Source organism: Amycolatopsis sp. NPDC058278 (genome assembly GCF_042881395.1).
GTDB lineage: Bacteria > Actinomycetota > Actinomycetes > Mycobacteriales > Pseudonocardiaceae > Amycolatopsis.
Genome location: NZ_JBHVXZ010000003.1, coordinates 1 through 55338, shown reverse-complemented (window position 1 = coordinate 55338; position 55338 = coordinate 1). Strand labels below are relative to the sequence as shown.

General features: G+C 70.4%; 56 protein-coding genes (1 of these 56 only partly in view). 36 read left to right on the top strand and 20 right to left on the bottom strand.

All coding sequences use genetic code 11. The features are described from left to right. A protein-coding gene (locus ACFVYA_RS02140) for a S8 family serine peptidase (protein WP_387041356.1) crosses the window boundary here: on the bottom strand, nt 1-2836 show its 5' portion. The gene continues 773 nt to the left of window position 1, outside the view; only the first 2836 of its 3609 coding nucleotides appear in the window; the start codon lies at nt 2834-2836; its stop codon lies beyond the left edge, outside the window. 140 nt (nt 2837-2976) lie between these two features. Between ACFVYA_RS02140 and ACFVYA_RS02135 the strand changes: the two genes are divergently transcribed. Further along, nucleotides 2977-3468 carry a SigE family RNA polymerase sigma factor gene (locus ACFVYA_RS02135; RefSeq protein ID WP_387041354.1) on the top strand — a complete coding sequence of 164 codons (492 nt, stop codon included), beginning with the start codon at nt 2977-2979 and terminating at the stop codon, nt 3466-3468. Nucleotides 3469-3479: 11 nt separating this feature from the next. Further along, the gene (locus tag ACFVYA_RS02130; RefSeq protein WP_387041352.1) at nt 3480-4337 is read left to right on the top strand and encodes a hypothetical protein; all 858 of its coding nucleotides are present in this window, start codon (nt 3480-3482) and stop codon (nt 4335-4337) included. On the opposite strand, the gene ACFVYA_RS02125 is transcribed toward ACFVYA_RS02130, so the two are convergent. Then, nucleotides 4328-4861, bottom strand: coding sequence for a TetR/AcrR family transcriptional regulator (locus tag ACFVYA_RS02125; protein WP_387041349.1), 534 nt, complete (start codon nt 4859-4861; stop codon nt 4328-4330). The genes ACFVYA_RS02130 and ACFVYA_RS02125 overlap by 10 nt on opposite strands. A gap of 90 nt (nt 4862-4951) precedes the next feature. Between ACFVYA_RS02125 and ACFVYA_RS02120 the strand changes: the two genes are divergently transcribed. After that, entirely contained in the window at nt 4952-5419 is a 468-nt protein-coding gene (locus tag ACFVYA_RS02120) for a nuclear transport factor 2 family protein (RefSeq protein WP_387041347.1), read from the top strand. Here the strand turns inward: ACFVYA_RS02120 and ACFVYA_RS02115 are convergent. Beyond that, nucleotides 5416-5832, bottom strand: coding sequence for a hypothetical protein (locus ACFVYA_RS02115; RefSeq protein ID WP_387041344.1), 417 nt, complete (start codon nt 5830-5832; stop codon nt 5416-5418). The genes ACFVYA_RS02120 and ACFVYA_RS02115 overlap by 4 nt on opposite strands. Before the next feature lie 327 nt (nt 5833-6159). Between ACFVYA_RS02115 and ACFVYA_RS02110 the strand changes: the two genes are divergently transcribed. Continuing rightward, nucleotides 6160-6288, top strand: a complete 129-nt coding sequence (locus ACFVYA_RS02110; protein WP_387041342.1) for a hypothetical protein — start codon at nt 6160-6162, stop codon at nt 6286-6288. A gap of 13 nt (nt 6289-6301) precedes the next feature. Here ACFVYA_RS02110 and ACFVYA_RS02105 read toward each other — a convergent pair whose 3' ends face one another. Then, a complete protein-coding gene (locus ACFVYA_RS02105) occupies nt 6302-7579 on the bottom strand; it encodes a glycosyltransferase family 4 protein (protein WP_285988966.1) in 1278 nt (425 codons plus the stop codon). Between the two features lie 112 nt (nt 7580-7691). Between ACFVYA_RS02105 and ACFVYA_RS02100 the strand changes: the two genes are divergently transcribed. After that, the gene (locus ACFVYA_RS02100) at nt 7692-9455 is read left to right on the top strand and encodes a glycoside hydrolase family 2 protein (RefSeq protein ID WP_387041339.1); all 1764 of its coding nucleotides are present in this window, start codon (nt 7692-7694) and stop codon (nt 9453-9455) included. A gap of 30 nt (nt 9456-9485) precedes the next feature. Here ACFVYA_RS02100 and ACFVYA_RS02095 read toward each other — a convergent pair whose 3' ends face one another. The 3 genes from ACFVYA_RS02095 to ACFVYA_RS02085 are packed head-to-tail and all read right to left on the bottom strand — an operon-like array spanning nt 9486 to nt 12264. Then, nucleotides 9486-9974, bottom strand: a complete 489-nt coding sequence (locus tag ACFVYA_RS02095; RefSeq protein WP_387041336.1) for a glutathione peroxidase — start codon at nt 9972-9974, stop codon at nt 9486-9488. Between the two features lie 14 nt (nt 9975-9988). Continuing rightward, a complete protein-coding gene (locus ACFVYA_RS02090; RefSeq protein ID WP_387041333.1) occupies nt 9989-11494 on the bottom strand; it encodes a 1,4-alpha-glucan branching protein domain-containing protein in 1506 nt (501 codons plus the stop codon). Then, entirely contained in the window at nt 11491-12264 is a 774-nt protein-coding gene (locus ACFVYA_RS02085; RefSeq protein WP_387041331.1) for a class I SAM-dependent methyltransferase, read from the bottom strand. The genes ACFVYA_RS02090 and ACFVYA_RS02085 overlap by 4 nt, the downstream gene beginning before the upstream one ends. A gap of 53 nt (nt 12265-12317) precedes the next feature. Here ACFVYA_RS02085 and ACFVYA_RS02080 point away from each other — a divergent pair, with 53 nt between their 5' ends. Continuing rightward, nucleotides 12318-12743: a hypothetical protein gene (locus ACFVYA_RS02080; RefSeq protein WP_387041329.1), complete on the top strand. Its 426-nt coding sequence runs from the start codon at nt 12318-12320 to the stop codon at nt 12741-12743. Here ACFVYA_RS02080 and ACFVYA_RS02075 read toward each other — a convergent pair. Next, entirely contained in the window at nt 12721-13566 is an 846-nt protein-coding gene (locus ACFVYA_RS02075) for a DegV family protein (protein WP_285988972.1), read from the bottom strand. The two genes, ACFVYA_RS02080 and ACFVYA_RS02075, sit on opposite strands and share 23 nt — an antisense overlap. Nucleotides 13567-13809: 243 nt before the next feature. Between ACFVYA_RS02075 and ACFVYA_RS02070 the strand changes: the two genes are divergently transcribed. The 9 genes from ACFVYA_RS02070 to mnmA all read left to right on the top strand — a co-directional run bounded on the left by ACFVYA_RS02070 (nt 13810) and on the right by mnmA (nt 21786). Next, nucleotides 13810-14595 carry an electron transfer flavoprotein subunit beta/FixA family protein gene (locus ACFVYA_RS02070; RefSeq protein WP_285988973.1) on the top strand — a complete coding sequence of 262 codons (786 nt, stop codon included), beginning with the start codon at nt 13810-13812 and terminating at the stop codon, nt 14593-14595. A gap of 29 nt (nt 14596-14624) precedes the next feature. Further along, nucleotides 14625-15584, top strand: coding sequence for an electron transfer flavoprotein subunit alpha/FixB family protein (locus ACFVYA_RS02065; RefSeq protein WP_387041327.1), 960 nt, complete (start codon nt 14625-14627; stop codon nt 15582-15584). Nucleotides 15585-15730: 146 nt separating this feature from the next. Beyond that, nucleotides 15731-16513, top strand: a complete 783-nt coding sequence (locus ACFVYA_RS02060; protein WP_387041325.1) for a GNAT family N-acetyltransferase — start codon at nt 15731-15733, stop codon at nt 16511-16513. After that, nucleotides 16510-17394, top strand: coding sequence for a lysophospholipid acyltransferase family protein (locus tag ACFVYA_RS02055; RefSeq protein WP_387041322.1), 885 nt, complete (start codon nt 16510-16512; stop codon nt 17392-17394). Before ACFVYA_RS02060 ends, ACFVYA_RS02055 begins: the two co-directional genes overlap by 4 nt. Before the next feature lie 87 nt (nt 17395-17481). Beyond that, a complete protein-coding gene (locus ACFVYA_RS02050; RefSeq protein ID WP_387041320.1) occupies nt 17482-17679 on the top strand; it encodes a hypothetical protein in 198 nt (65 codons plus the stop codon). A 51-nt stretch (nt 17680-17730) separates the two neighbouring features. After that, entirely contained in the window at nt 17731-18018 is a 288-nt protein-coding gene (locus ACFVYA_RS02045; protein ID WP_387041317.1) for a response regulator transcription factor, read from the top strand. A 44-nt stretch (nt 18019-18062) separates the two neighbouring features. Further along, nucleotides 18063-19430, top strand: coding sequence for an MFS transporter (locus ACFVYA_RS02040; RefSeq protein ID WP_387041314.1), 1368 nt, complete (start codon nt 18063-18065; stop codon nt 19428-19430). Nucleotides 19431-19494: 64 nt separating this feature from the next. Then, nucleotides 19495-20691: a cysteine desulfurase family protein gene (locus ACFVYA_RS02035; RefSeq protein WP_387041312.1), complete on the top strand. Its 1197-nt coding sequence runs from the start codon at nt 19495-19497 to the stop codon at nt 20689-20691. A gap of 3 nt (nt 20692-20694) precedes the next feature. Next, complete coding sequence (mnmA, locus tag ACFVYA_RS02030; RefSeq protein WP_387041309.1) at nt 20695-21786, top strand: tRNA 2-thiouridine(34) synthase MnmA; 1092 nt, start codon at nt 20695-20697, stop codon at nt 21784-21786. A gap of 7 nt (nt 21787-21793) precedes the next feature. On the opposite strand, the gene ACFVYA_RS02025 is transcribed toward mnmA, so the two are convergent. The 5 genes from ACFVYA_RS02025 to ACFVYA_RS02005 all read right to left on the bottom strand — a co-directional run bounded on the left by ACFVYA_RS02025 (nt 21794) and on the right by ACFVYA_RS02005 (nt 26178). After that, nucleotides 21794-23065, bottom strand: coding sequence for a DUF222 domain-containing protein (locus ACFVYA_RS02025; protein WP_387041306.1), 1272 nt, complete (start codon nt 23063-23065; stop codon nt 21794-21796). Between the two features lie 193 nt (nt 23066-23258). Continuing rightward, the gene (locus ACFVYA_RS02020) at nt 23259-23711 is read right to left on the bottom strand and encodes a GNAT family N-acetyltransferase (RefSeq protein ID WP_285988982.1); all 453 of its coding nucleotides are present in this window, start codon (nt 23709-23711) and stop codon (nt 23259-23261) included. Nucleotides 23712-23721: 10 nt separating this feature from the next. Then, nucleotides 23722-24123 (bottom strand): GNAT family N-acetyltransferase, encoded by a 402-nt coding sequence (locus tag ACFVYA_RS02015; protein ID WP_285988983.1) that lies wholly within the window; start codon nt 24121-24123, stop codon nt 23722-23724. Nucleotides 24124-24202: 79 nt separating this feature from the next. Continuing rightward, nucleotides 24203-25246: an MBL fold metallo-hydrolase gene (locus tag ACFVYA_RS02010; RefSeq protein WP_387041301.1), complete on the bottom strand. Its 1044-nt coding sequence runs from the start codon at nt 25244-25246 to the stop codon at nt 24203-24205. A gap of 104 nt (nt 25247-25350) precedes the next feature. Beyond that, nucleotides 25351-26178, bottom strand: a complete 828-nt coding sequence (locus ACFVYA_RS02005) for a phospholipid scramblase-related protein (protein ID WP_387041298.1) — start codon at nt 26176-26178, stop codon at nt 25351-25353. A 122-nt stretch (nt 26179-26300) separates the two neighbouring features. On the opposite strand from ACFVYA_RS02005, the gene ACFVYA_RS02000 reads away from it, so the two are divergent. From ACFVYA_RS02000 to ACFVYA_RS01985, 4 genes are all read left to right on the top strand, one after another. Continuing rightward, on the top strand, nt 26301-27338 hold the full coding sequence (locus ACFVYA_RS02000; RefSeq protein ID WP_387041295.1) for a methionine synthase: 1038 nt from the start codon (nt 26301-26303) through the stop codon (nt 27336-27338). 83 nt (nt 27339-27421) lie between these two features. After that, complete coding sequence (locus ACFVYA_RS01995) at nt 27422-28126, top strand: hypothetical protein (protein WP_387041293.1); 705 nt, start codon at nt 27422-27424, stop codon at nt 28124-28126. Nucleotides 28127-28137: 11 nt separating this feature from the next. Next, nucleotides 28138-30318, top strand: coding sequence for an NAD-dependent DNA ligase LigA (gene ligA / locus ACFVYA_RS01990; protein ID WP_387041290.1), 2181 nt, complete (start codon nt 28138-28140; stop codon nt 30316-30318). Next, complete coding sequence (locus tag ACFVYA_RS01985) at nt 30311-30805, top strand: GNAT family N-acetyltransferase (RefSeq protein WP_387041287.1); 495 nt, start codon at nt 30311-30313, stop codon at nt 30803-30805. Before ligA ends, ACFVYA_RS01985 begins: the two co-directional genes overlap by 8 nt. A gap of 69 nt (nt 30806-30874) precedes the next feature. On the opposite strand, the gene ACFVYA_RS01980 is transcribed toward ACFVYA_RS01985, so the two are convergent. Further along, nucleotides 30875-31528 (bottom strand): amino acid-binding protein, encoded by a 654-nt coding sequence (locus ACFVYA_RS01980; protein ID WP_043781008.1) that lies wholly within the window; start codon nt 31526-31528, stop codon nt 30875-30877. Between the two features lie 236 nt (nt 31529-31764). Here ACFVYA_RS01980 and gatC point away from each other — a divergent pair, with 236 nt between their 5' ends. The 8 genes from gatC (at nt 31765) to ACFVYA_RS01940 (ending at nt 39732) form a co-directional block, all read left to right on the top strand. Next, nucleotides 31765-32064, top strand: a complete 300-nt coding sequence (gatC, locus tag ACFVYA_RS01975) for an Asp-tRNA(Asn)/Glu-tRNA(Gln) amidotransferase subunit GatC (RefSeq protein ID WP_285988990.1) — start codon at nt 31765-31767, stop codon at nt 32062-32064. After that, complete coding sequence (gene gatA / locus ACFVYA_RS01970) at nt 32061-33578, top strand: Asp-tRNA(Asn)/Glu-tRNA(Gln) amidotransferase subunit GatA (RefSeq protein ID WP_387041283.1); 1518 nt, start codon at nt 32061-32063, stop codon at nt 33576-33578. The genes gatC and gatA overlap by 4 nt, the downstream gene beginning before the upstream one ends. Beyond that, entirely contained in the window at nt 33575-35080 is a 1506-nt protein-coding gene (gatB, locus tag ACFVYA_RS01965) for an Asp-tRNA(Asn)/Glu-tRNA(Gln) amidotransferase subunit GatB (protein ID WP_387041280.1), read from the top strand. Before gatA ends, gatB begins: the two co-directional genes overlap by 4 nt. Next, a complete protein-coding gene (locus ACFVYA_RS01960; RefSeq protein ID WP_387041278.1) occupies nt 35077-35607 on the top strand; it encodes a hypothetical protein in 531 nt (176 codons plus the stop codon). Before gatB ends, ACFVYA_RS01960 begins: the two co-directional genes overlap by 4 nt. Before the next feature lie 279 nt (nt 35608-35886). Further along, nucleotides 35887-36957 (top strand): Gfo/Idh/MocA family protein, encoded by a 1071-nt coding sequence (locus ACFVYA_RS01955; protein ID WP_387041275.1) that lies wholly within the window; start codon nt 35887-35889, stop codon nt 36955-36957. Then, on the top strand, nt 36954-37874 hold the full coding sequence (locus tag ACFVYA_RS01950) for a PmoA family protein (RefSeq protein WP_387041272.1): 921 nt from the start codon (nt 36954-36956) through the stop codon (nt 37872-37874). The genes ACFVYA_RS01955 and ACFVYA_RS01950 overlap by 4 nt, the downstream gene beginning before the upstream one ends. After that, nucleotides 37871-38593 carry a cupin gene (locus tag ACFVYA_RS01945; RefSeq protein ID WP_387041270.1) on the top strand — a complete coding sequence of 241 codons (723 nt, stop codon included), beginning with the start codon at nt 37871-37873 and terminating at the stop codon, nt 38591-38593. The genes ACFVYA_RS01950 and ACFVYA_RS01945 overlap by 4 nt, the downstream gene beginning before the upstream one ends. Further along, entirely contained in the window at nt 38590-39732 is a 1143-nt protein-coding gene (locus ACFVYA_RS01940) for a Gfo/Idh/MocA family protein (RefSeq protein ID WP_285988997.1), read from the top strand. Before ACFVYA_RS01945 ends, ACFVYA_RS01940 begins: the two co-directional genes overlap by 4 nt. A 123-nt stretch (nt 39733-39855) precedes the next feature. On the opposite strand, the gene ACFVYA_RS01935 is transcribed toward ACFVYA_RS01940, so the two are convergent. Continuing rightward, nucleotides 39856-41064, bottom strand: coding sequence for a PQQ-dependent sugar dehydrogenase (locus ACFVYA_RS01935; RefSeq protein WP_387041267.1), 1209 nt, complete (start codon nt 41062-41064; stop codon nt 39856-39858). Between the two features lie 65 nt (nt 41065-41129). On the opposite strand from ACFVYA_RS01935, the gene ACFVYA_RS01930 reads away from it, so the two are divergent. Together ACFVYA_RS01930 and ACFVYA_RS01925 are read left to right on the top strand one after the other, a co-directional pair. Then, nucleotides 41130-42038 (top strand): 2-hydroxyacid dehydrogenase, encoded by a 909-nt coding sequence (locus ACFVYA_RS01930; protein ID WP_387041264.1) that lies wholly within the window; start codon nt 41130-41132, stop codon nt 42036-42038. A gap of 37 nt (nt 42039-42075) precedes the next feature. Further along, the gene (locus ACFVYA_RS01925) at nt 42076-42651 is read left to right on the top strand and encodes a DoxX family membrane protein (RefSeq protein WP_387041261.1); all 576 of its coding nucleotides are present in this window, start codon (nt 42076-42078) and stop codon (nt 42649-42651) included. A 692-nt stretch (nt 42652-43343) separates the two neighbouring features. Here the strand turns inward: ACFVYA_RS01925 and ilvD are convergent. Together ilvD and ACFVYA_RS01915 are read right to left on the bottom strand one after the other, a co-directional pair. After that, the gene (gene ilvD, locus ACFVYA_RS01920; protein WP_387041258.1) at nt 43344-45188 is read right to left on the bottom strand and encodes a dihydroxy-acid dehydratase; all 1845 of its coding nucleotides are present in this window, start codon (nt 45186-45188) and stop codon (nt 43344-43346) included. A 92-nt stretch (nt 45189-45280) separates the two neighbouring features. Then, nucleotides 45281-45730 carry a PH domain-containing protein gene (locus tag ACFVYA_RS01915; protein ID WP_387041256.1) on the bottom strand — a complete coding sequence of 150 codons (450 nt, stop codon included), beginning with the start codon at nt 45728-45730 and terminating at the stop codon, nt 45281-45283. A gap of 334 nt (nt 45731-46064) precedes the next feature. Here ACFVYA_RS01915 and ACFVYA_RS01910 point away from each other — a divergent pair, with 334 nt between their 5' ends. The 4 genes from ACFVYA_RS01910 (at nt 46065) to ACFVYA_RS01895 (ending at nt 49907) form a co-directional block, all read left to right on the top strand. Beyond that, nucleotides 46065-47957, top strand: a complete 1893-nt coding sequence (locus ACFVYA_RS01910; RefSeq protein ID WP_285989003.1) for an acetolactate synthase large subunit — start codon at nt 46065-46067, stop codon at nt 47955-47957. Between the two features lies 1 nt (nt 47958). Next, entirely contained in the window at nt 47959-48465 is a 507-nt protein-coding gene (gene ilvN / locus ACFVYA_RS01905; RefSeq protein ID WP_003080760.1) for an acetolactate synthase small subunit, read from the top strand. 36 nt (nt 48466-48501) lie between these two features. After that, nucleotides 48502-49515, top strand: a complete 1014-nt coding sequence (ilvC, locus tag ACFVYA_RS01900) for a ketol-acid reductoisomerase (RefSeq protein WP_026469083.1) — start codon at nt 48502-48504, stop codon at nt 49513-49515. Nucleotides 49516-49625: 110 nt separating this feature from the next. Further along, complete coding sequence (locus ACFVYA_RS01895; RefSeq protein WP_013223584.1) at nt 49626-49907, top strand: DUF397 domain-containing protein; 282 nt, start codon at nt 49626-49628, stop codon at nt 49905-49907. Here ACFVYA_RS01895 and ACFVYA_RS01890 read toward each other — a convergent pair. Further along, entirely contained in the window at nt 49904-50767 is an 864-nt protein-coding gene (locus ACFVYA_RS01890) for a nuclear transport factor 2 family protein (RefSeq protein ID WP_387041250.1), read from the bottom strand. The two genes, ACFVYA_RS01895 and ACFVYA_RS01890, sit on opposite strands and share 4 nt — an antisense overlap. A 70-nt stretch (nt 50768-50837) precedes the next feature. Continuing rightward, complete coding sequence (locus ACFVYA_RS01885) at nt 50838-52154, bottom strand: ankyrin repeat domain-containing protein (protein ID WP_387041247.1); 1317 nt, start codon at nt 52152-52154, stop codon at nt 50838-50840. Between the two features lie 240 nt (nt 52155-52394). Between ACFVYA_RS01885 and ACFVYA_RS01880 the strand changes: the two genes are divergently transcribed. From ACFVYA_RS01880 to ACFVYA_RS01870, 3 genes are all read left to right on the top strand, one after another. Then, a complete protein-coding gene (locus ACFVYA_RS01880) occupies nt 52395-52709 on the top strand; it encodes a transposase (RefSeq protein ID WP_387041244.1) in 315 nt (104 codons plus the stop codon). Further along, the gene (locus tag ACFVYA_RS01875) at nt 52706-53587 is read left to right on the top strand and encodes an IS3 family transposase (protein ID WP_387041241.1); all 882 of its coding nucleotides are present in this window, start codon (nt 52706-52708) and stop codon (nt 53585-53587) included. Before ACFVYA_RS01880 ends, ACFVYA_RS01875 begins: the two co-directional genes overlap by 4 nt. A gap of 240 nt (nt 53588-53827) precedes the next feature. After that, nucleotides 53828-54949 carry an aromatic ring-hydroxylating dioxygenase subunit alpha gene (locus ACFVYA_RS01870; protein WP_285985704.1) on the top strand — a complete coding sequence of 374 codons (1122 nt, stop codon included), beginning with the start codon at nt 53828-53830 and terminating at the stop codon, nt 54947-54949. Here the strand turns inward: ACFVYA_RS01870 and ACFVYA_RS01865 are convergent. Beyond that, nucleotides 54946-55338, bottom strand: a 393-nt coding sequence (locus ACFVYA_RS01865) for an FCD domain-containing protein (RefSeq protein WP_387041238.1), incomplete at its 5' end; no start/stop codon positions are given. The two genes, ACFVYA_RS01870 and ACFVYA_RS01865, sit on opposite strands and share 4 nt — an antisense overlap.

The window sequence follows — 55338 nt, the reverse complement described above, 5'->3', positions numbered from 1 at the left end:
CGGGGGAGTAGTACTCGGTGCGTTCCTGCTGGTCGGCCACGGGTTCGGTGTAGCCGTAGCCGACCTTCCGACCGAAGAACTCGTACCCGGCAACGTAACGGATGGTCGAGGGAACGTTGTCGTGGTAGGCGGTGCGCACCTCGGCGAGGTCACGCGTCTTCGGCCGCTGCACGCGGGCGGCCGTCACCGCCCGCTCGACGCCATCGGCGAGTTCGTAGCGGAAGTTCGGCGACGGACGGCTGACCACCGTCGCCGAAGCGCCGCCCTTCTTCGCCAGCTCCGCCAGGCGCTGTCCGGTCACCGACATCCCGCTCCAGATCGTCGGCATGGTCAGCGTCGGGACACCGCCGCCGAGCACCGTGGCCGCGGCCACGGTGCCGGACATGGAGACCAGGCCGAGTTTCGCCCCGGCGTGCTCGACGTTCGCGAGCCGCTGGTAGGTCTCGGTGATCGGCGTGTCCTGGGGCAGCCGGATGACCACGAGCTTGCCGTGGGCGTCGATCCCGGCCAGGTCCTCCGGTGTGCCGGCCCCACCGGACACGACCGGCAGTGTGCTGCTGCCTGCCGGCGCGGCCGACTCCAGCCACATGCCCCGGACCGCGAACGGCTTCCCGTCGTCCGCGGTCAGCTCGAGGTCCGGTTCGGTGGCCCGGCGCTGCTGGCCGAAGGCGAAGGCGGCCGACGAGGTCCCCGACACCGTCGCGGCGAAGGCTTCGTGGAAGCGCGGGTCGAGGTCGGTGTTGTCCGCGAAGACGCAGGCACAGGCGGTGATCCGGCTGAGCAGCTCGACGTGGTGAGTGCCGCCGCGCGCCGCGGGGTTGTCCGGCTCCAGTGACATCGGCTTGCCGTCGCGCGCGTCGAAAGTCTGCGTGACGTCGTGGTCGAGCACCAGTTCCGGCAGGCTGATGAAGCTGTGCGACGGCTCCTGACCAGGCCGCGGCGTCTCGATGTGGCTGTGCACGGCGTACCGGCCGCGCGGCAACCGGTACGTGCCCGGCTCGGCGTGGGTCAACGAGCCGGTGTCGAGGTCGATGATCGCCACCGGCGGGTAGCCGGTCGGCGCCCACGGCTTGCCGTCGCGGTCGACCAGGCCGATGGTCAGGTCGTACATCTCCCCCTCCTGCCGGACCGACAGCGCGGTCCGGGTGCTGACACCGTCACCGCGCGCGGTGAGGATGCCGGCGTGGGTACCCGGAGCGCCGTCGTGGGCGGCGAACGTGAGTTCCACCGGGGTGCTGCCGCCCGCGGGCACCGTCACGGCCGCCGGGAAGGTGAGCAGGTCGCCGAGGTCACTGGCGAGCGTCAGCGTCACCGGCGTGACGCCGGAGTTGTACCAGGTGACTGTCGCCTTCTTGGTCATCCCGTGGTTGGGCCAGGGGAGGTACGCCGACGCCGCGCCGGTGGCGGTGACCGGCGTGGTCGTCGCGCGGGCGACGTCGACGCGGCCGGTGCCGACCGCCGCCGGTCCGGCGTCGACGGGTGTGGCGCTGCTGGTCAGTGCGGCCTTGAGCCGCTCCGCCGGCCAATCGGCGTGCTGCTGGGCCAGGATCGCCGCCGAGCCCGCGACGTGCGGCGTAGCCATCGACGTGCCGTTCAGCGTCTGGTAGCCGTCGCCGACCGGGTCGCCCGCCGGTGGGATCCCGGCCGGCCGCGCCGCGGTGATCGACTCGCCGGGGGCAGCGACGTCCGGTTTGGCCGCGCCGTCGCCGGGGCGGGGGCCGCGGCTGGAGAACGCACTCAGGACGTCCTTTTTGGACACGCTGGCCACGGCGAGCGCGGCGTCGGCCGCCGCCGGGCTCGCGACGGTCTCGTCGTGGCCGGAATTGCCCGCGGCGACGACGAACAGGGTGCCGTAGTCGTGGGTCAGGCTGTTCACGGCTTCGGACACCGGATCGGTCCCGTCCGACGGGCCGCTGCCGAGGCTCATGTTCACCACGCGGGCGTGCGCCTCGGTCACCGCCCACTGCATGCCGGCCAGGACGGTGTCGAACGTGCCGTGGCCGGATTCGTCGAGGACCTTGCCGACGGCCAGGGTCGCGTCGGGCGCCACTCCCCGGTACTTCCCGCCCGACGCCGCGCCGGAGCCGGCGATCGTCGAGGCCACGTGCGTGCCGTGCCCCTGGTCGTCTTCGACGCTGCCCTTGCCGGTGAAGTCCTTGCCCGGGCCCACGCGGCCGGCGAAGTCCGGGTGGGCGGTGGCGATGCCGGTGTCGAGCACCGCGACGGTCACGCCGCGGCCGGTGAGGCCCGCCTGCCACGCCGCGGGCGCGCCGATCTGCGGCACGCTCTGGTCGAGGCTCGCCTGCACCTTCGCGTTGAGCCACACCTTCGCGGTGCTTGCCGCGAGCGTGGCGGGTTCGGTGGCGAGCCGGTTCCAGAACGCCGCGGCGCCGGACTTGGGCTCGTCGAGCGCGGTGTAGCCGAGCGCGGCCGGCCGGGTGGCCACGCCGGTCCGGGCGGCGACCGCCGGGCCCGCCTGCCGGACCAGCAGCGGCACGTGCGGCGTCCGGGCGTCGTCGTAACCCTGGCGCAGCAGGCCGGTGACGTTGAACAGCTGCTCGTCGAGCCGCCCGGCGCGGACCAGGCCGGCGGCGTCGCCGGGCATGACGTAGCTGTCGCCGTGGCGGGTGTACTGCCGGAACGGCACCGGGCGGTCCCGGCGGGCGGGCAGCACCCGCACGTCCGTGCCGCTGACCAGCACCTGGTCGCCGGTGACCAGGGTGATCCGGCTCGGCGTCCCCGCCGGTCCGTCCGCCGGGGCGGCCGCCGCGCCGGGTGCGGTGAGCACGCCCGCGGCCAAGGTCACCGCGATGACCGCGGTGATCGGTTTCCTCATGGAATGGTTCCTCACTGTCGGGTCCCCCGGTTCGTGGAACGGGACGGCCGCGGCGGCGGGTTGCCCGGATTTCGATCTCCGGGCAACCCCAGCGCCCGCGACCCCCGTTCGACAGGTGTTGGGGCAACGAGGAGGAACTGGTGAAACGGTCGGAAGAAGCGGGTTACCGCGATTACGTCACGGCCCGGATGGAAGTCATGCGCCGCACGGCGTACTTGCTGTGCCGGGACTGGTACCTCGCCGACGATCTGGTGTCGATCAGCATCGGCAAGCTGTACCGGAACTGGTTGCGGGCCCGGCAGGTGGAGCACCTCGACGCCTACGTCCGCCGGATCCTCGTGCGCACGTGGCTGGACGAGAAGGGCCGGGCGTGGCGGCGGGAAGAGCCGGCGGAGACGCTGCCGGAACTGCCGGTGCCGCCCGACGACGTCGTCGTCGAACGGCTCGGCCTGCTGGAACTGCTCGACGCGCTGCCGCCGCGGCGCCGGGCCGCGGTGGTGCTGCGCTACTACTGCGACCTGTCGATCGAGGAGACCGCCGAGATCCTCGAGTGTTCGCCCGGAACCGTGAAGAGCCAGACCGCGCGCGGGCTCGACTCGCTGCGCGCGCTCGTCGCCGCGAGCCAGAACTGATGGAGGAAGAAATGAGCAAGGACCAGTTCGACGCGGCGATCGGCGTCGTCCCACCGTCCACAGTGGACGTCGAGGCGGTGCTGGACCGCGAACGCCGCCGGGCGCGGGTGCGTCGCGTGGCGAACCCGTGGACCGCCGCGGGCGCGGGCGTCGCGGCGGTGGCCGCCGGCGCGGTGCTCGTCCTCGCCCCGGGCGGTCCCGCGCCGAGCGTGGTGCAGCCGGGAGCGGCCAGTACGCCGCCCCCGTCGCCGGAAGGGTGCAGCCGCGACCCGCGGCCGACCGGGGCACCGCTCCGGGAGAAGACGGACGTGGTGGCGGACCGGTTGACGACGGCGCTCACCGACGCCGTCCGGCAGCGCCTCGCCGCGGGTACGACGCTGGGCGTCCACACGCTGGGGCAGTACCCGAAGGGCACCCAGCACGGGCCGCTGGCGTTCTACCACGTCTTTTCCGCGCCGGTGGCGAAGGACAGCACGTGCAGCGGCGGCGAGGACTACTTCATGGCCGCGGCCTCGACGACGGAAAAGACGCACAAGGGCAACGTCTGGGCCATCGTCACCCGGCTCGGCGGCAACGCCAACCCGGCGACCGAGTGCAGCCCGCCGCCCGAACAGATGCAGGGCTCGTGCCACCGCCGGACCGGACCCCACGGCGAAACGATCGTCGAGGAGATGCTCACCACGCCGGGTGGCCCGACGGCCAATCGGGTGAACGTCACCAAGCCCGACGGCACCGGCCTCATCGTCGAGGCCCAGAACACCGCCCGGGACGCGAAGCAGGGCGATGCGCCGGACATGCCGTCGCCGCCCCTGAGCCTCGCCCAGCTGGCCGAGGTCGCGCTCGATCCGAGCCTGACGCTCTACCCCTGAGTGGCCAGCAGGACCTTCGCCGCCTCACCGGCCGTTTCCGCTTCGCGGGGATCTCCGGTGATGGCGGCGAGCACGGTCGCGCCCTCCATGAGCGCGAACAGTTGGTCGGCAACGCTCCGGTCGGGCACGAGGCCGCGCAGGTAGGCCCGGACCTCGTCCTTGTGCTTGCGGATCGCGGCGGCGATGCCGGGGGCGGGCTCGCCGAACTCGCCGAAGGAGTTGATGAACGCGCAGCCGCGGAAGCCCGGCTCGGCGAACCAGTTCTTCAGCCAGGCGAACACGGCCAGGGGGTCGTCGCCGCGGGCGTGGACGAAATCGCGCAACGAACCGCGCCAGCGTTCGTCGCGGCGGAGCAAGTACGCCTCGACCAGGTCGCTCTTCGCCGGGAAGCACTGGTAGAGCCGCTTGAGCGAGACGCCGGAGCGTTCGCGGACGGCGTCCATCCCGACCGCTTGCACGCCGTGGGCGTAGAAGAGGTCCTCGGCGGCCTCCAGCAGCCGGTCGGTCGCCTCCGTGGAATCCATGTCACCTGCCCCTGGCGCTGAGAATGATCGTTCTCTAGTCTAGCGAGAGCTGTGGAGAACGCACGTTCTCCGCGTTCGGAAGGAGCTCGCATGACCCCGCGCCCGCCGTTCCCGCCGTTCCCGCCGTTCGACGAAGGCACCGCCCGCCAGAAGGTCCAGGCCGCCGAAGACGCGTGGAACACCCGCGACCCCGAGCACGTCTCGCTCGCGTACACGGAGGACTCGGTCTGGCGCAATCGCGACCGGCACGTCGTCGGACGCGCGCGGATCGTCGAGTTCCTCACCGAGAAATGGGCGCGCGAGCTGGACTACGCCCTGCGCAAGGAATTGTGGGGGTTTCGCGGCAACCGCATCGGCGTCCGGTTCCAGTACGAGTCCCGGACCGCCGAGGGCCAGTGGTTCCGCAGCTACGGCAACGAGCTGTGGGAGTTCAGCGACGAAGGCCTGATGCGCCGCCGCGAAGCGAGCATCAACGACGTCCCGATCGCCGAAGCCGACCGCCGCATCTTCGGCCCGCGACCGGAGTCCGAGCACGGCGTCCTGCTGCCGGTCTTCTAGGCGGCCGAGCCGTCCCCGGTCCGGGGTGCGCCGTGGGGGAGGACCTTCACCTGGCCGGGCCGGGACTTCGCCGCCAGGACCGTGAAGCGCACGCTCAGGGCTTTCCCCGCGCAGCGGACGGAGACCGGATACGTGCCGGGCGCGACGGCGGCGACGACGCTTTCGCCGAAAAACGCCCACGGCTGGTGTCCCTCGGCGTTGCGGTCCAACGGCGCGGTGATGCGCAGGGCTTTCGTCGTGACCGGGCTCGCTTCGCCTTCGCACGCGACAGTGAGAGAGACCTTTTCGCCGGGATGTCCGCTGGAGGCGGACAGCTTCAGCCAAGTGGGCAGCGGTGGCGGGGTGGTGGTCTGCGCGGCGGCCGCCGGGGTGAGTGCGAGCAGGCCGGCTGCGGTGAGGGAGAGGATCTTCATGGTGACCTCGCGGAGTTGGGTTCGTGTCTTCAAGGCGTTTGCGCAGGCCAGCGGGTTGTCACCCGAGACCCGACTGTGACGCTGGGGGCCAAACGCCGGCGAATTGGCTGGTGGCGTTTTTTCGGCCATGAGCCCGGAGCAGCTGTCCGGTGCGGACGCGAGGCCGACGTTCACCGGCTGCTGACCGGGACCCGGTGAACCGGACGAACCGATCACGGAAGACGGATACGTACCGGCCCGTGCTGTTCCGCTTATTGTTTTCCCGGGAGGCGGCGCGGATGCTCGCTGCGAGGCGCCGATCGCGCCGCCGCTTCCCGAGGAGTCCCCATGACCAGCAGGTTCAGAGCTGCCGCCGCCACCCTCTTCGTCGTGTTTTCGCTCGCGTTCGCCGTGAACGGAATCACGACCACGACCGTTTCGGCCGCTCCGGCGTGCTTCCGGCCCTGCCGGTTCTGAGCGCGGCGGCTACCTAGACTTCCGGGATCTCGGCCGGCACCGGTTCGAAGGCGTTGCCGGTGGCGATCTTGGGGCGGGGCAGCTCGACCGGTTCGCCCGGCTTCGCCCGCCGGTAGACCTCGGCGGTCGCTTCGGCGATCCGGCCCCAGTCGAAGTCCGCGGCCAGCCGGGACTGCGCGGCCCGGGCCCGCTCGGCCGCGGCGTCGGCGTCGGAGAGCACCGTCGTCACCGCGGCGGCCAGCGCGGTGACGTCACCGGGGCTGAACGCCAGCCCGGTCTCGCCGTGGACGACGACCTCGCCGAGCCCGCCGGCGGTCGACGCCACCAGCGGTGCCTTCGCGGCCGCGGCCTCCAGCGCGACGATGCCGAACGGCTCGTACCGGCTCGGCAGCACGACGGCGTCGGCCGCGGCCAGCGCCGCGCGGAGGTCGCGGTCGGAGAGGTGCCCGACGAAGTCGACCGCGCGCCGCACCCGCAGCTTCCGCGACTGCTCGACCAGCTCGTCGAAGTGTCGTCCTTTTCCGGCAACGACCACGCGGGTGCCCGGGTGGCGGCGCCGGATGCGGGGGAGCGCGGCCAGCAGGTCCTGCACGCCCTTTTCCCACTCGAGTCGTCCGAAGTAGAGCAACAGCGGCGCACCGGCCGGGCTGTACACCTCGCGGGCGCGCGCGATCTCGTCCGCGGGCACCTGCCAGCCGCGCTCCTCGATGCCGTTGTGGATCACCGTGACGTCGGCCGCCTCGACCTCGAAGAGGTACGCGACTTCGCGACGCATCGCCTGCGAGCAGGTGATCAGCGCGTCGGCGCGGTTCGCGAGCCACCATTCGACCGAGTGGACCTGCTGGTTCAGCGGGTGCGAAAGCCAGCCGGAGTGCCGCCCCGCCTCGGTCGCGTGGATCGTGCCGACCAGCGGCACCCGCGCCGCCTCGGCGATCGCGATGGCCGGGTGGGCGACCAGCCAGTCGTGCGCGTGGACGACGTCGGGCTGCCAGCTGCGCAGCAGGTCCTGCGCGGCGCGGATCATGGCGTGCCCCATGGCCAGCGTCCAGGCGACGAGGTCCCGTTCGAACGTCACGTGCATCGGGTCTTCGGCGACCCGGATGATCCGCACGCCCTCGACGACGCGGTCGGTGCGCGGGTGCGTTCCGGCGTCGGTGCCGGCGGCGTGCCGGCAGAGCACGACGACCTCGTGGCCCTGGCGGGCGAGGTGGGTAGCGAGCGCGTGGACGTGCCGGGCCAGGCCCCCGATGGCCACGGGCGGGTACTCCCAGGACAGCATCAGCACTCGCATGGGCAGAGGTTACTCGCGAGTCAGGAGGCCTCGACGCGCCCGTGCTGGCGAAGTGTTCACATGTGATCTCGATCACTGGCCGACGTGAGGATCTCTGCCACCATCGACCGGGATGACTCCTGACAAGGACCCCGGCTGGCGCCGGCTCGACCCGCCCCTGCCGACCCCGTGGAGCGCCGACGTCGCTCCGGACAACGCCCTGCCCGAGTACCCACGGCCCCAGCTGACGCGGCCTCGCTGGCTGAACCTCAACGGAGTCTGGGAGTACGCGGGCTGGCCGTCGTCGCCGGATGAACCACGGCCGTCCGGCTACGCCGAGCGCATCCTCGTCCCGTTCCCGCCGGAATCGGCGTTGTCCGGAATTGGACGACGCGACGAAGTCCTCTGGTACCGGCGTCTTTTCGAAGTCCCCTCCGACTGGCACGGCTCACGGGTCCTCCTGCACTTCGGCGCGGTCGACCAGACGGCGAAGGTCTGGGTCAACAACCAGCTCGTCGCGACCCACGAAGGCGGGTACACGGCGTTCAGCGCGGACGTCACCGACGTCCTGCGTGCTTCGGGGCCGCAGGAGCTGACTGTCCGCGCCGAAGACCGCACCGACATCGAGCCCTTCCCGGTCGGCAAGCAGCGCAACGCGCCCGGCGGGATCTGCTACACCCCGTCGTCCGGAATCTGGCAAACGGTGTGGCTGGAGCCGGTCCCCGAGACCAGGATCGAGCGGCTGGAGCTGACCCCCGACCTGACCGGCGTGACGGTGTTCCCGCAGGTCACCGGCGGTGCCGAGGTCGTTGTCATTCTTTCGGCAAACGGCACCGAGACGGCGCGGGCGTCGGGTGCGGCCGGGACGTCGGCGCGCGTGGACGTTCCCTCCCCGCGCCTCTGGACGCCCGACGACCCGCACCTCTACTCGCTGCGCGTCCAGCTCTTCGACGGGCGTGGTTCGATTTCGGACGAGGTCGGCAGCTACGCCGGCCTCCGGACGATCGGCCTGGTCCCGGACCCGCAGGGCCGGCCGCGGATCGCGCTCAACGGCCGTGTCACTTTTCTGCACGGACCGCTCGACCAGGGCTACTGGCCGGACGGCATCTCCACCGCGCCCACCGACGACGCCCTGCGGTTCGACCTCGAGAAGACGAAGGAGCTGGGCTTCAACTTCGTCCGCAAACACGTCAAGGTCGAGCCGGCCCGCTGGTACCACTGGGCCGACACGCTGGGCTTGCTCGTCTGGCAGGACATGCCGTCGCTGACCGTGTCGTTCGACGGCCCGCCGGGAATCGCGCCGGACCCGGTCCCGCGGGCGCGCGAGCGGTTCGAGGCGGAGCTGGCCGAAATGGTGACGCAGCTGCAAGCGGTCCCGTCGATCGTCGGCTGGGTCCCGTTCAACGAGGGCTGGGGCGAGTTCGACACGGCCCGTGTCGCGGAATCGGTCAAAACCCTCGACCCGACGCGGCTGGTGATCGCGAACAGCGGCGTCAACTGCTGCTTTTCGCGGCCGGACAGCGGCGCGGGCGACGTCTACGACGACCACACGTACGTGGGTCCGGGTTCGCCGTCGGTGCGCGACGGCCGCGCGATCGTCGACGGCGAGTACGGCGGCCTCGGCCTGGTGTTGGACGACCACTGCTGGCCGGGCCCGCCGAACGCGTACGAGATGACGCCGACGCGGGAGCGGCTCACCGAGCGCTACGCCGAGGTGAGCGCCGCCCTCGAGCGGATCGTGGCGGACCGCGGCTTGTCCGGGGCCGTCTACACCCAGACGACCGATGTGGAAAACGAGGTCAACGGGCTGCTCACCTACGACCGTCGCGTGATCAAGGTGGACCCGGCGGTGGTCGCGAAGTGCGTGCGAGCCGTGATCGAAGCGGGCTCGTCCTGATTTCGACCACGGCCGGTCCGCACCGTCACATCAAGCCGGCAGTGCCGCCTCGATGGCCTTGACGACCGTCTCGTCCTCGGGCTCGGTGCGCGGCCGGAACCGCGCCAGGACCTCGCCGTCCACGCCGACGAGGAACTTCTCGAAGTTCCACTGGACGTCGCCGGCGGCGCCTTCGTCGTCAGCGGTCTCGGTCAGCTCGGCGTAGAGCGGGTGCCGGCCTTCGCCGTTGACGTCGATCTTCTCGAACAGCGGGAACGTGACGCCGTAGGTCGTCGAGCAGAACGTCTGGATCTCGTCCGCGCTGCCCGGTTCTTGCCCGGCGAACTGGTTGCACGGGAACCCGACGACGGAGAAGCCCTGCTCGCCGAAGCGTTCCTGCAGCCGCTCGAGGCCGGAGTATTGCGGAGTCAGGCCGCACTTCGACGCGACGTTGACCACGAGCAGCGCCTTGCCCGTGAACTCGCCCAGCGAGCTGTCCCGCCCGTCGAGGGTCTTGAGCGGAATTTCGTGGATTCCCATCCGGTGCGTCCCTTTCAGTTGTGCTTCAGCGCCCGGGCGTCGAGGTGCCCGAACGGTCCGTCGTCGGCGCGGTAGGCGGCGGCGACCTCGACGGCGCGCGCGCGTTCGCCGCGGCGCAGCAGCCCGGCCAGCGCGTCGAAGCGCTCGGTGTGGACGGCCGCGCGACGGCGCGCGTAGTCCGCGGCCGAGTCCTTGGTGACCATGAACGCCCAGTCGCTTTCCAGCGCCAGCATCGCCTCGGCGACGGCCTGGTCGGCGACGGTGTCCCGGGCTGTCCGGTCGAGCCCGGCGACCAGGTCGAGCAGCCGGTCCTGCAACGCGGCATTGGCGGCGACCATGTCCTTGACCTGCTCGCCGTCCCAGACGCGCCAGTCCTTGCCCGACCCCCACGACGACGAAGGCAGGTCGATCGGCTCGCCGACGTGGCCGGCTTCCATCGCGCCCTTCAGCGTCGTCACCCGCACACCGGCGTCGGGGAGCGCGCGCAGCACGCCTTCCAGCCACGCCGGCCCTTCGTGCCACCAGTGCCCGAACAGCTCCGTGTCGTACGCGGCGACCACGAGCGCCTCACGCCCGTGTTGGCGCTTCAGCGACCGCAGGCGCGTCACGACGGTCTCGACGAAGTCCTTGACGTGCGTCTCCAGCACGTCCGCGGCGAGCGCCGGGTCGTAGGGCGCCTTGTCCTGCGGCTCGACCGTCTTGCCGGTGACCCGCGCGGCCTTGAGGCCGACCTCGTGCTGCCAGGTGTGGAAGTCGCGGTAGGCGGCGTGGCCGGGGTAGCCGGCCTTCGGTGACCAGACGCGGTAGGTGACCTCAAGGTCCCGGCCGAAGGCGAGAACGTCGGTGTCGCCGACCGGCCGGGCGGCCCAGGTCTCGCCGCGCAGCGACGGGCCGTCGACCATGAACCGCCGCACGCCCGCCGCCGCGTAGTCGTTTTCCATACCAGGCGCGTAGCCGCACTCGGGGGCCCAGATCCCCTCCGGGCGCGTCCCGAGCCGCAAGGCCGTGTCGGCGAGACCGCCGTTCAGCGCGAACTCACGCACTCGCGGGTCCAGCAGCGGCTGGAACGGGTGGGCGAGCGGGCCGCCGAGCAGCTCGATGGTCGAATTGTCGACCAGGGACCGCAGGACCGGGGAGAACCCGTGCCGCCACCGCGTCCCGAGCTCTTCGGCCGCGCGGACGGCGGTCCGGTGCTCGGCCGCGGCGAGCTCGCGCAGCAGCGGGTCGCCGCGCCACAGCGTCGCCGCGTGCTGGGCACGCAGCTGCCAGTGGCCGAGCCAGTCGTGGAACGCGCGGATGCTGTACGGGTCGTCGAGCTGCGCGGCCAGCACCGGCGTCACGCCCAGCGTCAGCACGTCGCGGCGGCCTTCGTCGGCGAAGCGCTCCAGGAGCTCGACCATCGGCAGGTAGGAGTGCGCCCACGCCTGGTAGAGCCATTCCTCGCCGACCGGCCAGCTCCCGTGGTGCGGCAGCCACGGCAGGTGGCTGTGCACGACGAGACAGAAGGTCCCCTCGCTCATCGGCGCACCGCCACGGCGATCAGGTCGAGGCTGGCGTCCAGGTCGTCGCCGTGGATGTCGAACCCGGTGGCTTCGATCGCGGCGACGTCGGCGAGCAGGGCTTCCGGCCACTCGGCCTGCCCCGGCAGCTTGCCCATGACCACGTCGAGCTGGGCGTCGATGATCGAACCGCCGTACCGCTCGTCGAGGGCGCGCACAGCCTGGCCGTGGTGCAGCCCGTGCAGCGATTCGACGGCGAAGCCGGCGTCGGTGAGCAGCCCGGCCAGTTCGGAGGGCGCCAGCTCGCGCGTGTGGAACGGGTTCAGTGGCGTGTCGCTGTCCGGGGTGAAGGTCAGCCGGTTCGGCGTCGTGACCAGCAGTTTGCCGTTCGGCGACAACACCCGCCGGCACTCGGCGAGAAACCCGGCCTGGTCCCACAGGTGCTCGATGACCTGGAAGTTGGCCACGACGTCGACCGCGCCGTCCCGGACCGGGAGGAAGGCCAGGTTCGCCCGCGCGACGGCGAGCTCGGGGTAGCGACGGGCGACGTGCTCGGTGGTCGGGACGTCGTAGTCCAGCGCGAGCACCCGGCGGGCCGTCGTGGCGAGGAGGCTCGCGCCGTAGCCCTCGCCGCAGCCGGCTTCGAGGACCGTCGCGTCCGCGCAATGGGGGAGCAGGGCGGCGTATGCGGCTTCGTGGCGCCTGAACCAGTAATTCTCCTCGGCGATGCCGGGGACGGTCCGCTCGCCGGTCAGGTGCAGCGCCTCGGCCCGGGTGGCTGGGGTGGTCACCTCCGCGACCCTAGCGGGTGTCACGTCCGACGCCGCCGTGTCGTTCCGTGGTCATGCAACGGACCATCACCCGCGTACTGCTCGTCGTCTTCGGCTTGGTCGAGGCCGTGGTCGGAATCTGGCCACTGGTCTCGCCGACCGGCTTCTACCAGGACTTTCCCGGCTTCCGCACCGGCTGGGTGTCGATGGACGGGCCGTTCAACGAGCACCTTCTGCGCGACTTCGGCGGGCTCAACCTGGGGCTCGCGGCGCTGCTGGTCGGGGCCGCCGTGATCGGCACCACAGCGGTGGCGCGGCTCGCGGCCGTCTCGGCGCTGCTGTTCGGCGTCCCGCACTTCCTCTACCACCTCGGCCACGTCGGGCACTTCGAGCGGATCGACCAGGTCCTCATCGTGGGGACGACCGGGCTGGGGGTGCTGCTGCCGCTCGTGGTCCTGCTGGTCCCGGCCCGGCGGGTCAGCCCACCGGCGACACCGTGATGCCGAGCGCGCCGGGGCCGAGGTGCGCGCCGATGACCGTGCTCGCTTCGACGACCATGCTCTCGACCATCGCCGGCACCCGGCGTTCGATCTGCCTCCCGATCTCCAGTTCGTGATCGCTGGCGCCGAACCGCGTCACCGCGATGTCGGCGCGGAACCCGCCGGACTTCTTCACGGCGAGGTCGACCATCTTGGCCAGGGCGCGCTTTGTGCCGGGGACCCGGGCGAGCGGCGCGACCTCGCCGTCCTTGACCGTGAGCAGCGGTTTGATCGAAAACGCGCTGCCGAGCATGGCCTGGGCGGCGCCGATCCGGCCGCCGCGGCGGAGGTACTCGAGGGTGTCGACGTAGATGAACTCGGTGCTCGTGGTGCACCGGCGTTCGGCGGCTTCGATGACCCGGTCGGCGTCCGCGCCGGCCGCGGCGGCCCGCGCGGCCGACACGGCGGCGAAGCCGAGGCTCATGCCGGTGGTGCGGCTGTCCAGGACGTGCACCGGGATGCGGACCTGCTGGGCGGCCTCCCGGGCCGCGCGGACGGTGTCGGACATGCGGCCGGAGATGTGGATGCTGACGATGGCGGTCGCGCCGGCGGTGGCCGCCTCCTGGTAGGCCCAGAAGAACGCCCCCGGGTCCGGGGGCGCCGTGGCGATCACCTGCCCGGCTCTCATGGCGTCGATCACTTCGCCGCGGTCGAAGCGGTTTTCGTCGTCGTAGTGGCTTCCCAGGCTCAGCTGGATCTGGACGACGCCGATGGCCCAGCGAGAAGCGACGAGGTCGGGCAGGCAGGAGCTCGAGTCGGTGATGACGGCGATGCGCGCGGGCATGGTGGGGGAGGTTAATGCCTGACACCCACCGCCAGTAGGCCGTGGTTGGTCCGATTGGACGAACGGCAGTTCGGGTGGGGTAACCGGTCAACTATCGGGACGATGGTCCCACTAGATTGCGCATCCAGGTGAATGACGTCACCTCGACGGGTCCCGCGCGCCGATTGGTCCTAATCTACCGGCCAGTAGAGCACTGTCCCGTGGTCGTCCGCGGGCCACGAACCGGGAGGTCGAAGCAGACCCATGACCAACATCGTCGTCCTGGTCAAGCAGGTACCGGACACCTACTCGGAGCGGAAGCTCAACGGGTCCGACCACACCCTTGACCGCGAATCCGCCGACGCCGTGCTCGACGAGATCAACGAGAAGGCCGTCGAAGAAGCACTGAAGATCAAGGAAGCCGGCGAGGGCGAGGTCACCGTGATCTCGGTGGGCCCGGACCGCGCGACCGACGCCATCCGCAAGGCGCTGTCCATGGGCGCCGACAAGGCCATCCACGTCTCCGACGAGGCGCTGCACGGCTCCGACGCGATCGCCACCGCCAAGGTGCTCGCCGCCGCGATCGGCAAGGTCGAGGGCTTCGACCTGGTCATCGCCGGCAACGAGTCGTCCGACGGCCGCGGTGGCGCCATCCCGGCGATCCTCGCCGAGCTGCTGGGCCTGCCGCAGGTCACCTACGTGCGTGAGCTGACCGTCGACGGTTCGACGATCAAGGCCACCCGCGAGACCGAGGACGGCCTCACCCACCTCGAGGCGAGCCTGCCCGCGATCGTGAGCGTCGGCGAGAAGATCAACGAGCCGCGCTACCCGTCGTTCAAGGGCATCATGGCCGCGAAGAAGAAGCCGGTCGAGACGTTCACCATCGCCGACCTGGGCATCGACGCGAGCGAGGTCGGCCTCGGCAACGCGTGGTCCACCGTGACCGAAGCCTCGCCGAAGCCGCCGCGCACCGCCGGCGAGAAGGTCGAAGACGAGGGCGACGGCGGCACCAAGGTCGCCGAGTACCTGGTCGGCCAGAAGCTCATCTGACAACGGCTCTTCGAGGAGGAAGTAGAACCATGGCTGAAGTACTCGTCCTCGTCGACCACGTCGACGGTGAGGTCAAGAAGGTCACGCTCGAGCTGCTGACCGCCGCCCGCGCGCTCGGTGAGCCATCGGCCGTCGTCGTCGGCCCGACCGGGACCGCCGCCAAGGCGAAGCAGGCGCTGGCGTCGCACGGCGCCGCCAAGGTGTATGTCGCGGAAGGCGACGACGCCGCGAACTACCTGGTCACGCCCAAGGTCGACGTGCTTGCCGCGCTCGCGCAGCAGGCGCCCCCGGCCGCGGTGCTCGTCACCGCCAGCGGTGAGGGCAAGGAGGTCGCCGCCCGCCTGGCCGTGCGCCTGGGCTCCGGCCTGATCTACGACGCCGTGGGCGTCAACGGTGACGGTGTCATCGACCAGTCCATCTTCGGTGGCGCGTTCTCGGTCAAGTCCAAGTCCGCGAAGGGCGCGCCGGTCGTCTCGATCCGCCCGGGCGCGGTCGAGGCCGAGCCGGCCGAGGGCGCGGCGGCCGAGGAGACCGTCGAGCTCCCCGCGGTCGACGCGGCGAAGACCACCAAGATCACCGGCGTCGAGCCCGTGACCGGCGGTGACCGGCCGGAGCTGACCGAGGCCTCCATCGTGGTGTCCGGTGGCCGTGGTGTCGGCTCGGCGGAGAAGTTCGACGTCGTCGAGAAGCTGGCCGACTCGCTCGGCGCGGCTGTCGGCGCCTCGCGTGCCGCTGTCGACTCGGGCTACTACCCGGCGCAGTTCCAGGTCGGCCAGACCGGCAAGACGGTCTCGCCGCAGCTGTACATCGCGCTCGGCATCTCCGGCGCGATCCAGCACCGCGCGGGCATGCAGACGTCGAAGACGATCATCGCCGTCAACAAGGACGCGGAGGCGCCGATCTTCGAGATCGCCGACTTCGGCATCGTCGGCGACCTGTTCAACGTCGCGCCGCAGCTGACCGAAGCGGTCGAGAAGCGCAAGGGCTGATTTTCGCTCGCGAAGGGCCTTCCGGGGTGACCCGGAAGGCCCTTCGTGCGTTTTCGGGACAGAGAACCCGCCATTAACTGAACGTGCATTCATCGGTCATCGGATAGCACTCTCCGCGGCTTCCTCCGCGCAGGTAAACCTTGACCATGACGACGTCACAGCTCCTCGTCAGCACTGATCAGGCGGGTGCCGAGCGCCCCGCCGACGCCCCCCGGTACTCGCTCCTCGTCGCGCACGCGAACGACGAAGTGGTCGCGGCGCAGAAACTGCGTCACCGGGTTTTCGCCGAGGAAATGGGTGCGCGCCTCCACTCCCCGCGGCCCGGTCTCGACGTCGACGAGTTCGACGAGTTCTGCGACCACCTCGTGGTCCGCGACGACAACACGGGCGAGATCGTCGGCTGCTACCGCATGCTGCCGCCGGAGCGCGCCACCCAGGCCGGGAAGCTCTACGCCGACAGCGAGTTCGACCTGACCGCGATCGACGGCCTGCGCCCGTCACTGGTCGAAACCGGCCGGTCGTGCGTGCACCCGGACCACCGCAGCGGCGGCGTCGTGAGCCTTGTCTGGGCCGGCATCGCCCGCTACATGCTGCTTTCCGGCCACCGCTACCTCGCCGGCTGCGCGTCCGTCCCGCTGGTGGACGACGGTTCCTTCGCCGCCGGCGTATGGGACGTCCTGCGCGCCAAGCACTACTCCGACGAGGCCACGCGCGTCACGCCGTTGATCCCGTGGGACACCACGGGCATCGAGCGCCCGGCGCGGCCCACGCTGCCGCCGCTGATCAAGGGCTACGTCCGGCTCGGCGCCAAGGTCTGCGGGCCACCGGCGCTCGACGTCGACTTCGGCGTCGCGGACTTCTTCGTCCTCCTGGACCTGCACAACGTCGACGAGCGGTACCTGAAGTTCTTCCTCGGGAGCCAGGGATGAGCCACGCTTGGATGCCGTCGTCGCCCTGCGGCGACGGCTGCCTCACCGCCGACGACCCGGTGGTCGGTCTCCCGCGACGGGTCCTGCGCTTCGCGGCGGCGATCTCGGTCGTGCTCGCGGCGCTGGTGTCCGCGCCCTTGCTGCTGGTCGCCCCGGGCCGCGAGCGCCTGCTCCGGCTGATCTTCCTCGGCGTGCTGCGGGCGTTCGGCGTCCGCCTGGACATCCGGGGCGGCGCCGACTTCCTGACCGCGCCCGCCGGCCGTGGCGCGCTGGTGGTCAACAACCACATCTCGTGGCTGGACATCGTCGCGATCAACGCGCTGCGGCCGATGCGCGCGCTGGCCAAGAAGGAAATCGCGGGCTGGCCGGTGCTCGGCGGCCTGGTCCGCCGCGGCGGCAGCATCTTCCTCGACCGCGAGCGGCTGACGACGTTGCCCGCCACGATGGCGTCGCTGGCCGACGCGCTGAGGACGGGCTCGCTGGTGAGCGTCACGCCGGAGGGCACGACGTGGTGCGGCCTGGCGTCGGGCCGCTTCACGACGGCGACATTCCAGGCGGCCATCGACGGCGGTGTCCCGGTGCGCCCGATCGCGTTGCGGTACCGCCTCGCCGACGCACGCGAGACCAGCCGCCCGGCGTTCATCGGACCGGAGTCGCTGATCGCGTCCCTGCGCCGGGTCGCGGCCTTGCGTGGCCTGGTCCTCGAGATCCACGTCTGCCCGGAGATCGCCCCGGGCCGCGCGGAAACCCGCCGCGAACTGGCTGCCCTCGCCGAGGCGGCGGTCCATTCCGCGCTGGGCACGGTCCAGATCCCGGCTCAGCAGCGGCGGCGGACCCCGCGCCGCCAGGCGGCCCCACTGGCTTCGCCTCCCGCGAAGTGATCCGGGCCCTGTCGCCGCGATCCGGCGACAGGCCCGGATTGGCCCCCTTTTCGTTCAGCCGACAGCGATGGTCAACTTTCGGCCAGGGTGCCCACCCTCGCTTTCGACCTGCGCCACGGCCACCTGAGCGGCGAACCGCCCGACCGTGCCGCTGGCGCCGTGGAGCAGCAGCGTCTCACTCTCGCGGACCACGCGTTTGAGACGTCCTGGCGCATGGACGGATCAGTGCTGCGGATGACGATCCGCGACGATTGCCCCGAAGTCGCCGACGCGGTCCCGCCCTGAGGGTTGACCGAGCGCCTCACGGGCCCTCGGGGCCACTGGGAGGTCGACGCCGTGCCGAGCTGGGGCACGACGGTCCCGGCGGCCCTCCCGCTCGGCGCGGCCGAGTCGCCCGAGCTGCGTCCCCTCGATCGGCTCAACCCCGCGAACTGGAAGTCCTGTCGGGGATCTCCCAGGGGTCTGCGCAGCCGGCAGATCGCCGAACAACTGCAGCTCAGCGAGCACATGGTGAAGTTCCACGTCCGCAACATCCTCGACAAGCTCGACGTGAGTTCCCGCGGCGAAGCGGCCGCGCCGGCCCGCGACCTGCCGCTGGAACCGGTAGCGCACCGCTCGGCCTGAATCACCTTGACCTCCAGCGGGCTGGAGGTTGCAGGCTGCTGATCATGGCCTCGACGATCGACTCCGCACCCCGTCGCCGAAGTGTGCTCTGGAGCGCGGAACATCGGCTGACCACGATCGCGCTGCTGCTCGTGGTCACATTGGTCGCGTTCGAGAGCATGGGCGTGGCGACGGCGATGCCCACGCTGGTCGCCGACCTCCACGGGTTGTCGCTCTACTCGTGGCCTTTCACGATCTTCCTGATCTCCAGCGTGGTCGCGACGGTGCTTTCGGGCCGGATCGGCGACCGCCGCGGCCCAGCGCCGGCGCTGCTCGCCGGGCCTGTGTTGTTCGCGGCCGGTCTCGTGGTCGCGGGAACGGCGAGCGGGATGCCGACGCTCCTCCTCGGTCGCGCGTTGCAGGGCTTCGGCTCGGGATTGCTCCTCGTCTCCGTCTCGCTCCTGATCGCGCTGACGTTCACCGACCACGAACGTCCGGTCATCTACGCCGCGAACGCCGCCGCCTGGGTTCTGCCAGCGGTCATCGGGCCCTCGGTGGCCGGGGTCGTGACGGTCAGCGTCGGCTGGCGCTGGGTCTTCCTCGGCTTGGTTCCGCTCGTGGCCGTCGGCGTGCTCATGCTGGTCGTGGTCGTCCGGCGCTTGCCCGCCCACGAACCCGCCACGGGCGGCCGGCGGGCGAGCGTGCCACAGGCGATCATCGCTGCGCTCGGCGTCGCAGCGTTGATGTGGGCGGCTCAACACCAGTCAGTCGTCGCGCTCGGCTACGGCACGGTCGGGCTGATCGCGCTGGGCTACGCGCTCCGGACGCTGCTGCCGACCGGGACACTGACGTCCCGCCCCGGCCTGCCGACGGTCATCGCCTCCCGCGCCCTGATCGCCGGAGCGTATGCGGGGATGGAGGCGTACCTCCCTCTGGTGATGAGCGCGGTCCACGGTTACAGCCCTGCCCTCGCCGGCCTGCCACTCACGATCACAGCGCTGGGCTGGTCCGCGGCGTCGGCAGCGCAGGGCCGGTACCTCGACTGGTCGCGAGAGGCGTCGCTGCGCACCGGGTTCTGGCTGGTCGCGGCCGGCCTGGTCGGCTTCGGCCTGGTTTCGCAGCCGTGGTTCCCCGGCTGGGTCGCTTTCGTGGCCTGTGCGGTCGGCGGCGCAGGCATGGGGATCGCGATGCCCGCGATCTCCGTCCTCCTGCTCCGCTACTCGCCCGAGGGCGAGCGCGGATTCAACACCTCGGCGATGCAGCTCGCGGACTGGGTCGGCTCTGCGCTGCTCATCGGCCTCGGCGGTGTCCTGCTCGGGGCGGTCGGCTCGGTTCTCGACCCGTCGCCGGCGATGGCCCTGCTCACGGTGGCCCTGGTGGCGCTCGCGGTGGTGGGTGTCCGGCTGACCGGGCGGTGGCCGTCAAAGGTGTGACAGCCCACTTCGAGGGCCAGGGTGGGCTTCGTCACGCGCTGGAGCGGACTACCCTGGAACCGCGATGACCTATCTCGACCACGCGGCGACCACTCCGATGTTGCCCGAAGCCATAGCGGCGATGACCGAGGCGCTGTCCACCGTGGGCAACGCCTCGGCACTGCATTCTTCGGGCCGCCGGGCTCGCCGGATGGTCGAAGAAGCCCGCGAAACCATTGCCGAGGCACTGGGCGCCCGCCCCTCCGAGGTGATCTTCACCGGCGGGGGCACCGAGAGCGACAACCTCGCGATCAAGGGGATCTACTGGGCACGTCGCGGTGAGCAGGAGCAGCGTTGCCGCATCCTGTGCGGCGCCGCGGAGCACCACGCAGTGCTGGATACCGTCGAATGGCTCGAAGCCCACAGTGGCGCCGAGGTCACGTTGCTCGACGTGGACAGCCAGGGGCGGGTGTCGCCTGATGTCCTCCGCGCAGCCATCGCCGCGGATCCCGACACCGTGGCGTTGGCCACCGTGATGTGGGCGAACAACGAGGTCGGCACGATCAACCCGATCGCCGGGCTGGCGGCAGTGTGCGCCGAGTTCGACATCCCGTTCCACACCGACGCGGTCCAGGCCGTCGGGGCCGCACCGGTCGACTTTGCCGCCAGCGGCGCCGCAGCACTCACCCTGACCGGGCACAAGCTCGGTGGCCCGTTCGGCGTGGGAGCGCTTCTGCTCGGACGTGATGTAGCTTGTGCGCCTCTGCTGCACGGCGGAGGCCAGGAACGCAACGTCCGCTCCGGGACCCTGGACGTCCCGGCGATCGTGAGTTTCGCGGCTGCGGTCCGAATCAGTGTCGCGACCCGAGCCGACTACGCGAAGCGGGTCGAGGAACTTCGAGACGGGCTCGTCGAGGCCGTCCAACGTGAGGTACCCGACGCCGTCCTCAACGGTGGAGAGGGCGAGAGGCTGCCCAGCCATGCCCATTTCACCTTCCCCGGATGCGCCGGCGACAGCCTGTTGATGCTGCTCGACGCCAAGGGCATCGAATGCTCGACGGGGTCGGCGTGCACTGCAGGCGTCGCCCAGCCGAGCCATGTGCTGCTCGCCATGGGGGCCGACCCGGCGGCGGCTCGCGGTTCCCTCCGTTTCTCCCTTGGCCACACATCCACCACTGCAGACGTCGAGGCCGTGGCCGCGGAGATCGGTGGCGTCGTCATGCGCGCCCGGCAGGCCGGCCTCGCCGGAATGCGCAAGCAGACCCAGAAGCAAGAGGTGTAAGCAATGCGGGTATTGGCCGCGATGAGCGGAGGAGTGGACTCGGCGGTCGCCGCGGCGCGCGCGGTCGACGCCGGGCACGACGTCGTCGGTGTGCACCTGGCCCTGTCGGCCAAGCCGGGCACTCTGCGGACCGGCTCGCGTGGGTGTTGCACGATCGAGGACTCCCACGACGCCCGGCGGGCCGCCGACATTCTCGGAATCCCGTTCTACATCTGGGATTTCGCCGAGCGCTTCACCGAAGAGGTCGTTGAGACCTTCGTCGGCGAATACGCTGCCGGGCGCACCCCGAACCCTTGCGTCACCTGCAACGAGAAGATCAAGTTCGAAGCGCTCCTCGAAAAGGCGATGGCGCTCGGATTCGATGCGGTCGCGACAGGTCACTACGCGCGCCTCACCGTGGTAGACGGTGTGCCTGAGTTGCGTCGCAGCGCGGACAGCGGCAAGGACCAGTCGTACGTGCTCGCCTCGTTGACACCTGAACAGCTCAGCCACGCCATGTTCCCCCTGGGCGGCTCGTGGAAGACCGACGTGCGGGCCGAGGCGGAGCGACGAGGCCTGTCCGTCGCCAACAAGCCGGACAGCCACGACATCTGCTTCATCCCGGACGGCGACACCAAGAAGTTCCTGGAGAACCGGCTGGGACAGCGTCCCGGCGAGCTCGTGGACGCGGAAACAGGTGCGGTCCTCGGCCGGCACACGGGGGTGCACGGGTTCACGATCGGCCAGCGCAAGGGCCTGGGGATCGATGCTCCGGCGCCGGATGGCCGTCCTCGGTACGTCCTGTCGCTCGAACCGGTCTCGGGCTCCGTCAAGGTCGGTTCCGCGGCCGGCCTCGGCGTCAAGGTGATCGAGGCTGACCGGGCGATCTGGCCCAGTGGCCGGCCGCTGACCGAACCCACCGAATGCGTGATCCAGGTCAGAGCGCACGGAGGGATCGTGGATGCGGTCGCCGACGTGGACAACGACACCATGACGCTGCACTTGCGTGAGCCGCTGCGCGGAGTCGCTCCGGGTCAGGTCGTCGTTCTCTACCGTCCTGATCCCGGCGATGGAGACGTTGTCCTCGGCAGCGCGAAGATCTCCGGCACGCGCTGATCCTCGATCACTTCCGGGGCTTCTTCCGGAGCCGGTTCGCCCGTCGGCGGCCGGGGTGCATCGACGGCGGCGTTGTCGAATGGACTTGTCCTGTCGGCGTCGCGACGTTGAGCGTGCCGTCCGGCGCGACTTCGTAGTCCCAGCCAGGCTGTCCCTCCAGCTTGCTGTGCCGCGAGCAGAAGGTGACTGCCTGGTCCGCAATGCCTCCAGGCTCGCCCTTCGTGCGAGTCGCCTTGAGCTCGCAGCTCTGTGCGGGGCGCGTGCATCCGGGCTGTCGGCACTCTTGGTCGCGAACCCTGATGAACTCGTCCTGCTCGAGCGAGTAGCGCGTCGGAGAAAGTTCGACCGCGTGACCGGTTCGCGGATCGGTGAGAACTCGGCGCAGCGTGGTATCGGGGCCGCCGATGATGTGCCGAGCCAGCGCAGACGCAACGGGGCCGCGACCGGACAACGCCGCCGGAGTCTGGTTGAGGCCGAGGTAGGTGGCCAGGTCGATGTGCAGGAAGACCTCGGTGCGTTCGCTCGGGCCGCCTGTGCCGCTGAGCAGCAGATCGATGGCCACGTCCGCGCGGAGCTGATCCAGCGTTCGCGGTTCGTCCGGCGTCTTCAACGCACGGGCGGCCTGGTCGACGCGGGCGTAGGCGGCGGTTGCCTTCTCCGTCGGTGCGTTGGTGACCGACAGATGGGTCACGCCGGTGTCTTGGTGGTGGAGGGTGAGCCGCCGCTCGACGAGCTTTCTCTCGGTGCGGAGCGCTGCGCCGTCGGGATCGGCCTGCACGGCGGCGTAGGTCGCGGCCCGGCGGACCTGGGTGGCGTTCCGTCCTGGCACCCGATCCTCGAGCGTCGCGTCGACGACACGGACGTGATCTCCCGACAGCCATGCCGTCGCATCGGTGACCTTCATGGCGCGATAGAGGTCGAGCCGGCCGTCATCCATGAGGTTGAGCATGCGAGGGAGGCGGGCAATCAGTGCGTTGGCCGCAGAAACGATGGCACTGGCGCGGTGTTCCGTTGTGGACAAGGCCAACGCGACTTCTGACGACGCGCTGGGCGCCCGTCTCCGTCGCACGCTCAAGTCCGCGATCGCTCTCAGCTGCACGGCTTGCAGCTTCGAGATCTCCGCGTCGGTATCGCGGATCAGATCGATGACCTGGTCGTCTTTCATGCGCTGCAACGTGTTCGGGTCGGCGCGGACCGATTGCAGCACGAACGGAAGTTCGCCGCCGGCGCTGTGAAGGGAGGCGGGGAGGAGCTTGTGGACTGGTTGTGAATTTGTCATGAGCTCGACGGTACGACGGCTCGCAAGGAAAGTCATCAAAAGGGCGCGAATGGACCGTTCGCGCCCTACGTCTTGACGGATGGTAATTGTTTCGGGATCGTTCCCGTATGCGCACGTGCGCGTGACGCTCATGGGAGGGTTGATGTCCGAAATAGACAGTCGTTGCTTCGGCGTGGGTAGCGGGCTTCGCCGCTCAGAGCTTGAGCTTGAATCCCGTGTGACTGGGTACGAATCCGAGCCGCTCGTAGAACCGGTGTGCTTTCGTCCGGGAGGTGTCCGACGTGAGTTGCACCAGGGCGCACCCGCGCCGCCGCGACTCGTCGATCGCCCAGCGGACGAGATCGGCGCCCAGCCCGGTGCCTCGATGGTCGGCGTGAATCCGCACGGCCTCGATCTGGCCGCGAAGCGCGCCGCGCCTGGCTAGCCCCGGAATGATCGTCAGCTGCAGGGTGCCGACCGGCTTGTCGTCTGACGCGACGACCACCAAAAGCTGATTCGGATCCGCGACGATGTCGTCAAAGGCGCGCAGGTAGGGCTCGAGGTCGCCGGGATCGTCCCGGGTGGCGCCGAGCTGGTCGTCCGCCAGCATGTGCACGATCGCCTCGATGTCTTCTCGCCGTGCCCTGCGGATGGTGTAGTCGGCCACGACGTCAGTATCACAGGACGCGGGTGAATCCTTGGTAGCTGTACTCGAAACCGAAGCGTGCGTAGAAGTCTCGCAGGTCGCCGCGGTTGACGCCCGAATCGAGGTGGATGCGCGCGCACCCGCGCCGGCGGGCTTCGTCGATGCCCCAGGTCAGGAGCGCGCTGGTCACACCGCGCCGGGCGGCGCGGATGCCCTCGAGCAGGCCACGGGACGCGCCGTCCCAGGCGAGGCCTCGAAGCACGGTCAGCTGCGCAGTGCCGGCGACGCCGTTGTCGTCCTCGGCAACGACCAGCGTGACATGCGGGGTGGTCATGAGTTCCCCGAGGGCGGCCGCCAACGGTTCGCCAGGTGCGCCGAACAGGCGCACAAGCGCCTCGATGTCCGTTGCCCGGGCGCGTCTGATGACCTCCATTGCACCCAGTATGCAGGAGGCCCGACGGCGGACCTAACTGCAACGAGGTGGCTACCCGCAGTGCTGGCCGCGCGTGGGCTCAGTTCACCGCGTAACGACGAACCCCGTCGACGTGTTTGGCGCTCAGTTTTCCTTGGGACACCAGGAGATCGAGGTGCGCTGCGGTTTCGAGGACCGCAAGCATCTGATTGAAGGAGTCCATTTCGGACAGTTTGCGGTTGCGGCGGGTCCAGCCGATCCGGTGTGCGGCTTCGTACGCGCAAGTAGCGCCGGCCTCGATTTGGGAGGCTACCGTCTCGAGACGTTGACGATGGTGTTCCAGCAGCTCGTCGACCCGGGTGTGCACGCTCTCGGACACCGGGCCGTGGGCGGGAAGCATGCGGCGGTCAGGCATGGCACGCACCAAGCGAAGCGAGCCGATGAAGTCGTTGAGCGGAAGTTCGGCCGGCACCGGCTGGAACCCGATGGAGGGCGTGATGTGCGGAAGCACGTGGTCGCCGGAGAACAACAGGTCGGCGGTGTCGTCGACGAAGACGACGTGACCGGATGTGTGTCCCGGAGTGGCGACGACTTCGAACTCGCGCCCGGGCAGGATCGGCCGCGGGCCCGGTGTCAGCCATTCGTCGGGCGCTTCCCAGAGGTCGGCTTCCGTGTGCCGCCGGCTCGTGCCGAACTGACGGGCCAGCGCTTCCACGACTTCGCCGGCGCCGGCCTGGACCAAGAGGTCGACCTGGGCTTCCATCGGCAGGCGGTCGGGATTGCCGGATGCCTTGAGCGATGGCTCTTCGTCCTGGCCGAGAGCGATCTTCGAGCCGAAGTCACGACGGAGGACCACCGCCTGCGAGTAGTGGTCCCGATGCACGTGGGTCACGAGGAATTCGCTGACGTCGGCGAGTCCGGCGCCGATCCCGTTCAGGGCGTCGGCGAGCTGTTGCCGGGCCACGGTCAGCGCCCATCCGGAATCGACCAGGACCAGCTTCTCGCCGTCGGTGACCGCGTAGACGTTGACCGCGCGTAAAGCATCGTTGGGCAGCGGCAACGGGATCCGGTAGACGCCGGACGAGACCTCGTAGATTCCGGGCTCGGTCCAGTTCCTGTCGCTGCTTTCCGGCAACGGTTCCACGGTGACCTCCGTCCCGGCGAGACTGCGGCGTCCCGGCCTTTCTTCACCCTGAGCCGTGCCGGGCCCGCTGTCCACCGGGAGGAGATGAGACGCCGGTCACTCGATCAGTCGGTGTCCTGCTTCAGGGCCGTGTCGATCGTCAGGGCCGCGGCGACCACCATGCTGGCGAGCGGATCCGGCAGCGGGTGAGGGATCTCCACGACGTAGTTGTCGGCCGTGGTGAAGGCGGCTTTGAGGAACCCACCCCAGGTCTTGGTCACCCGGGCGACCTCGGTGTCGGCGTGGTCGCGGATCGAGAAGTTCCAGGCTCGCCAGTTCTCGGCGAAGATCCCGCCGACCGGCCGGCCGTCGACGATGAAGCCGAACCGGATCTTGCCGAAGACGTTCTCCTGGACGATCTCGCCGATCGGCGTCTCGTCGGCCCTGGTGACGAGGAACCGGGACTTGAACACCTTCGCCGGCCGGGTCACCTTGAGCACGGTGCTGTGGTTGGCGTCGCGGACTTCGAACTTGTGGGTCAGGAACTGGTCGTAGTTGGTCAGGAGCCGGATCGCCTTTTTCAGCGTGCTCTGGCCCACCTCGACGACCCCGCCGAGCCGGTTGCCGTCTTGGTCGAAGACGCCGAACTCGTTGGCCATTTCGATCAGCTTGGCGCGCTGGTTGACCACGAGGACCGGCTCGGTGAACAGGGTCCCGCCCCCGGCGCGTGTTCCGCCCCTGCCACGTGTCGCCCGATTGACCTGGTTCTGGATCCGGGCCGGGTCGTGGGCGCGCTCGATGTCCAGCTCGATCGGCTCGGAGTCGCTCGGCGGCGGCGGGGATGGGTGGGCCGGGCGGGTGTCGGCGGTCCAGGCCCGGCCGTCCCACCATCGGTGCAGACGGGGGTCCCGCGCGTCCGGGTACCAGCCCGGCTGCGGTGGCGAACTCGTCATGGCCGGTCAGCCTATCGCCGCGGACCCGCTCATGGTGCCACTCAAACGGAAATGCGGTGTATGTCCGCATCTTGACGCCCCGGCCGGTACCGGCACCGAGGGGTCGACCAGAATCGGTGGTCGTGAGTGAGCGAATCTGGCCCAGCGGAGCCGCGACGGCGATCGGATCGATGCCGGGCGACGATCCGGCCGAAGCGGCGGCGGTCGTGTTCGGCGAACTGCCCGACTTCCCGCACCTGCCCGAGCTGCCGGCCCGCGGCGTCGGGGCGGACATGCTGGGCCGGACCGCCGCACTGCTCGTCGACCTGGCTGTCGAGGTCGTGCCGAGCGGCTACCGCGTCGCGTCGCGGCCTGGGCACGAGCACCGCCGGGCCCTCGATCTGCTTCGCTGGGATCTCGACGCCGTGCAGGAGGCGCGGGAGAAGGCCGGGGTCACCCCGCCGGTCTTCAAGGTTCAGCTGGCCGGGCCGTGGACGCTCGGCGCCGGGATCGAACTGGCCCGGGGCCACCGGGTGCTCACCGATCGCGGGGCTTTGCGGGACTTCACGTCGTCCTTGTTGGACGGCCTGGCCGACCATGTCGCGGAAGTGCGGGCCAGGACCGGCGCGCCCGTGGTGGTCCAGTTCGACGAACCGTCGTTGCCCGCGGTGCTGGCCGGCGACCTGTCGACGCCATCCGGCTATGGGACCGTCTCCGCAGTGCCGGAGCCTGAGGCCCGCCAGCTGCTCACCACCGTGATCGAGGGCGCGCGACGGATCACCGATCGCCCGGTGATCCTGCACTGCTGCGCCGCGAAACCGCCCCTGGGACTCCTGCGTGAGGCCGGCGCGGATGCCCTGGCTTTCGACCTCGCCGCGCTGGATGGCGCCTCCGCCGCGTTCCTCGACGAGATCGGCGAGGTGTGGGACGGCGGGGCGACCCTGTTCATGGGCGCCGTTCCGGCGACCTCGCCGGCGTCTCCGCCGAGCCTGAAGGACATCGGAGAGCCGGCGTTCCGGCTGGCCGACCGGCTCGGCTTCAACCGCAGCATCCTCGCCGAACGGGCGGTGCCGACACCCACCTGCGGGCTCGCCGGCGCGACGCCGGAATGGCTGCGGCGAGCCCTGGCGCTGACCCGGGACCTCGGCAAAGCCTTCGTGGAGCCGCCGGAAGGCTGGTGACGGATTCCGGCAACTCGCCGACGTCCGCTCTGGCCGGCAAGTAGCGTGTCGCGTAGCCGACCGAACGAGGATCACCCGTAACCATGCGTCTGTTCCGCCGCAAGAGCGCCGCCGCCGATCCGCCCGACCCGCGCACCGCGTGGCCCGAGCAGCCCGTGCCGGACGATCCGGCGGCCGCCGCGGAGGCGTTCTGGCACGGCTGGTTCGAGCTGCTCCCGATGGTCAGCGCGGCACTGGGCGAGGGCGAGCCGCACCGGGTCGAGCACGAGCTCTGCCAGCTGGTCGAGGCGCTGCACCCGCGGCTGCACTTCTCGCTCGAGCGTGGTCGCCAGGCGATCTACGCCCTGGTCGTGACCGGTCAGGAAGATCCCGACGTGCGGCCGTTCACCGACGCGTGGCGCGCGGCCGCACCGCCGGACGACGCGATCTGGGAGTACCACGATTCGGTCCCGCCGGTGCCCGATCCGACCGAGGTCACGGTGAACCTCGGCGAGCACCGGATCGCACTGGCCGATGTCCGGGTCGTCGCCCAGGTGGACGACGAGGAGCACGTGGTCGACGTCGCCGTGTTCCACCCGCGCTTCGGCGATCTCGACGACGCCGCCCGGCGGACCATTACCTTCCTGCCGCTCGACGCGACATTGGGTGAACGGCTCGCCGCCGAACGACTACGGCGCGTCGAGACCGCGGAGGCCGAGCCGGCCGGCGCCATCACCCTTCTGGAGCTCCGTGAACTGGTCCGTGGACTGGGCGGCGGACCGGACGAAAATGTCGGTACCTCCGGCTAGGGTTACCACCCGTGAGCAGCACCGAACTTCCCCAGGACCAGGTTGCGGCGGTCGACGCCCCGGTGGCCGCGGAGGACGTCGCCGACGTCCCGGCCGACGTGCGCGAGCGGCACAGCGCCCTCGCCGAGGAACTGCGCGACCACCAGTTCCGCTACTACGTCCTGGACTCGCCGATCATCTCCGACGGGCAGTTCGACGAGCTGCTGGGCGAACTGCAGCGGATCGAGGAGGCGCACCCGGCACTCGTCACGCCCGAGTCGCCGACCCAGCGGGTCGGCGGCACGTTCTCGACCGAGTTCACCGCGCACGACCACCTCGAACGCATGCTCAGCTTGGACAACGTGTTCGCCGAGGACGAGTTCCTGGCCTGGGTCGAACGCGTCGAGAAAGAGGTCGGGCGCACGGAATTCCTCGCCGAGCTGAAGATCGACGGCCTGGCGATCAACCTCCTGTACGAAAACGGCCACCTGACCCGGGCGCTCACGCGGGGCGACGGCCGGACCGGTGAGGACGTCACGCTCAACGTCCGCACGCTCGACCAGGTGCCGCAGACGCTGACCGGCACCGAACAGTTCCCGGTGCCCGCCCTGGTCGAGGTGCGTGGCGAGGTCTACTTCCGCGTCGAGGACTTCCTCGAGCTGAACGCGAAGATGGTCGAAGCCGGCAAGCCGCCGTACGCGAACCCGCGCAACACCGCGGCCGGCTCGCTGCGGCAGAAGGATCCCAAGGTCACCCGCGAGCGCCGGCTGCGGCTGATCTGCCACGGCCTCGGCAAACGCGCGGGCTTCGAGCCCCAGCGTCAGTCGGAGGCGTACGACGCGCTGGCCGCGTGGGGGCTGCCGGTGTCGCCGCACAGCAAGGTCCTGAGTTCGGCTGACGAGCTCACCGCGCACATCGCCTACTGGGGCGAGCACCGGCACGACGCCGAGCACGAGATCGACGGCGTGGTCATCAAGGTCGACCAGGTGGCGTTGCAGCGGCGGCTGGGCACGACGTCGCGCGCCCCGCGGTGGGCGATCGCGTACAAGTACCCGCCGGAAGAGGCGATCACCACACTGCTGGACATCCAGGTCGGCGTCGGGCGGACCGGGCGGGTGACCCCGTTCGCGGTCACCGAGCCGGTCACGGTCGCGGGATCGACCGTGGCCAGGGCCACCCTCCACAACCAGGAGGAGGTCAAGCGCAAGGGGGTGCTCATCGGCGACCGGATCGTCATCCGGAAGGCCGGCGACGTCATTCCCGAGGTCCTCGGTCCGGTCGTGGATGCGCGCACGGGCGACGAGCGCGAGTTCGTCATGCCCACCCACTGCCCCGAATGCGGCACGGAGCTTGCCTACCAGAAGGAGGGCGACAAGGACATCCGGTGCCCGAACACCCGGTTCTGTCCCGCGCAGCTGCGGGAGCGCCTGTTCCACCTGGCCGGGCGTGGCGCCTTCGACATCGAGGTCCTCGGGTACGAGGCGGCGGTCGCGCTGCTCGACGCCCGGGTGGTCGCCGATGAGGGCGACGTCTTCGACCTGAACGAAGACAGCCTCGCCGAGGTCGAACTGTTCCGGACCAAGGCGGGGGAGCTGTCGGCGAACGCGCGGAAGCTGCTCGCCAACCTCGACGCGGCCAAGGACCGGCCGTTGTGGAAGGTGCTGGTCGCCCTGTCTATCCGGCATGTCGGGCCGACCGCGGCACAGGCGCTGGCCCGTGAGTTCGGCTCGATCGAACGGATCGAGCAGGCCTCCGAGGAGGAACTTTCGGCAGTCGACGGCGTCGGCCCGACCATCGCCCACGCGACGCAGGAGTGGTTCGACGTCGCCTGGCACCGTGAGATCGTCGAAAAGTGGCGACGCGCCGGCGTGCGGATGGAGGAGGAGCGCGACGAGTCGATCCCGCGCCACCTCGAGGGGCTGTCGATCGTGGTGACGGGCTCGCTCGACGGCTTCTCGCGCGATGAGGCCAAGGAAGTCGTCATGGCCCGCGGTGGCAAGGCCGCCGGGTCGGTCTCGAAGAAGACCGCCTTCGTCGTCGTCGGGGACTCGCCTGGTTCGAAATACGACAAGGCCATCCAGCTCAAGGTGCCGGTGCTCGACGAAGCCGGCTTCCGCGTCCTGCTGGAGCAGGGCCCCGACGCGGCGCGGGAGGTAGCGCTGCCGGCCGGCGACGAGACCGCCGAGGAAGAAACCGGGGGTACGGATGGGTGACGTCGAGATCAGGCCGCCGCAGCCCGAGGAGTACGCCGCGGCGGGCGAGGTCACGGTGCGGGCGTACGAGGCCGACGGCCACTTGGCCGACGACGTCGGCTACGACGCGATGCTGCGTGACGTCGCGCGACGGGCCGAGAAGGCCGAGGTCCTGGTCGCCGTGGATGGGGCGGGGGAGGTGGTCGGGACCGTGACCGTCGTGCACCCGGGGTCCGAATACGCCGAGGTCTCGCGTCCGGGCGAGCTGGAGTTCCGGATGCTGGCGGTGGCGCCGTCGGCGCGCGGCCGCGGTATCGGCGAAGCCTTGATCAAGGCCGTGTTCGACCGCGCTCGCGCGCTCGGCCTCCGCAAAGTGGTGCTCAGCAGCGTCGACCGGATGCACAGCGCGCATCGGCTCTACGAACGCCTCGGGTTCACGCGCCTGGCCGAGCGGGACTGGCGGCCGTTCCCGCACATCTCCCTGATCGCCTATCAGATCGACTGCTGACCTGGGCGTTGTCGAGAAAGGGACGAGCCCACGCGGACTCGTCCCTTTCGGCGACGTGACGGGCTTTCGCTAGCCGTCGAGGACGACCGCGACGATGCCGGCGAGGTGGGCGAGCCGGGCGACCTCCGCGGCGCGGAAGTTCGGCCCGCCCGGGCGGGCGACGAGCAGCGCCTTGCCCGGCTTGCCGAGCGGGGTCGCGGCGAGCTCGGTGCCGAGCTCCTTCCACGTCTCCGGGATCCAGGCCTCCTCGCTGTCGAGGACCGTCGCGCGTTCCAGCGGCAGCCACGGCAGGTCGGTGATCGGGGTCTCCGGGGCCGCGCTGGACGAGGCCAGCCGGACCGCGCCGGTCTCCGAATGTTCGACGATCATCGCCCAGCCGGCGCGCACGATGCGGGGAACGCCCTCGGCGAGGATGTCGAGGCCCGACTTCGGCTGCGCGGCGATCTCTTCGACGAGCTCGAGCTCGCGGTGCGTGTCCAGGACGCCCGCGTAGGGACGGACCGCATCGACTTCGACGCCCTCGACACTCTCCGCGGCCGTGATCAGCGCGTCGGGCAGACGGCCCGACGGGAGCTCGACCACCAGGTCGTCGACGGCGACTCCGCTGCCGCGCTCGACGACGTCCACGCTGAGGATGTCGGCGCCTACCGTGCCGAGCGCCGTGGCGACCGCGCCGAGGGTCCCCGGGCTGTCCGGAAGGAGGACCCGGATCAGGAACGACACCACGCGCCCCTCTCACCTCTGGCGTCCCAGCCTTGCCGTGGGACGCTCGATGCCGGTCGCCGATTGTGACAGACGCACCCGGCTCGCGGGACCTGCTGTCCGCCGGGCGGGATGTGAGCGTCGCCGGACGGCAGCCGGCCTGCGCCGGGCGTAACCCAGTCGAGTCCGCCCGCGCCGCCACCATAGACTTGCAGCTTCCGAGACAACCCGCACAGCACAACCCGGGAGTCACCCGCGTGCCCAACATTTCCCGAGACGAGGTCGCGCACCTCGCGAAGCTGGCCAGGCTGGCCGTGACCGACGACGAGATCGACGTCTTCGCCGGCCAGCTCGACCAGATCCTGGACTCGGTGGCCAAGGTGAGCGAGGTCGCCGCCGCCGATGTGCCACCCACGTCGCACGCCGTGCCACTGACGAACGTCTTCCGACAGGACGTCGTCGTCCCCGGGCTCTCGCAGCAGCAGGCACTGGCCGGTGCGCCGGCCGCCGAAGAGGGCCGGTTCCGGGTGCCGCGGATTCTGGGGGAAGAGCAGTGACCGAGCTCATCAAGCTGACCGCCGCGGAGCTGGCGGGCAAGATCCACTCGCGCGAGGTGTCCGCGGTCGAGGTCACGCAGGCCCACCTGGACCGGATCGCCGAGGTCGACGACCACATCCACGCGTTCCTGCACGTCGACACCGAGGGCGCGCTGGCCGCGGCCAAGGCGGTCGACGAAGGTCTCGCCGACGGCCAGGCGCCCGCGTCGCCGCTGGCCGGCGTGCCGCTCGCGCTCAAGGACGTGCTGACGACCGAGGGCGTACCGACGACCTGTGGTTCGAAAACGCTCGAAGGCTGGATCCCGCCGTACGACGCGACCGTGACGCGCAAGCTGCGCGAGGCCGGTGTCGTGATCCTCGGCAAGACGAACATGGACGAGTTCGCCATGGGGTCGTCGACCGAGAACTCCGCGTACGGCCCGACGCACAACCCGTGGGACCACGCCCGCATCCCGGGCGGGTCGGGCGGTGGCTCGTCGGCGTCGATCGCGGCGTTCGAGGCCGCCATCGCGATCGGCACCGACACCGGTGGGTCGATCCGGCAGCCCGGGTCCGTCACCGGGACCGTCGGGGTCAAGCCGACCTACGGCGGCGTCTCGCGGTACGGCCTTGTCGCTTTTTCGTCCTCGCTCGACCAGGCCGGGCCCTGCGCGCGGACGGTGCTCGACGCCGCTCTGCTGCACGAGGTCATCGCCGGGTATGACCCGCGGGACTCGACGTCCATCGACGCACCGGTGCCGCCGGTCGTCGCCGCTGCGCGCCAGGGTGCGAACGGTGACCTGAAGGGCGTCAAGGTCGGCGTCGTGAAGGAGTTCGGCGGCGACGGCTACCAGCCGGGCGTGCTGCGGTCGTTCCAGGCCGCGGTCGAGCAGCTGCGGGCGCTCGGCGCGGACGTCGTCGAAGTGTCTTGTCCGAATTTCGTCTACGCGCTGCCCGCGTACTACCTGATCGCGCCCAGCGAGTGCTCGTCGAACCTCGCGCGCTTCGACGCCATGCGCTACGGCCTGCGCGTGGCCGACGACGGCACGCACAGCGCCGAAGAGGTCATGTCGCTGACGCGTGAGAAGGGCTTCGGCGCCGAGGTCAAGCGGCGGATCATGCTGGGTACCTACGCGTTGTCGTCCGGCTACTACGACGCCTACTACGGCTCGGCGCAGAAGGTGCGCACGCTCATCGCGCGTGACTTCGACGCCGCCTTCGAGCAGGTCGATGTCCTCGTTTCGCCCACGACGCCGACCACGGCGTTCAAGATCGGCGAGCGCGTCGACGACCCGATGGCCATGTACCTCGCCGACCTGTGCACGATCCCGTCGAACCTCGCCGGCAACGCCGCCATGAGCGTGCCGAGCGGGCTCTCCGACGAGGACGGCCTGCCGGTCGGGCTGCAGATCATGGCCCCGGCGCTCGCCGACGACCGGCTCTACCGGGTCGGCGCCGCCTACGAGGCCGCCCGCGACGCGGCCGCCGGTGGGGCTCTCATCCACAAGGTCCCGGAGCTGGGAGGAACGAAGTGACTGCCGTGGCCGAGTTGATGGACTACGCCGACGTCGTCGAGCGGTTCAACCCCGTGCTCGGGCTCGAGGTGCACGTCGAGCTGAACACGAACACCAAGATGTTCTGCGGCTGCCCGAACGAGTTCGGCGGCGAGCCGAACACGAAGGTCTGCCCGACCTGCCTCGGCCTGCCCGGCGCGTTGCCGGCGGTCAACGGCAAGGCGGTCGAGGGGGCCATCCGGATCGGTCTCGCGCTGAACTGCGAGATCGCCGAGTGGTGCCGGTTCGCGCGGAAGAACTACTTCTACCCGGACATGCCGAAGAACTTCCAGACCTCGCAGTACGACGAGCCGATCGCCTTCAACGGCTACCTCGACGTCACGCTCGACGACGGCGAGGTCGTGCGCGTTCAGATCGAGCGCGCGCACATGGAGGAGGACACCGGCAAGTCGCTGCACGTCGGCGGCGCCACCGGGCGGATCCACGGTGCCGAGCACTCGCTGCTCGACTACAACCGGGCCGGCGTACCGTTGATCGAAATCGTGACGAAGCCGATCGAGGGCACCGGTGAGCGGGCGCCAGAGGTCGCGCGGGCGTACGTGAGCGCGCTGCGGGACCTGCTTCGCGCGCTCGACGTGTCCGATGTCCGGATGGACCAGGGCTCGCTGCGGTGCGACGCGAACGTCTCGCTGATGGCGAAGGACGCGACCGAGTTCGGGACCCGCACCGAGACGAAGAACGTCAACTCGCTGCGCAGCGTCGAGCGCGCCGTCCGCTACGAGATGACGCGGCAGGCGGCGATCCTCGCCGAGGGCGGTTCGATCAAGCAGGAGACGCGGCACTTCCAGGAGGCCGACGGCACCACTTCGCCGGGCCGCACCAAGGAGACCGCTGAGGACTACCGGTACTTCCCGGAGCCCGACCTGGTCCCGATCGCGCCGTCGCGCGAATGGGTCGAGGAACTGCGGGGGACGCTGCCGGAGATGCCTTCGGAGCGGCGGAAGCGGATCCAGCGGGAATGGTCGCTTTCCGACGAAGCCCTGCGTGACCTGCTGAACGTCGGCGCCGTCGAGCTCGTCGCGGCCACCGTCGAGGCCGGCGCGTCGCCGGACGACGCCCGTGGCTGGTGGGTCAACACCCTCGCCCAGGAGGCCAACGCCCGCGAGGTCGAGCTGGCCGAGCTGGCGATCACCCCGGCCCAGGTGGCCGAGGTGATCGGGCTGGTCAAGTCCGGCGAGCTGACGAACAAGCTGGCGAAGGAAGTCGTCCAGGGCGTGCTCGCCGGCGAGGGCGAGCCGCGGGAAGTCGTCGAGAAGCGCGGGCTGAAGGTCGTCTCGGACGACTCGGCGCTGCTCGCGGCGGTCGACGAGGCCCTGGCGGCGCAGCCGGACGTCGCGGAAAAGATCCGCGGCGGGAAGGTCGCCGCAGCGGGCGCGATCGTCGGTGCGGTCATGACGGCCACCAAGGGGCAGGCCGACGCCAAGCGGGTCCGGGAGCTGATCATCGAGCGCGTCGGTTCTTGACGTTGCCGGGATTCGTCAAAAGCGTCACCTGGCGCGAGTGGCTCGGCTTGGCGGCCGGGCTGCTCGCGCTGGGCTCGACGTTCCTGCCGTGGACCACGCTGACCGCCACCAGGCCGGACATCGAGGACATCCTCGCGCAGCTGCCCCACGGTGACGTCGTCCGCGACGCATGGCACTCGAGCTTCTTCTCCTGGTGCCCGCCGCTGCCGTTGCTGCTGGCCGGGCTGGTCGTGGTCGCTTTCGGGCGAATCCGGACCCTGCGCGTCAGTGGCCTGCCGCAGCTGTGGCTGGTGGTCGCCGCGGCGTCGCTGCTGCTGATGGTGCTGGGCTGGTTCACGCTGGACTGGGAGTTCGACGCCGACCAGCGCGGCATCTTCGAGGCCGCCGGGGTCACCATCGGACCGGGCCTGGGCCGGTTCCTCGGGCTGTTCGCGGCGCTGGTGTCCGGTGTTGCCGCTTTCCTGGACATGCGGGCGATGCGGGCCGAGAGCCGGCAGCCGCGGAAGACCCGCAGCAAGAGCGGCTGATCTTCGCGGGGCGCCGCGCGGGCCACTTCGGTAAGAGTCCTACCGCTGGAGAATTTCCGACCGGCTGCGCGAGTCGTCCGACCGGTGGATCGCGATCGTTGACAACGTTGACATCGCGGTCGCCCGTTGCATGAGAAAGCGCTTTCTGGAACGGTCGGAGGCACGCAGCCCGGCCGCGGAGATCGCCGTTCCGTGGGTGGCGGGCGGCGCGGATCGGCGCTGCTGGGGCGTCGGAGCCGTGGAGGGAGACCCGGGTTGGCTGAGGGAAAGCGCTTACGGGTGGCCGTCATCGGAACCGGGGCCATCGCGGAGAGTCACCGGACCGCCTTCGAGGCCCACCATGAAGACGTCGACATCGTGGCCGCCGCCGACGTCGATGAGGCGCGGGTTGCCGCGTTCTGCGCCGGGACCGAGCACGCCAAGCCGTACGGCGACCTTGGCGCCCTGCTCGCCGAGCAGGAACCGGACCTCGTCTCGATCTGCACGCCGCCGAGCCTGCACGTCGAGCAGACGAAGAAGGCGCTCGAAAGCGGTGCCTGGGTCTGGTGCGAGAAGCCGCCGTGCCGGTCGCTCGCCGAGTACGACGAGATGACCGTTTCCGAGCGAGACGGCGGTCCGTACGCCGCCTTCGTCTACCAGCAGCGGTCCGGCTCGGCCGCCGCTCACTTCCGGGACCTGCTCGCCGGCGGGGAGCTGGGGCGCCCGCTCGTCGCGCACTGCCAGACCACCTGGTACCGCGATGCCGCCTACTACGCGGTCCCGTGGCGTGGGCGCTGGGAGACCGAGGGCGGCGGGCCGGCCATGGGTCACGGCATCCACCAGATGGATCTGCTGCTCCACCTGCTCGGCGACTGGGCCGAGGTGCGCGCGATGACCGCTCGGCTGGTGCACGACGTCGAGACCGAGGACGTCTCGACCGCGCTGGTCCGGTTCGAGTCGGGGGCGCTCGCGACCGTCGTCAACAGCGTCCTCTCGCCGGACGAGGTGAGCCGGATCCGGATCGACTGTGAGCTCGCCACCACCGAGCTCACCCACCTCTACGGGCACGGCGTCAAGGACTGGCGCTACACCCCGGCGCCGCACGTCGCCGAGGACGCCGTCGAACGCTGGCACACCCCGGCCGACGACGTCGACAGTTCGCACGCCGCCGCGTTTTCCCCCATCCTCGCCGCCTACCGGGCCGGGCGGCGGCCGCCGTGCAGCGGCGACGACGGGCGGCAGGTGCTGGAGTTCATCGCCGCGCTGTACAAGTCCGCCTCCACCGGGGTCGGGGTGCGCCGCGGCGAAATCGGGCCGGGCGATGCCTTCTACCGCTCCATGGCCGGCGTCGAGGGAGGAGCCCGCGGATGAGTGCGACGATCACGGTGACCCACCGGCACGGCGAGCACGTGTCCGTCGAAGCGGGCGGCGTCCAGCTGATGTCCTACGTGTACAAGCCCGATCCGGTGGCCTTCGAGTCGCGCAAGCCCTACGCCCACCCGCTCCGGACCCTCGGCGGGCGGCACGTCAGCGGGTACCGGCCCGCCGACCACCGGTGGCACAAGGGCCTGCAGATGACGTCGAGCCACCTGTCCGGGCAGAACTTCTGGGGCGGCCACACCTACGTCCCCGGCGACTGGTACCAGGAGCTGCCCGACCGCATCGGGTCCATGCGGCACGACGAATTCGCCGCCTTCACCGTCGAACCCGATCGGCTGAGCTTCGCCGAAAACCTCACCTGGGTCGCCAACGGCGGGGACGAGTGGGCGCGGGAGCGGCGGGACATCGTCGTTCACTCGGTCGAGCCGGACGAAGGGGCCTGGGCGCTCGACTGGGGGATCGAGCTGACCAACATCCGCGACACCCCGCTGATGTTCGGCAGCCCGACCACCGCCGGCCGTGAGCTGGCCGGGTACACCGGCCTGCACTGGCGGGGGCCCCGGGACTTCGGCGGTGGCCGGGTCCTCGGCCCCGGCGACATCGAGGGCGAGGACCTGATGGGCGCGCAGGCGCCGTGGCTCGCGTTCGTCGGCGAGCACGACGGCGTCGACGCGCATTCGACGCTGGTTTTCGCCCATGCACCCGAGAACGACAAGGCGATCCACGAGTCGCACTGGTTCGTCCGTGCCCAGGAAGCGCCGATGGTCGCCTTCTCGTGGGCGTTTTTTGACGAATTCGAACTGCCGCCGGGCGAAAGCTTCGCCTACCGGTACCGGATCGTTGTCGCCGACGGGGCCTGGGACCGCGACCGGGTGACCCGCTACCTCGACGGGCACGGGTGGTCATGAACGATTTTCCGCTACCGGGTGGCATCGGCGTCTCGCACCTGCGCGCCTACGACTGGGCGGCCGAGGACGGCGTCTGCGGCGGCAGCCCGCACCTCCACCTCGCCTGCACCGAGGCCTACGTCGTCACCGGGGGCCGGGGTGCCGTCCAGACCCTGAGCGTCGGCGGCTACGCGGAGACGCCCCTGTCGGCCGGGGTCATCGCGTGGTTCGCGCCCGGCACCGTGCACCGGATGGTGCAGGACGACGGCCTGCGCGTCACGGTCCTCATGCAGAACAGCGGGCTGCCGGAGGCCGGGGACGCCGTGTTCACCTTTCCGCCCGATGTGCTCGCCGACGCGGCCGCCTACGCCGAGGCCGCGGCGTTGCCGAAAACCGAGGACGCCGCGCGGCAACGCCGTGACCTGGCCGTTCGCGGGTACCTGCCGCTGCGGGACGCCCTGCGGGACGGCGATCCGGAACCGCTGCGGGCGTTCCACCGGGCGGCCGTCGCGCTCGTCGCGCCGAAGGTCGCAGAGTGGGTACCGCGCTGGCAGGCCGGGGCGTTGCGGGCCGCCGAACTGACCGGCGCGCACCTCAAGGCGCTCGCCGACGGCGACGGGAGCCACCTCGACCGGTCCGGCCTGCGGGTCGCGACGCCGTCGAACCCGGACGGCTACGGCATGTGCGGCCGCCGGACCGAATACGACATCCCGCTCGACCAGGAAGGCTTGGAAAGATGAACCAGTCCAGCATCGGAGTGCTGCTCAACGGGGTGACGGGCCGGATGGGCTACCGGCAGCACCTGCTCCGGTCGGTCCTGGCGATCCGCGAACAGGGTGGCGTCACCCTCCCGGACGGCAGCCGCGTGCAGCTCGAGCCGATCCTCGCCGGGCGCAACGCCGCGAAGCTCAAGGACCTCGCCGACCGTCACGGCCTGACGGCGTGGACCACCGATCCCGGCTCCGCGCTGCAGGACGTCGAGATCTACTTCGACGCGCAGCTGACGTCGGCGCGTGAGCCGTCGGTGCGGGAGGCCATCGCCGCGGGCAAGCACATCTACGCCGAAAAGCCCCTCGCCGAGACACTGCCGGCGGCGCTGGAGCTGGCCGGGCTCGCGCGGGACGCCGGGATCTGCCACGGCGTCGTGCACGACAAGCTGTTCCTGCCCGGGCTGCTCAAGCTGCGGCGGCTGATCGACGGCGGGTTCTTCGGGCGGATCCTGTCGGTGCGCGGCGAGTTCGGCTACTGGGTCTTCGAAGGCGACTGGCAGGAGGCGCAGCGCCCGAGCTGGAACTACCGCGCCGAGGACGGCGGCGGGATCGTGCTCGACATGTTCTGCCACTGGAACTACGTGCTCGAGAACCTCTTCGGCCGCGTCTCGGCGGTGACGGCGAAGGCGGTGACGCACATCCCACGCCGGTGGGACGAGCAGGGGGAGGCGTACGCGGCGACCGCGGACGACGCCGCGTACGGCATCTTCGAGCTGGAGTCGGGGGTCATCGCGCAGATCAATTCGTCGTGGTCGACGCGGGTCTTCCGCGACGAGCTCGTCGAGTTCCAGGTCGACGGCACCGAGGGCAGCGCGGTCGCCGGGCTGCGGCGCTGCCGCGTCCAGCACCGCTCGGCGACGCCGAAGCCCGTCTGGAACCCGGACCTGCCGGCGACCGAGCCCTTCCGCGACCAGTGGCAGGAGGTGCCGGACAACGCCGAGTTCGACAACGGCTTCAAGGCGCAGTGGGAGGAGTTCGTGCGGGACGTGGTCGCCGGACGGCAACACCGGTACGACTTCTTCTCGGCGGCTCGCGGCCTGCAGGTGGCGGAGGCCGGGCTGACGTCGTCGGCCGAAGGGCGGCGGGTGGAGCTGAAGCCGCTGAGCTGACCGGTCGGCGGGCGAGGGCGGTCCGGCACCGGCCGTGGCAGTGCGCGGATCGGTCGCTGCGCGCGGCCGGTCCTGGACGCGCGCGGCGTGGTCGATAATCGGCGACCGGCGAAAACCCGCAGGTCAGTCCTTGCCGTTGCCGCCGCCGGACGTGGCCGGGGTGATCAGCACGACGCGGTCGTCGCTGGAGACCGGGGTGCCGCCGTCCTTGTTGACCGTGCCCGCCACCGCCAGCTGCGGGTTGATCATGCTCATGCCGGCGAGCCGCCCGTACGTCAGCGGTGGCTTGCCGGTCTTCCCGTCGAGGCTGACCGTCGGCTTGCCGCTGATCGCCCCGTCCGGACTGACCGGCAGGTTCTGCAGGTTGCCGGCCAGTGCGGTGCCGACCGAGAGCGAGCCGTTGGCGTCGACGAAGTCGGCACAGCCCGCGACACCCGGTTTGTCCGGCCACGTCCACGCCGGCGTCGCCAGCGGCTGGCCGGCCTGGATCCGGTAGAGGGCGTCCTTGTCGGCGAGGCGGTCGGTGACCCAGACGCGGCCGCCGTCGGCCGACGCGCACACCCCGCCCGGCGCGTGCAGGCCGGCCGCCACCACGAGCGAGCCGTTCGGGTTGCCCGCCGCGGCCTTGCCTGAGGTGTCGATGCGCAGCAGCTTCCCGGCGAGGGAGTTCGGGTCGGCCGCGGCGGCCGGGTTGCCCCCGTCGCCGGTCGCGACCAGGAGCGCGCCCCGGTTGTCGGTGCCGATCGTGCCGCGGTTGCCGGACGTGCCCTTCGGGATGCCGGTGAGCACCGGCTTCGGCGACTGGCCCTTGGCGAACCGCACGACGCGGTTGTCGGTCGCGGTCGTGACGTAGGCGAACACCAGCTGGTCCTCGACGTACGACGGCGACAGCGCGAGCCCGGTCAGGCCGCCGTCACCGGCCGCCTGGACGTCGAGCTTCGCGAAGTCCGTCGCGTCCTTGCCGCTCGTCGCCAGCACGACGCGGCCGCTCTTGCGCTCGCCGGCCAGCGCGCTGGGCGTGGAGCCGTCACCCGGCAGGCCGGCGACCGCGGCGACGGTGTCCAGACAGGTCGCGATCACCGACGGGTCGAAGTCCTTGCAGCCCTGCGGCGGCGGCACCGGCGCGGCCGACTGGCCGGGCCGCGCCTGCTTGGGGTCGCTCCCGGAGTCCGCGCCGGGACCCTGGACCTCGGGCGGCGACTCGGGGCTCGGCACCGGCGCCGGGCTGAACGTCTGGCCCGCCGCGGTGTCGTCGAACCGCGCGCACCCGGCGGGCAGCAGGACGCCGCAGGCCAAGATCGCCAGCAGGGCCGAACGGTAGCGGGTGCGCATGATCCCCCAGCCTAAGGGCCGGTGCGTGAACCATGGGTGAGTACTCCTCGGTTACGTTGGAGATCATGAGGCTGACCGTGCTGGTGCCCGACGACGAGGGCATGACCGTGCTCGCCGAGGTCCCGCGGGTCCTGCCCGTGCGCTACCAGTGGGGCGAACCGGTGCCGCCCGAGGCCGGGAAGGCCGAGGTGCTCATCCCCGGCAAGCACCCGCCGGGGGAGCAGCTGTGGCGCACGCTGCCGAACCTGAAGCTGATCCAGCTGTTGTCCGCCGGCGCCGAGGACTGGGTCGGCAAAGTGCCCGACGGCGTCCTGCTCTCCACCTGCCGCGGCGCGCACGGCGGGAGCACGGCCGAGTGGGTCGTCGCGGCGCTGCTGTCGATTTACCGGAAGCTGGACGTCTTCGCCGCGGCGCAGCGCGAAGGCCGGTGGGAGCGGCAGACGGCGGACACGCTGCAGGGCAAGCGCGTGCTCGTCGTCGGCGCCGGCGACCTCGGACAGCACCTGCGACGCCGGCTCGAGCCGTTCGACGCGCGCTGCACGATGGTCGGGATGACCGCGCGGGAGGGCGTGCACGGCGTGCGTGAGCTGCCCGGGCTGCTCGAGCTGCACGACGTCGTGGTGCTGATGGTGCCGCTGACCTCCCGCACACGCGGGATGGTCGACGCGGAGTTCCTGGCCCGGATGCGCGACGGTGCGGTGCTGGTCAACGTCTCGCGCGGCGCCGTCGTGGCCACCGACGCCCTGGTCGCCGAACTGACCACGGGCCGGCTGCGGGCCGCCCTCGACGTCACCGACCCCGAGCCGCCGCCCGCCGGGCACCCGCTGTGGACGGCGCCGGGACTGCTGCTGACGCCGCACGTCGGCGGGGCCGTGCGCGGGGTTCGGGGCCGGTCGTACGCCGTCGCCGCGGCCGAGATCGCCCGGTACGCCGGCGGCGAGCTGCCGGACAACCTGGTGCACGGCGAATACTGAGCTCGCCAGGCCCGCGGCGATCGCCTAACCTGCGCGGGTGAGCAGTGGAGACGACGTTTCGCAGCAGCCCACCAGCCTCCTGTCGGGCGTCGAGGACGATCGGCCGGACGACACCCCGCGCCAGGGAGGCCTCGGGCTCGGCCTGCTGATTCTGCGGCTGGCGCTCGGCGTGACCATGGGAGCGCACGGCCTGCAGCACCTGTTCGGCCTGTTCGGCGGGCCGGGCATCGGCGGGTTCGCGCGGGTGCTGGAGACGTACGGCTACCACAAGCAGACGACGCTGCTGTCGTGGATCACGGGAATCACCGAAGTCGGTGGTGGCGTGCTGGTGATCGTCGGGCTGTTCACGCCGCTGGCCGCGGCCGGCTTGCTCGGGGTGGCGGCCAATGCGGTGTACGCGAAGTTCCGCGGCGGGTTCTTCGAGGGTTCGGGGCAGGGGTTCGAGTTCGAGCTGCTGCTGGCGGCTTCGGCGCTGAGCCTGCTGTTCACCGGCTCCGGGCCGATTTCGCTGGAGCGGAACACGCCTTGGCGGAAGCGGCCGTTGCCGTTGGGGTTGGTCTCGCTGCTGCTCGCGGCCGCCGCGGCTGTCGTGGTCATTGTTCTGACGCGGTAGCGATTTCGCCGTGCCGAGGTCGTGTCGGCTCGGGGTGGGGACAACTCGGCGGCTTGGAGCGGGGCTGTGGACAACTGCGGTTCGCGGGTCCGGAATTGTCGGTGCGCTCCGGTAATGTTGAAATCGGGGGTCCCCCTCGCGGCGTAGGGGGCAGGTAAAGGCTTTTGGCCTGGTTGCGGGGCGGGCGCAGCGCCCATTGACCATGTGATTGTCATGGGTCCCATCGAATGGGTCGATTCTGGCGCTTGTCGCCGGGGCCGTGGCGGCCGGAGCCCCAGTCGTTCACCGCGATCGGCGGTTGGTCGTCGACGGCCCATAGTCGGAACATGTCGCTGTCTGCATCAACGTGGACTACGGATTTACCGTCCAGGAGAACCGTCTCCACACCCTGCCCGGCCGGGAGATTCCCTGTAGCGGTTCGGGAAGACGGTACTGGCGGGACGGACCCGCGGTTGGCCGCTTCGGTAGCGCCGGCCTGGGGATAACTGGTCGGCTCGGAGCGGAGCTGTGGACAACTGCGGTTCGCGGGTCCGGAATTGTCGGTGCGCTCCGGTAACGTTGAAATCGGGGGTCCCCCTCGCGGCTGAGGTACCTGGGAGGCCGAAAAAGCGGCTCAAGCATGGCCGTCGCAGCCAGGCTTTGAATGCCGGAAGGCCGCCCCGGCGAACCAGGACGGCCTTCTCGAGCCAGGGCTACTTGTTCACGTCGCGGACCGCGCCCGTGTCCGCCGATGTCGCCATCCGGGCGTACGCGCGCAAAGCCGCCGTCACCGGGCGCTGGCGGTCCTTCGGCTGCCACGGCCTCTCGGACGCCTCCATCTTCGCTCGCCTCTCCGCCAGCACCGACTCGTCCACCAGCAGCTCGAGGCGGCGCTCGTGGATGTCCAGCAGGATGCGGTCGCCGTTCTCCACCAGGCCGATCAGGCCGCCCGCCGCCGCCTCCGGGGAGATGTGGCCCACCGAAATGCCCGATGAGCCGCCGGAAAACCGGCCGTCCGTGATCAGGGCGCACTTCTTGCCCAAGCCCGAGCCCTTGAGGAACGCCGTCGGGTGCAGCATCTCCTGCATGCCCGGGCCGCCCGCCGGGCCCTCGTAGCGGATCACCAGGACCTCGCCCGGCTGGATCTCCTTCTTCAAGATCGCCGACACCGCTTCCTCCTGGCTCTCCAGCACCCGCGCCGGGCCCTCGAAGTGCCACAGGTCCTCGTCGATGCCCGCCGCCTTGATCACCGCGCCGTTCTCCGCGAGGTTGCCGCGCAGGATCGCCAGGCCGCCGTCCTTCGTGTACGCGTGCTCGACGTCGCGGATGCAGCCGCCCGCCGCGTCCGTGTCCAGCGATGACCAGCGGTTCGAAGTCGAGAACGCCTGCGTCGTGCGGACCCCGCCCGGGGCCGCGTGGAAGAGCTCGACCGCCGTGGAAGACGGCGAAGCCGCCCGGATGTCCCAGGAACCGAGCCACGACTCGAGGTCACGTGAGTGCACCGACCACACGTCGGTGTTGAGCAGGCCGCCGCGGTACAGCTCGCCGAGGATCGCCGGGATTCCGCCCGCCCGGTGGACGTCTTCCATGTGGTAGTCGGAGTTCGGCGCCACCTTCGACAGGCACGGCACGCGGCGGCCGATCGCGTCGATGTCGGCGATCGTGAAGTCGACCTCGCCCTCCTGGGCGGCCGCGAGGACGTGCAGCACCGTGTTCGTCGAACCGCCCATGGCCATGTCCAGCGCCATCGCGTTCTCGAACGCCGCCTTCGAAGCGATCGAGCGCGGCAGGACCGACGCGTCGTCCTCCTCGTACCAGCGGCGGCACAGCTCGACGACCGTGCGGCCGGCCTCCTCGAACAGCGCGCGGCGCGCGGCGTGCGTCGCCAGCGTCGAGCCGTTGCCCGGCAGCGAAAGCCCCAGCGCCTCGGTGAGGCAGTTCATCGAGTTCGCGGTGAACATGCCGGAGCACGACCCACACGTCGGGCACGCCGAGCGCTCGACGACGTCGAGTCCTTCGTCGTCGACCTCGGTGCTCGCCGACGCCGCGATCGCGGTGATCAGGTCGGTCGGGGCCTGCGCGACGCCGCCCACGACGACGGCCTTGCCGGCCTCCATCGGGCCGCCGGAGACGAACACGACCGGGATGTTCAGGCGCATCGCGGCGTTGAGCATGCCCGGGGTGATCTTGTCGCAGTTGGAGATGCACACCAGCGCGTCGGCCTGGTGCGCGTTGACCATGTACTCCACCGAGTCGGCGATGATCTCGCGCGAGGGCAGCGAGTAGAGCATCCCGGAGTGGCCCATGGCGATGCCGTCGTCGACGGCGATCGTGTGGAACTCGCGCGCGACGCCGCCCGCTTCCTTGACCGCGCCCGCGACGATCTCGCCGAGGTCCTTCAGGTGCACGTGGCCGGGCACGAACTGGGTGTAGGAGTTGGCGATCGCCACGATCGGCTTGCCGAAGTCGCTGTCGGTCATGCCGGTGGCACGCCAGAGCGAGCGCGCGCCCGCCGCGTTGCGGCCGTGGGTGGTGGTCCGGGAACGAAGAGGCGGCACGGGAAACTCCCAGGTCAAAGGGTGGCCAGCGAAACTGGTAGGACCAATTTACGCCGCCGGGCGAAGCCGGTCCGTCGAGGGTGGGGGCCGGGTTACTCGCCGGCCGGGGTCTCCGACGTCCCGGGCTTGATGTCCTCGGCCGCGAGCACCCCGCTCGGGTCGGCGACCAGCCCGTCGCTCACCAGCGACAGCACCGGCAGGTGCCGGGTCCGCACGGTCGGCAGCGGCACCTTCGTGTCGTCCTTCAGCACCGCCTGCACCCGCGACTTCTTGGTGATCGCGAGCCCCTTCAACGCCGACCACGGGATGTCGCGGTGGCCGAACATCGTGCGGACCGCCAGCCCCGAGCGCGTCGCGATCGTGCGGTGGCGGACCACGAACACCGCCAGCGCGATCGGGAAGATGTAGAGCCACTGCAGGTACGGGATCTCCCCGAGCGCGATCGGCGTCACGCAGATCGTCAGGAGGGCGATCGCCATGAAGGACGTGCGGGGGACGCGGAAGACGGCCTTCCGGCCTTCGTCCTGCTGTTTTTCGGCCACACGGAAATGGTGCACCGCGCGCACACCCGGCCCGAACCCGGGTCGGGACGACGTGACGTGCGCCGCGAAGGCGTCCAGCATGCGGACACACCATCCCGCAGAGTTGACACCCGCATGGCGTTCGGTCTAGCGTCATCGCCGTGACACCGCTGACCGGCCTCGTACTTCCCAAGCGCGTCGACGCTTAGGGAAGACTTTCCGCTGCGTCGACGCGCGAACCCTCGTGCGACCTTACGGTCGGCGAGGGTTTTTTGTTGCCCAAGGGAAGAGATTCCCGGCCCCACCGCACAAACCGACCCGAACGAGTGACACCGAGACCCACGAGGCAGATCCGATGACCAGTGCGACGTCGCGCAGCGACGCGAAGCCCGGGCCGACGCCCGGAACGCCCGGAGCACGTCCGAAGCCGGCGCCACCGGCGGGAACGCCGGTGCGCGTCACCGGCGCCCAGTCCCTCGTGCGCTCGCTCGAGGCCGTCGGCGCCGAGGTGGTCTTCGGGATCCCGGGCGGCACCATCCTGCCCGCCTACGACCCGCTCCTCGACTCGACGAAGGTCCGCCACGTCCTGGTCCGCCACGAACAGGGCGCCGGCCACGCGGCCACCGGGTACGCCCAGGCCACCGGCAAGGTCGGCGTCTGCATGGCGACCTCGGGTCCGGGCGCGACCAACCTGGTCACCCCGCTCGCCGACGCGAACATGGACTCGGTCCCGGTCGTGGCCATCACCGGCCAGCAGTCCCGCGCGCTGATCGGCACCGACGCGTTCCAGGAAGCCGATATCTGCGGCATCACCATGCCGATCACCAAGCACAACTTCCTCGTCACGGATCCCGCGGACATCCCGCGGACCATCGCCGAGGCGTTCCACCTGGCCTCGACCGGCCGCCCCGGCCCGGTCCTGGTGGACATCCCCAAGGACGTGCTGCAGGAGATGACCTCGTTCTCCTGGCCGACCGAGCTGCGGCTGCCGGGCTACCGCCCCACGCTGCGCCCGCACGGCAAGCAGGTCCGCGAAGCCGCGAAGCTGATCGCCAAGGCGCGGCGCCCGGTGCTCTACGTCGGCGGTGGTGTCATCAAGGCCGAGGCGCACGAGCAGCTGAAGCAACTCGCTGAGCTGACGAACATCCCCGTCGTCACCACGCTGATGGCGCGCGGGGCGTTCCCCGACTCGCACCCGCAGCACCTCGGCATGCCGGGCATGCACGGCACGGTCGCCGCGGTCGCCGCCATGCAGCGCGCCGACCTGCTGATCGCGCTCGGCGCCCGGTTCGACGACCGGGTCACCGGCCAGCTGTCCTCGTTCGCGCCGGACGCCGCGGTCGTGCACGCCGACATCGACCCGGCCGAGATCTCCAAGAACCGCAAGGCCGACGTCCCGATCGTGGGCGACTGCAAGGAGATCATCGGCGAACTCATCACCGCCGTGAAGGCGGAGTTCGACCACAGCGGCCAGCCCGACCTGGCCGACTGGTGGACCCAGGCCGACGACTGGCGCAAGAACTACCCGGCCGGCTACGAGTGGCCGGACGACGGTTCGCTGTCGCCGCAGTACGTCATCGAGCGGATCGGGCAGATCGTCGGCCCGGACGCCGTCTACGCCGCGGGCGTCGGCCAGCACCAGATGTGGGCCGCGCAGTTCGTCAAGTACGAGAACCCGCGCACGTGGATCAACTCCGGCGGCCTCGGCACCATGGGCTACGCGGTGCCCGCCGCGATGGGCGCGCAGTTCGGCGTCCCGGACAAGCAGGTCTGGGCGATCGACGGCGACGGCTGCTTCCAGATGACCAACCAGGAGCTGGCCACCTGCGCCATCGAAGGCGCGCCGATCAAGGTCGCCGTCATCAACAACGGCAACCTGGGCATGGTCCGGCAGTGGCAGAACCTCTTCTACTCGGAGCGGTACTCCAACACCGACCTCGGGACGCACAAGCACCGCATCCCGGACTTCGTCCTGCTGGCCGAGGCGCTCGGCTGCGCCGGCCTGCGCTGCGAGACGAAGGAAGACGTCGACGCCACCATCCGCCGCGCGATGGAGATCAACGACCGCCCCGTCGTGATCGACTTCGTCGTGGGGAAGGATGCCCAGGTGTGGCCGATGGTCGCGGCCGGCACCGGCAACGACGAGATCATGGCGGTCCGGGGCATCCGGCCGTTGTTCGACGACGACGAGGTTTCGGTCGAGACGACCGAAGCCGCCGCGGAAGCCGCTGGGGAAGGTGAGCGCTGAGATGAGCGTCCACACGCTGAGTGTCCTGGTCGAGAACAAGCCGGGTGTGCTCGCGCGCGTCTCGGGCCTGTTCTCCCGGCGCGGTTTCAACATCGAGTCCCTCGCCGTCGGGCCCACGGAAAACCCCGAGGTGTCCCGCATGACGATCGTGGTCGCCGTGGAAGAGCTACCGCTCGAACAGGTGACGAAGCAGCTCAACAAGCTGGTCAACGTGATCAAGATCGTCGAGCTGGAGCAGTCGACCGCCGTGCAGCGTGAACTGCTGCTGGTGAAGGTTCGCGCCGACAACACCGTGCGCAGCCAGGTCCTCGAAACCGTCCAGCTCTTCCGTGCGAAGGTGGTGGACGTGTCCCCGGAGGCGCTCACCGTCGAGGCGACCGGGACGTCGGACAAGATCGGTGCGTTGCTGCGGATGCTGGAGCCCTATGGCATCCGCGAGCTGGTCCAGTCCGGCATGGTCGCGGTGGGTCGCGGCGCCCGCTCGATCACCGCAACTTCACCGCGCTAGAAACTTTGTAAGTCAGGAAAGGAAGCAGTAACCCCCATGGCAGTGGAAATCTTCTACGACGACGACGCCGACCTCTCGATCATCCAGGGGCGCAAGGTCGCTGTCATCGGCTACGGCAGCCAGGGCCACGCCCACTCGCTGAGCCTGCGCGACTCCGGCGTCGACGTCCGCATCGGCCTGCCCGAGGGGTCCAAGTCGCGGGCGAAGGCCGAGGAGCAGGGCCTGCGCGTGCTCACCCCGGCCGAGGCGTCGGCCGAGGCCGACCTGATCATGATCCTGGCGCCGGACACCAAGCAGCGCCACATCTACGAGCAGGACATCGCGCCGAACCTCAAGGACGGCGACGCCCTCTTCTTCGGGCACGGCTTCAACATCCGCTACGACCTGATCAAGCCGCCGGCGAACGTCGACGTCGCCATGGTCGCCCCGAAGGGCCCGGGCCACCTGGTCCGCCGCCAGTTCGTCGACGGCAAGGGCGTCCCGGCGCTCATCGCCGTGGAGCAGGACGCCTCCGGCAACGCCCAGGCGCTCGCCCTCTCCTACGCGGCCGCCATCGGTGGCGCCCGTGCCGGCGTCATCAAGACGACGTTCACCGAGGAGACCGAGACCGACCTCTTCGGCGAGCAGGCCGTGCTCTGCGGTGGCGCGTCTGCGCTGGTGCAGACCGGCTTCGAGGTGCTCACCGAGGCGGGCTACGCCCCGGAGATCGCCTACTTCGAGGTGCTGCACGAGCTGAAGCTGATCGTCGACCTCATGTACGAGGGCGGCATTGCGCGCCAGCGCTACTCGATCTCCGACACCGCCGAGTACGGCGACCTGACCCGCGGCCCGCGCGTCATCTCGCCGGCGGTCAAGGAAGAGATGAAGAAGATCCTCGGCGAGATCCAGGACGGCACGTTCGCCCGCGAATGGGTCGCCGAGGACGAGGCCGGCCGGCCGAACTTCACCAAGCTCGAGGAGCAGGGCAACCAGCACCCGATCGAGGCGACCGGCAAGAAGCTGCGCGACCTGATGTCGTGGGTGGACCGGCCGATCACCGAGACCGCCTGACCTTCTTTCGGCAACACAGTTCGGTCACACAGTTCCAGGACGCTGAAGGGGACGCCCGCGCCGGGCGTCCCCTTCAGTGCGTTCGGTGGTCGTTTCGCTACGCTGGAGACATGAGTGATCAGCCGGTCGACGACAAGGCGCACATCCGGCACCACCTCGACTTCACCAAGGCCGAGTGGATCCGGGCCGAGCCCGAAGGCGTCACCCTCGACGACTGCGTCGAGTACGCGTTCATCGAGCACACCGACGGCGTCACCTACACGGCGATGCGGCAGTCGGCGAAGCCGGACGGGGTGATCCTCGTCTTCACGCCGGGGGAGTGGGACGCGTTCGTGAAGGGCGTTCGCGACGGCGAGTTCGACCTGCCCGAGGACCTCGCCGCGGAGGCTTAGACCTTCGCCGCCAGTTCGGGAATCCGCCCGGTGTCGCCCGCGACGCCGAGGTGGTCGCCGTAGTCGCGCGATTCGACGATCAGGCCGTCGCGGACGCGCATGGCGAAGATGTTCGCGATCCGCACCCGTCCGCCACCGAAGTCGCCTTGGTAAGCGAACTCCCCGATCAGCACCTCCGGGTCGGCGCCCTGGTAGGTCACCAGGTCCGCGACCTCGAAGTCGACGCCGACGTCCTTGGCCGCCGCGAAGTGCTTTCGCAGCTCGTCACGCGTCCGCAGCACCGGCGCGCCCGGCAGGAACGGGTGCGTCACGTGGGTTTGCTCGGCGTACAGGTCCGGCAGTTCAGCCCAGCGCTTGCCCGCCACGCCGTGGACGAGCTGCTCGAACACCGTGCCCGAGGTCGGCGAGGCGGCCGGTGACAGCTCACGCGGCGGTGCCTGCTCGTAGGCCTTGACCAGGTCGTCGACGCCGTCGCGGATGACCGCGAGCCGCAGGTAGTCGTGGTAGTCGCGGGAATGGACGATGAGGCCGTCGCGGATCCGGAGCACCTGGATGTTGGCTGCTGCGATCGTCCGGCCGGTTTCGGCCGACTCGGCGTCGTAGTCGTATTCGGCGACGATCACCTCGGGGTCGGTCGTCTCGTGGACGGCGACGTTCTTGCGCTTGAGCCGCAGGGCTCCGGCGAGGACGCCGGTGAACCGCTCGTGGACCGCGTCGCAGCCGTGGAGGCGCGTCGGCCGCGGGACCGCTTGCGGGTGTTCGACGACGGTGTCTTCGGCGTAGAGCGCGGAAAGCTCGCTGAAGCGTCCTTCGCTGATTCCGTCGGACAACGCGGTGAAGACGTCGCGGGGTGTGGTCATGGATCCTCCCAGAAGGCAAAACGGAGTCTGTAGTCCGTCTGCGACGATACGGACTACAGACTCCGGTTGTCTACCTGAGCAGCTCCCGTGCGGCCGGCTGCCCGCACACCTCCGCCCACTTCTCGGGCGTGCTGCCGAAGATCGCGTCCCGCGCGCCGAGGTCGGCGCCGTTTTCGACGAGAGTGCGGAGGACGTCGAGGTGCCCGGACTGCGCGGCCAGGTGCAGCGCCGTGACGCCCTCGCCGTGGTTCGGGCCGCCGAACGTGCCGCGGAAGTTCACGTCGGCGCCGAGGTCGAGCAGCGTCCGGACGGCGTGGAGCCTGCCCTGCGCCGACGCCCAGGCCAGCGCGGTGCCGCGGTAGACGTCGGCGTTCACGTCGGCTCCGCGGGCGACCAAGGTCCTGAGGGCGTCGACCCGGTCGTTGCGCGCCGCCCAGGCGAGGGCTTCGTTCCTCACTTCGGCGGGGTCGTCCGTCGGCTGCCAGCGCGGGAAACCGCTGTGGGGCCGGTAGAAACCGCGGTGGGCGCCGCCGCGGCCCGAGGTCAGGAGTTCGCCGATGGCGTCGATGTCGCCGAGCCCGGCCGCGACGCGCAGGTTGCCCGGCGCGCGGCTGTGCGCGGCCAAGGTCTCCGCGGCTTCGCGGTGGCCCCAGAACAGGGCGACGACCAGGGGCGTGCCGCCGTCGCCGCGGGCCGCGACGTCGACGGGCGCGCCGCGGCGCAGGAGCAGGTCGAGCAGGAGCGGCAGGTTGCTGTAGGCGGCTTGGTGCAGGGGTGTCCAGCCGTGGACGTTGCCGCGGGCCGGATCGGCGCCGTGGTCGAGGAGGATCCGGCTGAGCCGCTCGTCGTGCGTGGCGCCGGCCATGCCGAGCAGGTCGTTCCCGTTGGTGCCGCGGGCGTCGACGAGGCCGGGAAACTCGCCGAGCAGCGTTTCGAGCCGCTCGGGATCCCGGGCCTCGATCGCCCGGTACGCGCGGGCGAACGGCTCACCACTGTCCACAAGAGACTCGACGTGAGCGCGGAGTGCCTTCCAGGAACCGAAACCGTGCTCGCGGGCGACGACCGCACGGGCGCCGTCGCGGGTGAGTGGCTGGTTCCAGCGGTCGAACGGCTCCTTCGCGCCGGGCGTGTCGTCCTCGGCCGAGGCGAGCAGGCCGAGCGCGCGCTCGGCGTAGTAGCCGACGTCCTGGTGGTACGGGTGCTGCAGGGTTTCCCCGTGCTCGGTGACGCGCCGGACGTAGGCCTGTAGCTTCGGCCAGCTCGGGAACCCGTGGTCCCTCGCGATCCGGAACTGCGCTTCGGCGAGTTTGACGCTTTCGGCGCGCGCAAGGTCCTTCGCGCGCTTGCGCAACTGGTCCAGGCTGGGTTTCGCGGGCAGCGCGCCCATGGTGCCTCCTTCCCTCGTCGCCCGTGGTCCGCCGGCACCGGGCAGGAAAGAGGTGCGGAGCTGGTGGTGCGGTGAAGCGGGGGTGGGCTCGGCCCTTTCCGCGGACGGGGCGCGGCCCGCACCGCGCCCCGCCACCCTACCCCCGAACCCGGACCCCGCGTGATCCCCGACAGAACTCGCGTGATTGAAGCCGGAACTCGTGGAGTTGCCCCGTGGGGCTGGACACCTTGATTCCAGACAGTGGTCTGGAGGGAGGATGTCCTGGTGTCTCGCAGGTCAAAGTATCCGGAGCAGTTCCGTCGTGACGCGATCGAGCTGGTGAACTCGAGTGACCGTCCGTTGCGGCAGATCGCCCGCGAACTCGGGGTCAATCACGAAACCCTGCGGTCGTGGGTGAACGTGGCCAAGCAGGCCGCCGAGGCCGGGCCGCCGCTGGAGGATCCGGCGGTGACCGATGAGGTGACGCGGTTGCGGAAGCAGGTCGCTGAGCTGCAGAAAGAGAAGGAGATCCTGCGGAAAGCGGCCGCCTATTTTGCGCGCGAGATGGATCGATGATCTACCGCTACCGATTCATCTCCGAACACCGCACCGAGTTCGGTGTCCAGCGGTTGTGCCGGGTCCTGGGCCTGCGCCGGCAGGGCTTCCACGAATGGGTCGCCGCCGAGCAGACCCGCAACGCACGAGCGGAGGCCGAAGCCGAACTGGTCACCCTGATCACCAGCATCCATGCCGAGCATCGTGGTGCCTACGGGGTGCCCCGTGTCACCGCGGAACTGCACCGCCGCGGCCACACCGTGAACCACAAGCGGGTGGAGCGGCTGATGCGCGAACACGGCCTGGCCGGGATCACCCGCCGCAAAAGACGCAGCCTGACTCGCCCTGCGGCCGGCCCGGTCACCCCCGTGGCCGATCTGATCCGCCGCGACTTCACCGCATCGGCGCCGGGACTGCGCATGGTCGGGGACATCACCTGCCTGCCCACCTTCGAAGGCTGGCTCTACCTGGCCACCGTCATCGACCTGCACACCCGCGAAATCGTCGGCCACGCCATGGCCGACCACATGCGCACCGACCTGGTCTGCGACGCCATCGACCTCGCCACCGCCCGCGACCTCATCCAGCCCCAAGCGGTGTTCCACACCGACCGCGGCGTCCAATACACCTCCGGCCAGTTCCGCACCGCCCTCGCCGAACACAAGATCCGCCCGTCGGTCGGACGGGTCGGGTCCTGCTACGACAACGCGGTCGCCGAAGCCTTCTTCGCCACGCTGAAGACCGAGATCGGCGCCACCATCTGGCGCACCCGCACCCAAGCCCGCCAAGACGTGTTCCGCTACCTGCACTACTACAACCACAAGCGGCTGCACTCCACCATCGGCCAGAACACGCCAGCCGAAACCCGAACCAACTACGCTCAAACCCCACCTGCCTGAAAACCCGTGTCCGCCTCACCGGGGCAACTCCAAGTCCGTGTCGACCCTCTGATCACGCGTGTCGACTGTTCCATCACGCGAGTTGACCCTGTGGTCACGCCGTGTGGGTGAAAGGCTTGGCGGGGTTGAAAAGTTCGGGTTGACAGGGGGTTGGGGCGGGAGTCACTCTGGTGCGGAGTGTGCAACAAGCCGCGTTCTGCGCAACTACTCCCGTCCTGATCCGCGGAGAGGACCACGCCGGTGACCACAACCGACCTGCCGCCGAGCCTGCTCGCCACCTTGCCTGGCAGCTCCTACACCGATCCGGCGGTCTTCGCGCTGGAGCAGGCGAAGATCTTCGAGGCGGACTGGTTCTGCGCCGTGCGCAGCGCCGACCTCGCCGGTCCCGGGTCGTTCGAGACCGTGCAGATCGGCAAGGAGAGTGTGCTCGTCGCGCGGGGCCGGGACGGGCGGCTGAACGCGTTCCTCAACGTCTGCCGCCACCGCGGCGCCCGGCTGTGCACCTCGGAGAGCGGTACGGTCAAGCGCGCCTTCCAGTGCCCGTACCACGCCTGGACGTACGGCCTCGACGGCAAGCTGATCGCCGCGCCCAACCTCACCGGGATGCCGGACGTCGACCGCACCGAGTTCGGCCTGACGAAGCTCCACCTGCGGGAATGGCTCGGCTACGCCTGGGTCTGCCTGGCCGACGAGCCGCCGTCGTTCGAAGAGACCGTCGTCGGCGCGGTCACCGAACGGCTCGGCAGCGCCAACGAGATCGACGCCTACGGCATCGACGGCCTGGCGCTGGGCAAGCGCATCGAGTACGACGTGAAGGCCAACTGGAAACAGATCATCGAAAACTTCATGGAGTGCTACCACTGCGCGACGATCCACCCGGAGCTCACCGAAGTCCTCCCGGAGTTCGCCGACGGCTACGCCGCGCAGTACTACGTCGGCCACGGCGCCGAATTCGGCGGTGACATCAAGGGCTTCACCGTCGACGGCAGCGAAGGCGTCGACCGCCTCCCCGGCGTCACCGACGCCCAGGACCGCAAGTACTACGCGATCACCATCAAACCGGGCGTCTTCGTCAACCTGGTCCCGGACCACGTGATCCTGCACCGGATGTTCCCGCTCGCCCCGGACCGGACGCTGGTCCGCTGCGACTGGCTCTACCTGCCCGAAGTCGTCGAATCCGGCACGGACCTGACCCGGTCGGTGGAGCTGTTCCACCGCGTCAACCTGCAGGACTTCGAAGCGTGCGAACGCTGCCAGCTGGCGATGGACTCGCGTGCGTACGCCAACGGCGGGGTGCTCGTGCCGAGCGAGCACCACATCGGCGCCTTCCACGACTGGGTGCGGACCCGGCTGGCGGTCTAGATCAACGCCCGGATGGCGGCCTCGAACCCGGTGACGTGCTCCAGCGTCAACGCGGCGGCCTTCTCGGCGTCACCTTCGATGATCGCGGTGAGGAGCGGGACGTGCTCGTCGACGTGGCCGGCCATCCCGGACAGCCGGGGCACGAACACGCACCAGATCCGCGTCGCGAGGTTGTCGTACCGGATCAGCGTGTCCTCGAGGAACGGGTTGTGCACGCACCGGTAGATCGCCCGGTGCAGGGCGAGGTCGGTGCGCAGCAGCTCGGCGTTGTCCCCGGCCGGGACGCCGGTGTCGAGGTGGGGGCGCCGCGCGGGGGGGGGGGCTCGGTCGGCCGCGGGCGGGCGCGCGGCCGCGCCCGCCGGCGCCCGCGGATCGGGGGTGGGGCGGGG

Bases quoted from the DNA above. Each gene is read 5' to 3' on its own strand.
- ACFVYA_RS02130 (WP_387041352.1), top strand. From the start codon at position 3,480: ATGAGCAAGGACCAGTTCGACGCGGCGATCGGCGTCGTCCCACCGTCC.
- ACFVYA_RS02125 (WP_387041349.1), bottom strand. From the start codon at position 4,861: ATGGATTCCACGGAGGCGACCGACCGGCTGCTGGAGGCCGCCGAGGAC.
- ACFVYA_RS02120 (WP_387041347.1), top strand. From the start codon at position 4,952: ATGACCCCGCGCCCGCCGTTCCCGCCGTTCCCGCCGTTCGACGAAGGC.
- ACFVYA_RS02115 (WP_387041344.1), bottom strand. From the start codon at position 5,832: ATGAAGATCCTCTCCCTCACCGCAGCCGGCCTGCTCGCACTCACCCCG.
- ACFVYA_RS02110 (WP_387041342.1), top strand. From the start codon at position 6,160: ATGACCAGCAGGTTCAGAGCTGCCGCCGCCACCCTCTTCGTCGTGTTT.
- ACFVYA_RS02105 (WP_285988966.1), bottom strand. From the start codon at position 7,579: ATGCGAGTGCTGATGCTGTCCTGGGAGTACCCGCCCGTGGCCATCGGG.
- ACFVYA_RS02100 (WP_387041339.1), top strand. From the start codon at position 7,692: ATGACTCCTGACAAGGACCCCGGCTGGCGCCGGCTCGACCCGCCCCTG.
- ACFVYA_RS02095 (WP_387041336.1), bottom strand. From the start codon at position 9,974: ATGGGAATCCACGAAATTCCGCTCAAGACCCTCGACGGGCGGGACAGC.
- ACFVYA_RS02090 (WP_387041333.1), bottom strand. From the start codon at position 11,494: ATGAGCGAGGGGACCTTCTGTCTCGTCGTGCACAGCCACCTGCCGTGG.
- ACFVYA_RS02080 (WP_387041329.1), top strand. From the start codon at position 12,318: ATGCAACGGACCATCACCCGCGTACTGCTCGTCGTCTTCGGCTTGGTC.
- ACFVYA_RS02075 (WP_285988972.1), bottom strand. From the start codon at position 13,566: ATGCCCGCGCGCATCGCCGTCATCACCGACTCGAGCTCCTGCCTGCCC.
- ACFVYA_RS02070 (WP_285988973.1), top strand. From the start codon at position 13,810: ATGACCAACATCGTCGTCCTGGTCAAGCAGGTACCGGACACCTACTCG.
- ACFVYA_RS02065 (WP_387041327.1), top strand. From the start codon at position 14,625: ATGGCTGAAGTACTCGTCCTCGTCGACCACGTCGACGGTGAGGTCAAG.
- ACFVYA_RS02060 (WP_387041325.1), top strand. From the start codon at position 15,731: ATGACGACGTCACAGCTCCTCGTCAGCACTGATCAGGCGGGTGCCGAG.
- ACFVYA_RS02055 (WP_387041322.1), top strand. From the start codon at position 16,510: ATGAGCCACGCTTGGATGCCGTCGTCGCCCTGCGGCGACGGCTGCCTC.
- ACFVYA_RS02040 (WP_387041314.1), top strand. From the start codon at position 18,063: ATGGCCTCGACGATCGACTCCGCACCCCGTCGCCGAAGTGTGCTCTGG.
- ACFVYA_RS02035 (WP_387041312.1), top strand. From the start codon at position 19,495: ATGACCTATCTCGACCACGCGGCGACCACTCCGATGTTGCCCGAAGCC.
- mnmA (WP_387041309.1), top strand. From the start codon at position 20,695: ATGCGGGTATTGGCCGCGATGAGCGGAGGAGTGGACTCGGCGGTCGCC.
- ACFVYA_RS02025 (WP_387041306.1), bottom strand. From the start codon at position 23,065: ATGACAAATTCACAACCAGTCCACAAGCTCCTCCCCGCCTCCCTTCAC.
- ACFVYA_RS02015 (WP_285988983.1), bottom strand. From the start codon at position 24,123: ATGGAGGTCATCAGACGCGCCCGGGCAACGGACATCGAGGCGCTTGTG.
- ACFVYA_RS02005 (WP_387041298.1), bottom strand. From the start codon at position 26,178: ATGACGAGTTCGCCACCGCAGCCGGGCTGGTACCCGGACGCGCGGGAC.
- ACFVYA_RS01995 (WP_387041293.1), top strand. From the start codon at position 27,422: ATGCGTCTGTTCCGCCGCAAGAGCGCCGCCGCCGATCCGCCCGACCCG.
- ACFVYA_RS01985 (WP_387041287.1), top strand. From the start codon at position 30,311: ATGGGTGACGTCGAGATCAGGCCGCCGCAGCCCGAGGAGTACGCCGCG.
- ACFVYA_RS01950 (WP_387041272.1), top strand. From the start codon at position 36,954: ATGAGTGCGACGATCACGGTGACCCACCGGCACGGCGAGCACGTGTCC.
- ACFVYA_RS01945 (WP_387041270.1), top strand. From the start codon at position 37,871: ATGAACGATTTTCCGCTACCGGGTGGCATCGGCGTCTCGCACCTGCGC.
- ACFVYA_RS01940 (WP_285988997.1), top strand. From the start codon at position 38,590: ATGAACCAGTCCAGCATCGGAGTGCTGCTCAACGGGGTGACGGGCCGG.
- ACFVYA_RS01935 (WP_387041267.1), bottom strand. From the start codon at position 41,064: ATGCGCACCCGCTACCGTTCGGCCCTGCTGGCGATCTTGGCCTGCGGC.
- ACFVYA_RS01930 (WP_387041264.1), top strand. From the start codon at position 41,130: ATGAGGCTGACCGTGCTGGTGCCCGACGACGAGGGCATGACCGTGCTC.
- ACFVYA_RS01910 (WP_285989003.1), top strand. From the start codon at position 46,065: ATGACCAGTGCGACGTCGCGCAGCGACGCGAAGCCCGGGCCGACGCCC.
- ilvN (WP_003080760.1), top strand. From the start codon at position 47,959: ATGAGCGTCCACACGCTGAGTGTCCTGGTCGAGAACAAGCCGGGTGTG.
- ilvC (WP_026469083.1), top strand. From the start codon at position 48,502: ATGGCAGTGGAAATCTTCTACGACGACGACGCCGACCTCTCGATCATC.
- ACFVYA_RS01895 (WP_013223584.1), top strand. From the start codon at position 49,626: ATGAGTGATCAGCCGGTCGACGACAAGGCGCACATCCGGCACCACCTC.
- ACFVYA_RS01890 (WP_387041250.1), bottom strand. From the start codon at position 50,767: ATGACCACACCCCGCGACGTCTTCACCGCGTTGTCCGACGGAATCAGC.
- ACFVYA_RS01885 (WP_387041247.1), bottom strand. From the start codon at position 52,154: ATGGGCGCGCTGCCCGCGAAACCCAGCCTGGACCAGTTGCGCAAGCGC.
- ACFVYA_RS01875 (WP_387041241.1), top strand. From the start codon at position 52,706: ATGATCTACCGCTACCGATTCATCTCCGAACACCGCACCGAGTTCGGT.